Origin of the sequence: Ramlibacter sp., from assembly GCF_035627355.1 — a bacterium.
In the GTDB taxonomy this organism is placed as follows: domain Bacteria; phylum Pseudomonadota; class Gammaproteobacteria; order Burkholderiales; family Burkholderiaceae_C; genus Ramlibacter.
The window spans coordinates 1-54940 of record NZ_DASPLW010000004.1 but is presented as its reverse complement, the minus strand read 5'-3'; the positions used below and the strand labels follow the sequence as shown (position 1 = coordinate 54940).

55 protein-coding genes, 1 other RNA gene and 2 riboswitches (1 of these 58 cut by a window edge) are annotated in these 54940 nt (G+C 70.1%); of the genes, 32 read left to right on the top strand and 24 right to left on the bottom strand.

From position 1 onward, the window contains the following. Nucleotides 1-734: the 5' portion of a DNA gyrase subunit A gene (gene gyrA / locus VEC03_RS01150; RefSeq protein ID WP_324912291.1), read on the bottom strand. The gene continues 1903 nt to the left of window position 1, outside the view; the window shows 734 of its 2637 coding nt (coding positions 1-734); it begins with the start codon at nucleotides 732-734; its stop codon lies beyond the left edge, outside the window. A gap of 233 nt (nucleotides 735-967) precedes the next feature. On the opposite strand from gyrA, the gene ompA reads away from it, so the two are divergent. The 5 genes from ompA to VEC03_RS01125 all read left to right on the top strand — a co-directional run bounded on the left by ompA (nucleotide 968) and on the right by VEC03_RS01125 (nucleotide 4655). Further along, the gene (gene ompA, locus VEC03_RS01145) at nucleotides 968-1648 is read left to right on the top strand and encodes an outer membrane protein OmpA (RefSeq protein WP_324912290.1); all 681 of its coding nucleotides are present in this window, start codon (nucleotides 968-970) and stop codon (nucleotides 1646-1648) included. Nucleotides 1649-1726: 78 nt separating this feature from the next. Next, a complete protein-coding gene (gene ubiG, locus VEC03_RS01140; RefSeq protein ID WP_324912289.1) occupies nucleotides 1727-2443 on the top strand; it encodes a bifunctional 2-polyprenyl-6-hydroxyphenol methylase/3-demethylubiquinol 3-O-methyltransferase UbiG in 717 nt (238 codons plus the stop codon). Beyond that, entirely contained in the window at nucleotides 2436-3119 is a 684-nt protein-coding gene (locus VEC03_RS01135; RefSeq protein WP_324912288.1) for an HAD-IA family hydrolase, read from the top strand. Before ubiG ends, VEC03_RS01135 begins: the two co-directional genes overlap by 8 nt. Nucleotides 3120-3132: 13 nt before the next feature. Then, nucleotides 3133-3505: a transfer-messenger RNA gene (gene ssrA, locus VEC03_RS01130) on the top strand. Nucleotides 3506-3647: 142 nt separating this feature from the next. Then, nucleotides 3648-4655, top strand: coding sequence for an NUDIX hydrolase (locus tag VEC03_RS01125; protein ID WP_324912287.1), 1008 nt, complete (start codon nucleotides 3648-3650; stop codon nucleotides 4653-4655). Between the two features lie 112 nt (nucleotides 4656-4767). On the opposite strand, the gene VEC03_RS01120 is transcribed toward VEC03_RS01125, so the two are convergent. Together VEC03_RS01120 and VEC03_RS01115 are read right to left on the bottom strand one after the other, a co-directional pair. Further along, nucleotides 4768-5082, bottom strand: a complete 315-nt coding sequence (locus tag VEC03_RS01120; protein ID WP_324912286.1) for a hypothetical protein — start codon at nucleotides 5080-5082, stop codon at nucleotides 4768-4770. Between the two features lie 128 nt (nucleotides 5083-5210). After that, nucleotides 5211-6116 (bottom strand): LysR family transcriptional regulator, encoded by a 906-nt coding sequence (locus tag VEC03_RS01115; protein WP_324912285.1) that lies wholly within the window; start codon nucleotides 6114-6116, stop codon nucleotides 5211-5213. 138 nt (nucleotides 6117-6254) lie between these two features. On the opposite strand from VEC03_RS01115, the gene VEC03_RS01110 reads away from it, so the two are divergent. The 5 genes from VEC03_RS01110 to VEC03_RS01090 are packed head-to-tail and all read left to right on the top strand — an operon-like array spanning nucleotide 6255 to nucleotide 11316. Then, on the top strand, nucleotides 6255-7193 hold the full coding sequence (locus tag VEC03_RS01110; RefSeq protein ID WP_324912284.1) for a hydroxymethylglutaryl-CoA lyase: 939 nt from the start codon (nucleotides 6255-6257) through the stop codon (nucleotides 7191-7193). Continuing rightward, the gene (locus VEC03_RS01105) at nucleotides 7190-8395 is read left to right on the top strand and encodes a CaiB/BaiF CoA-transferase family protein (RefSeq protein WP_324912283.1); all 1206 of its coding nucleotides are present in this window, start codon (nucleotides 7190-7192) and stop codon (nucleotides 8393-8395) included. The genes VEC03_RS01110 and VEC03_RS01105 overlap by 4 nt, the downstream gene beginning before the upstream one ends. Before the next feature lie 35 nt (nucleotides 8396-8430). Further along, on the top strand, nucleotides 8431-9435 hold the full coding sequence (gene dctP, locus VEC03_RS01100) for a TRAP transporter substrate-binding protein DctP (protein ID WP_324912282.1): 1005 nt from the start codon (nucleotides 8431-8433) through the stop codon (nucleotides 9433-9435). Nucleotides 9436-9463: 28 nt separating this feature from the next. Beyond that, on the top strand, nucleotides 9464-10036 hold the full coding sequence (locus VEC03_RS01095) for a TRAP transporter small permease (RefSeq protein WP_324912281.1): 573 nt from the start codon (nucleotides 9464-9466) through the stop codon (nucleotides 10034-10036). Beyond that, the gene (locus VEC03_RS01090) at nucleotides 10033-11316 is read left to right on the top strand and encodes a TRAP transporter large permease (RefSeq protein ID WP_324912280.1); all 1284 of its coding nucleotides are present in this window, start codon (nucleotides 10033-10035) and stop codon (nucleotides 11314-11316) included. Before VEC03_RS01095 ends, VEC03_RS01090 begins: the two co-directional genes overlap by 4 nt. 16 nt (nucleotides 11317-11332) lie before the next feature. Here the strand turns inward: VEC03_RS01090 and VEC03_RS01085 are convergent, their stop codons facing one another. Then, on the bottom strand, nucleotides 11333-11698 hold the full coding sequence (locus VEC03_RS01085) for a hypothetical protein (protein WP_324912279.1): 366 nt from the start codon (nucleotides 11696-11698) through the stop codon (nucleotides 11333-11335). Between the two features lie 98 nt (nucleotides 11699-11796). Here VEC03_RS01085 and VEC03_RS01080 point away from each other — a divergent pair, with 98 nt between their 5' ends. Next, on the top strand, nucleotides 11797-12522 hold the full coding sequence (locus VEC03_RS01080) for a 16S rRNA pseudouridine(516) synthase (protein ID WP_324912278.1): 726 nt from the start codon (nucleotides 11797-11799) through the stop codon (nucleotides 12520-12522). Between the two features lie 15 nt (nucleotides 12523-12537). Here VEC03_RS01080 and VEC03_RS01075 read toward each other — a convergent pair whose 3' ends face one another. After that, entirely contained in the window at nucleotides 12538-13305 is a 768-nt protein-coding gene (locus VEC03_RS01075; RefSeq protein ID WP_324912277.1) for an alpha/beta hydrolase, read from the bottom strand. Nucleotides 13306-13388: 83 nt separating this feature from the next. Between VEC03_RS01075 and VEC03_RS01070 the strand changes: the two genes are divergently transcribed. From VEC03_RS01070 to serA, 12 genes are all read left to right on the top strand, one after another. Then, nucleotides 13389-14195, top strand: coding sequence for a competence/damage-inducible protein A (locus tag VEC03_RS01070; protein WP_324912276.1), 807 nt, complete (start codon nucleotides 13389-13391; stop codon nucleotides 14193-14195). A 204-nt stretch (nucleotides 14196-14399) separates the two neighbouring features. Next, nucleotides 14400-15818, top strand: coding sequence for a type I glutamate--ammonia ligase (gene glnA, locus VEC03_RS01065; RefSeq protein ID WP_324912275.1), 1419 nt, complete (start codon nucleotides 14400-14402; stop codon nucleotides 15816-15818). A 181-nt stretch (nucleotides 15819-15999) separates the two neighbouring features. Continuing rightward, nucleotides 16000-16518 (top strand): hypothetical protein, encoded by a 519-nt coding sequence (locus VEC03_RS01060; RefSeq protein WP_324912274.1) that lies wholly within the window; start codon nucleotides 16000-16002, stop codon nucleotides 16516-16518. A gap of 4 nt (nucleotides 16519-16522) precedes the next feature. Continuing rightward, nucleotides 16523-17611, top strand: a complete 1089-nt coding sequence (glnL, locus tag VEC03_RS01055; RefSeq protein WP_324912273.1) for a nitrogen regulation protein NR(II) — start codon at nucleotides 16523-16525, stop codon at nucleotides 17609-17611. A 26-nt stretch (nucleotides 17612-17637) separates the two neighbouring features. Further along, on the top strand, nucleotides 17638-19128 hold the full coding sequence (gene ntrC / locus VEC03_RS01050; RefSeq protein WP_324912272.1) for a nitrogen regulation protein NR(I): 1491 nt from the start codon (nucleotides 17638-17640) through the stop codon (nucleotides 19126-19128). A gap of 130 nt (nucleotides 19129-19258) precedes the next feature. Next, a complete protein-coding gene (sufB, locus tag VEC03_RS01045; RefSeq protein ID WP_324912271.1) occupies nucleotides 19259-20719 on the top strand; it encodes a Fe-S cluster assembly protein SufB in 1461 nt (486 codons plus the stop codon). Between the two features lie 35 nt (nucleotides 20720-20754). Further along, the gene (gene sufC / locus VEC03_RS01040; RefSeq protein ID WP_324912270.1) at nucleotides 20755-21525 is read left to right on the top strand and encodes a Fe-S cluster assembly ATPase SufC; all 771 of its coding nucleotides are present in this window, start codon (nucleotides 20755-20757) and stop codon (nucleotides 21523-21525) included. A gap of 2 nt (nucleotides 21526-21527) precedes the next feature. After that, nucleotides 21528-22727, top strand: a complete 1200-nt coding sequence (locus VEC03_RS01035) for a SufD family Fe-S cluster assembly protein (RefSeq protein ID WP_324912269.1) — start codon at nucleotides 21528-21530, stop codon at nucleotides 22725-22727. Further along, on the top strand, nucleotides 22720-23961 hold the full coding sequence (locus tag VEC03_RS01030; protein ID WP_324912268.1) for a SufS family cysteine desulfurase: 1242 nt from the start codon (nucleotides 22720-22722) through the stop codon (nucleotides 23959-23961). Before VEC03_RS01035 ends, VEC03_RS01030 begins: the two co-directional genes overlap by 8 nt. Before the next feature lie 139 nt (nucleotides 23962-24100). Next, nucleotides 24101-24568, top strand: coding sequence for a Fe-S cluster assembly sulfur transfer protein SufU (gene sufU / locus VEC03_RS01025; protein ID WP_324912267.1), 468 nt, complete (start codon nucleotides 24101-24103; stop codon nucleotides 24566-24568). Beyond that, the gene (gene sufT / locus VEC03_RS01020; RefSeq protein WP_324912266.1) at nucleotides 24565-25110 is read left to right on the top strand and encodes a putative Fe-S cluster assembly protein SufT; all 546 of its coding nucleotides are present in this window, start codon (nucleotides 24565-24567) and stop codon (nucleotides 25108-25110) included. The genes sufU and sufT overlap by 4 nt, the downstream gene beginning before the upstream one ends. Nucleotides 25111-25147: 37 nt before the next feature. Continuing rightward, the gene (gene serA, locus VEC03_RS01015; protein ID WP_324912265.1) at nucleotides 25148-26365 is read left to right on the top strand and encodes a phosphoglycerate dehydrogenase; all 1218 of its coding nucleotides are present in this window, start codon (nucleotides 25148-25150) and stop codon (nucleotides 26363-26365) included. A gap of 34 nt (nucleotides 26366-26399) precedes the next feature. Here serA and VEC03_RS01010 read toward each other — a convergent pair whose 3' ends face one another. Beyond that, on the bottom strand, nucleotides 26400-27554 hold the full coding sequence (locus tag VEC03_RS01010; RefSeq protein ID WP_324912264.1) for a cytochrome P450: 1155 nt from the start codon (nucleotides 27552-27554) through the stop codon (nucleotides 26400-26402). A gap of 4 nt (nucleotides 27555-27558) precedes the next feature. After that, nucleotides 27559-28767 carry an NnrS family protein gene (locus VEC03_RS01005; RefSeq protein WP_324912263.1) on the bottom strand — a complete coding sequence of 403 codons (1209 nt, stop codon included), beginning with the start codon at nucleotides 28765-28767 and terminating at the stop codon, nucleotides 27559-27561. Nucleotides 28768-28923: 156 nt separating this feature from the next. On the opposite strand from VEC03_RS01005, the gene VEC03_RS01000 reads away from it, so the two are divergent. The 3 genes from VEC03_RS01000 (at nucleotide 28924) to VEC03_RS00990 (ending at nucleotide 30453) form a co-directional block, all read left to right on the top strand. Then, nucleotides 28924-29460 carry an Rrf2 family transcriptional regulator gene (locus tag VEC03_RS01000; RefSeq protein WP_324912262.1) on the top strand — a complete coding sequence of 179 codons (537 nt, stop codon included), beginning with the start codon at nucleotides 28924-28926 and terminating at the stop codon, nucleotides 29458-29460. 109 nt (nucleotides 29461-29569) lie between these two features. After that, the gene (locus VEC03_RS00995) at nucleotides 29570-29827 is read left to right on the top strand and encodes a DUF2249 domain-containing protein (protein WP_324912261.1); all 258 of its coding nucleotides are present in this window, start codon (nucleotides 29570-29572) and stop codon (nucleotides 29825-29827) included. 2 nt (nucleotides 29828-29829) lie between these two features. Then, nucleotides 29830-30453: an FmdE family protein gene (locus tag VEC03_RS00990; RefSeq protein WP_324912260.1), complete on the top strand. Its 624-nt coding sequence runs from the start codon at nucleotides 29830-29832 to the stop codon at nucleotides 30451-30453. 57 nt (nucleotides 30454-30510) lie between these two features. Here VEC03_RS00990 and xth read toward each other — a convergent pair whose 3' ends face one another. From xth to VEC03_RS00960, 6 genes are read right to left on the bottom strand one after another with little or no spacing between them, the layout of a single operon-like run. Further along, nucleotides 30511-31287: an exodeoxyribonuclease III gene (gene xth / locus VEC03_RS00985; protein WP_324912259.1), complete on the bottom strand. Its 777-nt coding sequence runs from the start codon at nucleotides 31285-31287 to the stop codon at nucleotides 30511-30513. 42 nt (nucleotides 31288-31329) lie between these two features. Next, a complete protein-coding gene (locus tag VEC03_RS00980) occupies nucleotides 31330-32901 on the bottom strand; it encodes a phospholipase D family protein (protein WP_414708440.1) in 1572 nt (523 codons plus the stop codon). Continuing rightward, on the bottom strand, nucleotides 32876-33373 hold the full coding sequence (locus VEC03_RS00975; RefSeq protein WP_324912257.1) for a dihydrofolate reductase: 498 nt from the start codon (nucleotides 33371-33373) through the stop codon (nucleotides 32876-32878). Before VEC03_RS00975 ends, VEC03_RS00980 begins: the two co-directional genes overlap by 26 nt. Further along, complete coding sequence (locus VEC03_RS00970; RefSeq protein ID WP_324912256.1) at nucleotides 33370-34182, bottom strand: thymidylate synthase; 813 nt, start codon at nucleotides 34180-34182, stop codon at nucleotides 33370-33372. The genes VEC03_RS00975 and VEC03_RS00970 overlap by 4 nt, the downstream gene beginning before the upstream one ends. 7 nt (nucleotides 34183-34189) lie before the next feature. After that, nucleotides 34190-35602, bottom strand: a complete 1413-nt coding sequence (locus VEC03_RS00965) for an FAD-binding oxidoreductase (protein WP_324912255.1) — start codon at nucleotides 35600-35602, stop codon at nucleotides 34190-34192. Beyond that, nucleotides 35599-35985 carry a DUF2069 domain-containing protein gene (locus VEC03_RS00960; RefSeq protein ID WP_324912296.1) on the bottom strand — a complete coding sequence of 129 codons (387 nt, stop codon included), beginning with the start codon at nucleotides 35983-35985 and terminating at the stop codon, nucleotides 35599-35601. The genes VEC03_RS00965 and VEC03_RS00960 overlap by 4 nt, the downstream gene beginning before the upstream one ends. Before the next feature lie 32 nt (nucleotides 35986-36017). Between VEC03_RS00960 and VEC03_RS00955 the strand changes: the two genes are divergently transcribed. Then, nucleotides 36018-37220 (top strand): YihY family inner membrane protein, encoded by a 1203-nt coding sequence (locus VEC03_RS00955; protein ID WP_324912254.1) that lies wholly within the window; start codon nucleotides 36018-36020, stop codon nucleotides 37218-37220. A gap of 81 nt (nucleotides 37221-37301) precedes the next feature. Here VEC03_RS00955 and VEC03_RS00950 read toward each other — a convergent pair whose 3' ends face one another. The 4 genes from VEC03_RS00950 to VEC03_RS00935 are packed head-to-tail and all read right to left on the bottom strand — an operon-like array spanning nucleotide 37302 to nucleotide 41056. Next, on the bottom strand, nucleotides 37302-37622 hold the full coding sequence (locus tag VEC03_RS00950; RefSeq protein ID WP_324912253.1) for an Mpo1-like protein: 321 nt from the start codon (nucleotides 37620-37622) through the stop codon (nucleotides 37302-37304). 32 nt (nucleotides 37623-37654) lie between these two features. Beyond that, a complete protein-coding gene (locus tag VEC03_RS00945) occupies nucleotides 37655-38935 on the bottom strand; it encodes a cytochrome P450 (RefSeq protein ID WP_324912252.1) in 1281 nt (426 codons plus the stop codon). Between the two features lie 13 nt (nucleotides 38936-38948). Further along, on the bottom strand, nucleotides 38949-39755 hold the full coding sequence (locus tag VEC03_RS00940) for an alpha/beta hydrolase (RefSeq protein WP_324912251.1): 807 nt from the start codon (nucleotides 39753-39755) through the stop codon (nucleotides 38949-38951). 2 nt (nucleotides 39756-39757) lie between these two features. After that, the gene (locus tag VEC03_RS00935; protein ID WP_324912250.1) at nucleotides 39758-41056 is read right to left on the bottom strand and encodes an O-acetylhomoserine aminocarboxypropyltransferase; all 1299 of its coding nucleotides are present in this window, start codon (nucleotides 41054-41056) and stop codon (nucleotides 39758-39760) included. 96 nt (nucleotides 41057-41152) lie between these two features. On the opposite strand from VEC03_RS00935, the gene VEC03_RS00930 reads away from it, so the two are divergent. The 5 genes from VEC03_RS00930 (at nucleotide 41153) to VEC03_RS00910 (ending at nucleotide 46725) form a co-directional block, all read left to right on the top strand. After that, nucleotides 41153-41617, top strand: a complete 465-nt coding sequence (locus VEC03_RS00930; protein WP_324912249.1) for a CBS domain-containing protein — start codon at nucleotides 41153-41155, stop codon at nucleotides 41615-41617. Between the two features lie 27 nt (nucleotides 41618-41644). Beyond that, nucleotides 41645-42742 (top strand): chorismate synthase, encoded by a 1098-nt coding sequence (aroC, locus tag VEC03_RS00925; protein ID WP_324912248.1) that lies wholly within the window; start codon nucleotides 41645-41647, stop codon nucleotides 42740-42742. A gap of 296 nt (nucleotides 42743-43038) precedes the next feature. After that, on the top strand, nucleotides 43039-45108 hold the full coding sequence (locus VEC03_RS00920; RefSeq protein WP_324912247.1) for a hybrid sensor histidine kinase/response regulator: 2070 nt from the start codon (nucleotides 43039-43041) through the stop codon (nucleotides 45106-45108). A 54-nt stretch (nucleotides 45109-45162) separates the two neighbouring features. Beyond that, entirely contained in the window at nucleotides 45163-45621 is a 459-nt protein-coding gene (locus VEC03_RS00915) for a TerB family tellurite resistance protein (protein WP_324912246.1), read from the top strand. 90 nt (nucleotides 45622-45711) lie between these two features. Beyond that, on the top strand, nucleotides 45712-46725 hold the full coding sequence (locus VEC03_RS00910) for an SDR family oxidoreductase (RefSeq protein WP_324912245.1): 1014 nt from the start codon (nucleotides 45712-45714) through the stop codon (nucleotides 46723-46725). Nucleotides 46726-46741: 16 nt separating this feature from the next. On the opposite strand, the gene VEC03_RS00905 is transcribed toward VEC03_RS00910, so the two are convergent. The 7 genes from VEC03_RS00905 to VEC03_RS00875 all read right to left on the bottom strand — a co-directional run. Then, the gene (locus VEC03_RS00905) at nucleotides 46742-47170 is read right to left on the bottom strand and encodes a response regulator (protein ID WP_324912244.1); all 429 of its coding nucleotides are present in this window, start codon (nucleotides 47168-47170) and stop codon (nucleotides 46742-46744) included. A 117-nt stretch (nucleotides 47171-47287) separates the two neighbouring features. Then, on the bottom strand, nucleotides 47288-50185 hold the full coding sequence (gene gcvP / locus VEC03_RS00900) for an aminomethyl-transferring glycine dehydrogenase (RefSeq protein ID WP_324912243.1): 2898 nt from the start codon (nucleotides 50183-50185) through the stop codon (nucleotides 47288-47290). Nucleotides 50186-50324: 139 nt separating this feature from the next. Beyond that, nucleotides 50325-50696: a glycine cleavage system protein GcvH gene (gcvH, locus tag VEC03_RS00895; RefSeq protein ID WP_324912242.1), complete on the bottom strand. Its 372-nt coding sequence runs from the start codon at nucleotides 50694-50696 to the stop codon at nucleotides 50325-50327. Nucleotides 50697-50732: 36 nt separating this feature from the next. Beyond that, nucleotides 50733-51866 carry a glycine cleavage system aminomethyltransferase GcvT gene (gene gcvT, locus VEC03_RS00890; protein WP_324912241.1) on the bottom strand — a complete coding sequence of 378 codons (1134 nt, stop codon included), beginning with the start codon at nucleotides 51864-51866 and terminating at the stop codon, nucleotides 50733-50735. A 51-nt stretch (nucleotides 51867-51917) separates the two neighbouring features. After that, nucleotides 51918-52024, bottom strand: a riboswitch (glycine riboswitch). Between the two features lie 11 nt (nucleotides 52025-52035). Beyond that, a riboswitch (glycine riboswitch) is annotated at nucleotides 52036-52126 on the bottom strand. Between the two features lie 32 nt (nucleotides 52127-52158). Further along, nucleotides 52159-53436 (bottom strand): TRAP transporter large permease, encoded by a 1278-nt coding sequence (locus VEC03_RS00885; RefSeq protein ID WP_324912240.1) that lies wholly within the window; start codon nucleotides 53434-53436, stop codon nucleotides 52159-52161. Further along, nucleotides 53433-53927: a TRAP transporter small permease gene (locus tag VEC03_RS00880; protein ID WP_324912239.1), complete on the bottom strand. Its 495-nt coding sequence runs from the start codon at nucleotides 53925-53927 to the stop codon at nucleotides 53433-53435. Before VEC03_RS00880 ends, VEC03_RS00885 begins: the two co-directional genes overlap by 4 nt. A gap of 116 nt (nucleotides 53928-54043) precedes the next feature. Beyond that, a partial coding sequence (locus VEC03_RS00875) for a TRAP transporter substrate-binding protein (RefSeq protein ID WP_324912238.1) occupies nucleotides 54044-54940 on the bottom strand: 897 nt, incomplete at its 5' end.

Genomic DNA, 54940 nt, shown 5'->3' with positions numbered 1-54940 from the left:
TTGGCCCGCATCACGACCTTGCCGCGGCCGGTGCGGTAGCCCTCCTTGACGCCGTTGATGCCGTAGATGATCCCGGCGGTGGGGAAGTCGGGCGCGGGCACGATCTCCATCAGCTCGTCGATGGACGCCTCAGGGTTCTTCAGCAGGTGCAGGCAGGCGTCGACCACCTCGTTGAGGTTGTGCGGCGGGATGTTGGTGGCCATGCCCACCGCGATCCCGCCCGAGCCGTTGACCAGCAGGTTGGGCAGTCGGCTGGGAAGAACCAGTGGTTCCTTCTCGCTGCCGTCGTAGTTGGGACCGAAATCGACCGTCTCCTTGTCGATGTCGGCCAGCATCTCGTGCGCGATCTTGGCCAGCCGGATCTCGGTGTAGCGCATGGCGGCGGCGTTGTCGCCGTCGACCGATCCGAAGTTGCCCTGCCCGTCCACCAGCATGTGGCGCATGGAGAAGTCCTGCGCCAGCCGCACGATGGTGTCGTAGACCGACTGGTCGCCGTGCGGGTGGTACTTGCCGATCACGTCGCCGACGATGCGCGCCGACTTCTTGTACGGGCGGTTCCAGTCGTTGTTCAGCTCGTGCATCGCGTACAGAACACGCCGATGCACCGGTTTCAATCCGTCACGCGCATCCGGCAGCGCCCGCCCCACGATTACGCTCATGGCGTAGTCGAGGTAGCTCCGCCGCATCTCCTCCTCGAGGCTGACGGGCAGGGTTTCTTTCGCGAATTGGGTCATGCGGGAGGGGTGGGCGAGGCGCTGAAACAGGCCATTTTACGCGGCGGGAAGGCCTGTCGCGCACCCGCAACACAGGGCCGGCAATTGCGGTTTTGTCCTACGGGACGCCCCAATGGCGCCGATTGAACGTGTAAGGACGTGTGGCACAATCGACCGGACGTTTTCGGTGAATGGTCACCTGAATCGTAGTTTTCTCGCCGCCCGGCTGCGGCTTTTTCCCCAAGAGGAGAACCATGAAGAAACTGAACCAAGTCGCGCTGATGTTTGCCGCCGCTGCGCTGGCCACCGCCGCGGGGGCGCAGACTCGCGTGACCGCTGCCAATGGGGGCCCTCAGGTTGACAACTGGGCGAACGGCACCGGTGAGCTGGTCTGGAAGAACGGCACCAACGAACTGTGCTGGCGCGATGCGAGCTGGACCCCCGCCACCGCCGTGAAGGGTTGCGACGGCGCCCTGGTTCCGCCGCCGCCCCCGCCGCCGCCCGCTCCGGCCGCGCAACCGGCTCCCCCGCCGCCTCCGGCCGCCCGTCCCGCGCCCGCACCGCAGCCGCCGGCCGCCACCAAGGTGACCTACGCCGCCGACACCTTCTTCGACTTCGACAAGGCCGTGCTGAAGCCGGAAGGCCGCGCCAAGCTCGACGACCTGGTCAGCAAGGTCAAGGACATCAACCTGGAAGTGGTGATCGCCGTCGGCCACACCGACTCGATCGGCGCCAACGCCTACAACCAGCGTCTGTCGGTGCGCCGCGCCGAAGCCGTGAAGGCCTACCTGGTCTCCAAGGGCATCGAGAAGAACCGCGTGTACACCGAAGGCAAGGGCGAAGCCCAGCCGGTGGCCGACAACCGCACCCGCGAAGGCCGCGCCAAGAACCGCCGCGTGGAAATCGAGGTGGTGGGTACCCGCTCCAACCGGTAAGCCTCCGGCGAACTGGAACAAAGGCCCGGCTAGCCGGGCCTTTTCCTTTTGGCCCGCATTCGCGGGCAAGATCCGGCCATGACCACGAGCAGCAGCAGCCTGAACGCCGACCCGGCCGAACTGGCCAAGTTCTCCGAACTGGCCCACCGCTGGTGGGACACCGAGAGCGAATTCCGCCCCCTGCACCAGATCAACCCGCTGCGGCTGGGCTGGATCGAATCCTGCGTGCCGCTCGCCGGCAAGCGGGTGCTGGACGTGGGCTGCGGCGGCGGCATCCTGGCCGACGCCATGGCGCGGCGCGGCGCCCAGGTGCTGGGCATCGACTTGTCCACCAAGGCGCTGCGGGTCGCGCAGCTGCACGCGCTGGAAGCGGGCACGCCGGACGTCCAGTACCGGGAAGTGAGCGTCGAGGCGCTTGCCCTGGAGCAGCCCGAATCCTTCGATGCGATCACCTGCATGGAGATGCTGGAGCACGTGCCCGACCCGGGCTCCGTGGTGCGCGCCTGCGCCGACCTGGTCAAGCCCGGTGGCTGGGTCTTCTTCTCCACCCTGAACCGCAATCCCAAGGCCTTCCTGCTGGCGATCGTCGGTGCGGAGTACGTCCTGAACCTGCTGCCGCGCGGCACCCACGAATACCTCAAGTTCATCCGCCCGAGCGAGCTGGCGTCCTTCTGCCGCCCGGCCGGGCTGGAGTGGGTGAACACCCGCGGGCTGGGCTACAACCCGCTGCTGCGCCGCTACCACCTGAGCAGCGACACCTCGGTCAACTACCTCGTGGCCACGCGACGTGGCTAGCCGGTTCGAAGGCATCCGGGCCGTGCTGTTCGACCTGGACGGCACGCTGATCGACAGCGCCCCGGACCTCGGTGGTGCCGCCGACCACATGCGCACCGCGCGCGGCCTGCCGTCGCTGCCACTGGAACGCTACCGCCCCATGGCCGGTGCCGGTGCGCGCGGCATGCTGGGCGTCGCCTTCGGCATCACGCCCGAACATGCCGACTTCCCGGCGCTGCGCGAGGAGTTCTTCCGCGCCTACGAGCAGCGCATGACGGCGAATACCACGATCTTCGAGGGCGTGTCCCGGCTGGTGGCGGAAATCGTCGGCCGGGGCCTGGCCTGGGGCGTGGTCACCAACAAGTCCATGCGCTTCACGGGGCCTCTCACGCAGGCCATGCCCCTGTTCGCCAGTGCCGGCGCCATCGTCGGCGGCGACAGCACGCCCTTTTCCAAGCCGCATCCCGAGCCCCTGCTGGAGGCGGCCCGGCGGCTGGCCTTGCCGCCGTCCGCATGCGTCTACGTGGGCGACGACGAGCGTGACATGACTGCCGGCCGTGCCGCCGGCATGCCGACCGTGGCGGCCACCTACGGCTACCTCGGCGGTACGGCCGACGTGGACCGCTGGAACCCGGATGCGCGGATTTCTTCGCCGCTGGAACTGCTCCCGCTCTTGAAGTCGGGCGACCCGTCCTAAAATACGAGGTCCTGGGGCTGCACCGGTTTCGACGTGGGTTCGGACACGCAGCAGGGCATGTCGAGGTTCAGTCACCTCGTTAATCCGCTGAAACAAAGTAACTGCAAACGACGAACGTTTCGCACTCGCCGCTTAAACACCGGTGAGCCTCACAACAGTTGGCCTATGGGCTGGGCAAGGGGCGCAAGCTCCCGGCTGTGAGGGAATCCACATGGGCTGGTCCCGATCCGGGTGCCTTGGACCGGGACGAGAAAATAGGGCACTGGCGGCCGGCATAGCGTGCGTCTGCGCGATGACGGTGGCGAGATCCAAACCAGAACGCTAAACATGTAGAACTGCCCGGAGAAGGCTTGCGGACGCGGGTTCAATTCCCGCCAGCTCCACCATTCACCCACGAGGCCGCCACGCGCGGCCTCGCTCTTTTCAGCAGCTTCCCGCCCGGTACCTCCTTCACGCTCGACGCGCGTGCGGCCCCGGATTAGCGGCCGGTGTACGCTTAGTTCATGTACGTGTATCCATGGGATCGAGATGCCGCCTGCGACCCCCCGTGATGCCGCCACCGTCGTGGTGGTGCGCGAAGCCGCCTGCGCCGGGCTCGAGGTGCTGCTGCTGCAGCGCGCCGAGCGCGGCGACCACAACAGCGGTGCCTGGGTGTTCCCGGGTGGCCTGGTCGATCCCGGCGACCGCGCCGATCCGGCGCTGGCCTTCCAGCGGGCCGCCGTGCGCGAATGCTTCGAGGAGTGCGGCATCCTGCTGGCGCGAGACGGCGGCGGGTCCTGGCCGTCGCTGGACGCCGGGGTCCGCGCAGAGCTGGCGGCCCTGCGCCCGCGCGTGGCGAGCGGGGAGCTCGGCTTCGAGGCCGTGTGCCAGCGCTTCGGCCTGCAGCCCTCGTACGGCGCGCTTCACTTCATCGCCCACTGGCTCACGCCCATGGGCCGCGCCAAGCGCTTCGACACGCGGTTCTTCCTCGCGCTGGTGCCACCCGGCCAGGAAGCGCTGCATGACGCCCGCGAGACGCTGGGCCACGTGTGGATCGCGCCGGCCGAGGCGCTGTCGCCCCGCAACTCGCGTCGCCTGATGACGCCGACCCGGGCCACGCTCGAGCAACTGCTGCCCTTCGATTCGGCACAGGCGCTGCAGGACTGGGCGGCGCAGCTCCGAACGGTCGAGCGCATCCTCCCACGGCTGGGCGTGGATGCTGGCGGCGTGCGGCCCGTGCAGCCGCACGAACCTGCCTATGAGGAGATCGGCAAGCTGGACCCGGATGGCCGCGCCGACGTGTGGTGCGAACTGCGGCCCGGCATGGAAGTGCGGCTCGGTCACCATGTCACGCGCGTGATGGGCGAGGACGGAGCCAACCGCTACTTCGTCGATGGCTCCGAGGTCGATCCGTCCCGCCCGACGGTGATCGCGGAGGACCGCATTGCCATCGCGCCGGACCCCGACGCGCTGCCGCCGGCACTGCGCGGCGCGGCCGACTGGATCGCACCACCGCGCGGGTTCCTGCGGCGGCTCGGGTCCACCAGCGCCGGATAGCAATTCGAGAAATCCAGGTTGCGCTGCCATTGAGGCCGCGAAGGTCCATGCAGGCGCAGTGTCCAGGTTTGGACAAACCTCGCGAGCCGCCCTGGCCTGACCCGCGCGTCGCTCACGTGCCCGACGGCGTCCCCGCCACCCAGCGCAGTCCCTTGCCACGGCTGAAGTAGTAGTCCCCTTGCGGGCTGATGACCACGGCGCGCAGCGCCGCCGGATCGGAGAAGTAGCGCCAGCCGTGGCTGCGTTCGTCCGGGCCGGAGGGATTGGGCACCACCCGCATGCCCGACCGGGCGCCGTCACCGGATCGGGTGTCGGCCGCGCGCTGGCGGTCCTGGTCTTTCGCGGCATCGTCATCGCCGGCCAGGGCCGGGCTGCCGGCAAAGGCGGCGAGCAGGCCGATGGAAGCGAGCAGGGCGGTGGTTGGCATGGTGGACTCCTTGGATGGGGATGCAGTCACGGTGCAACTGTGCACGCAGTTTGCGCAGGCGGTACTGAATCGGCGATGAAGGGTGCGTTCAGCGGCTGTTCACGGGCCACCGGGCGGTCGGCGGTGGATCACCGGCTGGCGGCCTGGGCCGCCAGGTGCTCCACCAGCAGCTGCGCCGCCGGCGTGAGCTGCCGGGCATCGCGGTAGAACAGCGCGAAGCGGCGCTGCGCCCAGGCATCGGTGAGCGGGATCACGCGCAGGCCGTAGCTCGTGGCATAGGGTTCGGCGGCCTCCAGCGGCATGACGCTGATCGCCAGGCGCGCGCGCACCACCCGCATCGCGGCATCGAAATTCGACACGATCACGCGGAAGTTCAGGCGCCGCCCCTGCTCGGCGGCAGCGCGCATCAGCATCACCTCGACGGCGCTGTTCACGGGCAGGCCCACGTGCTCCCAGTCCAGGGACTCGGCGAAGGCCACCGCCGGGCGGGCCGCCAGCGGATGCTGTTCGTGCACCACGATCGCCAGGTGGTCCTGGCGGTAGGGACGCGACTGCAGGCCCCGCACGGTGACCGCGTCCCAGCAGATGCCGACCGAGGCCAGCCCGTCGCGGATGCCCCGGACCACCTCGGTGCTGACCCGCTCCTCGATGTCCACCCGGATGCCGGCATGGGCCGGATGCTGCAGGAAGGCCGCGACGTCGTCCGCGAGCGACTCGGCCATCACCGAGGCGCTCGCCAGCACCCGCACCTGCCCGCGCACGCCGCCGGCGAAGGCGGCCATGTCGCGCTCGATGCGCTGCGCGCCCAGCAGCATGCCGCGCGCGTGCTCCAGCAGGGCCTCGCCGGCGCCGGTGGGCACGATGCCCTGGCGTCGCCGCACCAGCAGCGGCGTGCCGAGTTGCGCCTCCAGCGCCGTCAGGCGCTTGCTCACCGCGCTGCCTACCATGTGGGCCTGGTCCGCCGCCCGCGCGATGCTGCCGGTTTCGCAGACGGCCACGAACAGCCGCAAGGTGGTGAAGTCGAGATCGCGCATCGGTGAAAGCCCGCAGATTTCGTTCCGGTTGGGAACGCCAAGGGTGCCCAAATACCGCCTACAGGTGTATTCGGGAAACCTACACTGCGTTTCAAGCCGCGCTGCCCTGCACGGCATGGTGTTGTCCGGAGTGCGCCCTTGAACATCCCTTCGACCCCCGTCGTCATCCGCGAAGTCGGCCTGCGCGACGGCCTGCAGAGCATCGCCCGGGTCCTGCCGACCGAACACAAGCTCGAATGGGTGCGCGCGGCCTACGACGCGGGCCAGCGCGAAATCGAGGTCGGCTCCTTCGTGCCGGCGCGGCTGCTGCCGCAGCTGGCCGACACCGCCGAACTGGTGGCTTTCGCCAAGACCCTGCCGGGCCTGGTCACCTCGGTGCTGGTGCCCAACCTCAAGGGCGCCGAACGTGCCCTCGAAACCGGCGCCGACCTGATGCTGCTGCCGCTGTCGGCCAGCCATGCCCACAGCCTGGCGAACCTGCGCAAGACCCCCGACGAAGCGGTGGCCGACATCGGCCGGATCCGCGCCGCCCGCGATGCCGCCGGCTCGCGTTGCCGGATCGAGGTGGGCATCAGCACCGCCTTCGGCTGCACCATCCAGGGCCGGGTCGAGCCGGCCGAGGTGCTGCGGCTGCTGCAGGCGGCGCTGGATGCCGGGGCCGACCGTGTCGGGCTGGCCGATACCGTGGGCTATGCCGATCCGCGCATGGTCGGCGAGCTGTTCGAGGCCGGCTTCAAGGTGGCCGGCGATCGCCTGGCCTGCGGCCACTTCCACGACACGCGCGGGCTGGGCATCGCCAACGTGATGGCGGCGCTGCAGGCCGGCATCACCCGCTTCGACGCCTGCCTGGCCGGCATCGGCGGCTGCCCGCATGCGCCGGGCGCCAGCGGCAACGTGAGCACCGAGGACCTGGCCTACCTGTTCGCCAGCATGGGGCTGCCGACCGGGCTCGACATCCCGCGCCTGCTGGCGCTTCGCGCGCGCGTTGCACAGTGGCTGGAAGGCGAAACCCTGCACGGCACGCTGTGGCGGGCCGGGCTGCCCAGGACGATGCAGCCGGCGGAGGCCCAGGCATGAGCGAAGCCAGGCCACAGCCGCCGCAACCGCTGGCCGGACTGCGGGTCGTCGAGTTCACCCACATGGTCATGGGCCCCACCTGCGGCATGGTGCTGGCCGACCTGGGGGCCGAGGTGATCAAGGTCGAGCCGATCGACGGCGACCGCACGCGCCGGCTGCTGGGTGCGGGCGCCGGCTTCTTCCCCATGTTCAACCGCAACAAGAAGAGCATCGCGATCGACCTGCACAAGCCCGAGGGTGCCGAGGTGGCGCGCAAGCTCGCGGCCAGCGCCGATGTGGTGGCGGAGAACTTCAAGCCCGGCACCATGGCCAAGTACGGCCTGGACTACGCCGCGCTCTCGCAGGTGAACCCACGGGTGATCTACGTGGCGCACAAGGGCTTCCTGCCCGGTCCTTACGAGCACCGCACGGCGCTCGACGAGGTGGTGCAGATGATGGGCGGGCTGGCCTACATGACCGGCCGCCCCGGCGACCCGCTGCGCGCCGGCACGAGCGTCAACGACATCATGGGCGGCCTGTTCGGCGCCATCGGCGCGATGGGCGCACTGATCCAGCGCGGCATCACCGGCCGCGGCATGGAGGTGCAGAGCGCGCTGTACGAGAACAACGTGTTCCTGGTCGGCCAGCACATGCTGCAGTACGCGCTGACCGGCAAACCGGCGGCGCCGCTGCCGGCGCGCGACAACCCCTGGGCGGTGTACGACGTGTTCACCGTCAAGGACGGCGAACAGATCTTCCTGGCGGCGGTGAGCGATGCGCAGTGGACGCAGTTCTGCCGCATCCTGGGGCTGGAGGACCTGGCCGCCGACCCGGCGCTCGCGACCAACAACGACCGCGTGCGGGCCCGGCCCAAGCTGCTTCCGCTGCTGCGCGAGCGGCTGGCGCATCGCAGCGCGGCCGAGCTGGCGACGCTGATGGAGCAGGCCGGCCTGCCGTTCGCGCCGATCCGCCGGCCCGAGGACCTGTTCGACGACGAGCACCTGCTGGCCACCGGCGGCCTCGCGGACGTGCGCCTGCCCGACGGGCCGCGTGCCGGCGAGGCGGTGAAGACCACGCTGATCCCGATCACGCTGGACGGCACGCGCCTGGGCGTGCGGCTCGATCCGCCGCGTGCCGGCCAGAATACCGACGAGTTGCTGGAGGGGCTGGGCTACGGCGCTTCCGACATCCAGGCCCTGCACGCCGCAAGAGCGGTGGCCTGAAACCTTTCCCGACCATCCCAAGAAGGAGACATGCGATGAACCGAATCCACATCCCCGCCCGCCGCAGCCTGCTCGCGGCCGCGCTGGCCGCCGGCCTGGGCGCCCCGGCCTTCGCTGCCGACTTCACCATGCGCATCAGCCACCAGTTCCCGCCGACCCACCACACGGCGCTGAACCTGGCCCAGTTCGAGAAGGACGTGGAGGCCGCCACCAACGGCCGGGTCGACGTGCAGATCTTCGGCGCGGCGCAACTGTTCAAGCCGAACCAGAACCACCCGGCGGTGGCCAGCGGGAAGGTCGAGGCGGCGGCGATCCTGAACTTCCAGTGGGGCGGCACCATCCCCGAGATGAGCGTGACCATCATCCCGTACCTGATGACGTCGGTCGCCAAGCAGAAGGCCTTCATGGGCTCGGACGCGGCCAAGCTGCTGGACGCCAAGATGGCGGAGCGCGGGGTGAAGAACATCGCCTGGATCGTCGACACCAACGACGGCATCTTCACCTCGGCCAAGAAGCCGCTGGTGGCGCCGGCCGACTTCCAGGGCCTGAAGATCCGCGGCCTGAACAAGCTGTTCGACGCCGGCCTGTCGGCCATGGGCGCGCAGCCCTCGGCCATGCCCGGCTCCGAGGTGTACCAGGCGCTGCAGACCGGCGTGCTGGATGCCGGCTTCACCGGCGTGAAGGCGGCCAACAGCCGCAAGTTCTACGAGGTGCAAAAGTACGGCGTCGCCTCCAACATCATCCTGGCCTTCGACAACCTGGTGGTGAACCCGAAGTGGTGGGACGGCCTGCCGGCCGACGTGCGCGGCGAGATCCAGAAGGCCGCCGACAAGGCGGTGCAGCGCTCCATCCGGCAGGAGGACGGCGTGCCGCCGGAGGACGTGAAGGTGCTCAACGAGAAGGGCATGGAGGCCATCGCGCTGACCAAGGCACAGGAGAAGGCGATGGCCGACGCCATGCAGCCGGCGGTCAAGAAGGCCTTCCTGGCCGAGACCGGCGCCGACGGCGAGAAGCTGCTGCAGCTGGTCGACAAGCTCTGAAGCGGCGGGCCGCATGCACGATTCGGTGATGAGCAGTCCGCGCGCGGCGCGCGCGGAGAGCCCGGCCCTGCGCATCCTCAGCCAGGCGGTGGCGTTCCTGTCGGCCGGCGCCATGGCGCTGTCGGCGGCGGGCACGCTGCTGTCGCTGGCCCTGATCGGCTGGGCGGTGGTGATGCGCTACTTCTTCAACGCCGCGCCGGTGTGGGTGGATGAAGTGGTCGGCTTCCTGCTGGTGGGGATCGTGCTGCTTGCCGCCGCCCAGACCTTCCGCCGTGGCGAGCACATCGGCGTCGACATCCTGGTGGAGCAGTTGCCGCCCACGGGCCGGCGCTGGGCGCTGGCCTGGGCGGCCTTCGTCTCGGGCGTGGTGGCGGTGGTGCTGATCGTCAACGGCTGGCAGACCGCCGAGCTGGCCCGCACCCTGGGCCTGGTGACCGAGGGCCACCTGGAGTGGCCGACCTGGTGGCTGATGCTGTTGATGCCGGTGGGCGGCGCGCTGCTGCTGCTGGCGGCGGTGGAGGCGGCGTGGCGCGCCTGCACCGGCCAGGTGCTGAGCTTCAAGTCGCCGCACGCGCAGGACCTGCCCAAGGACACCCCATGACCATCGCCCTGCTGTTCGCAGGACTGCTCCTGCTGCTGTTCACCGGCCTGCCGATCTTCGCCGGCCTGGCCGTCTTCGGCGGCGGGTTGCTGCTGGCGACCCAGGGCGAACTGGGCTCCGTGACCGAGGTCATGTTCGGCGAGATGAACCGCTACCTGCTGGTGGCGATCCCGCTGTTCGCCTTCATGGCCTACGTCATGATCCGCAGCCGCATCGTGGACGACCTGTACCAGACGGCGTACACGCTCACGCGCCACCTGCCGGGCGGCCTGGGCATCGCCACCATCCTGGCCTGCACCATCTTCGCCGCCATCTCGGGCTCCAGCGTCGCCACGGCGCTGACCATCGGCGCGGTCGCCATCCCGCAGATGATCCGCTTCGGCTACGACCCGCGCGCCGCCTACGGGTTGGTCGCCGCGGGCGGCACGCTGGGCATCCTGATCCCGCCTTCGGGACCCATGATCCTGTACGGCGTGACCACCGACACCTCCATCGGCGGCCTGTTCATGGCCGGCCTCGTCCCCGGCCTGGTGATGGCGGGCGTCTTCATCGCCTGGAGCATGGTGACCACGGCGCTCAAGCACCGCCACATCGAGCGCGAGCCGCGCGCCAGCTTTCGCGAGGCGATGGCCTCCATCCGCAAGTCGGCCTGGGCGCTGTCGCTGCCGGTGTTCGTGCTGGGCGGCATGTATGCCGGCATCTTCACGGCCACCGAGGCCGCCGCCGCCGGCGCCTGGCTGGCCCTGTTCGTCGGGGTGGTGATCTACCGCACCCTGGGGCTGCGGGACATCTGGGACGCGGCGATCGACGCCAGCCGGATCTCGGCCATGCTGTTCATGATCCTGGCGGGCGCCTCGGTGTTCGGGCACGTGCTGACCAAGCTGCGCATCCCGCAGCAGATCGTGGAAGCGGTGACCGCGGCCGACATCGGCGTGACCGGCTTCCTGGTCGTGATGATGGGGCTGATCTTCGTGCTGGGCATGTTCCTGGAATCGATCGCGATCATCCTGATCACCACGCCGGTGATCCTGCCGGTGATGCACCACCTGGGCATCAACCCGATCTGGTACGGGGTGCTGCTGGTGATCAACCTGGAACTGGCGCAGATCACGCCGCCGGTCGGCATGAACCTGTTCACCATCAAGGCGATCACGCAGGCACCCATGGGCGCCATCGTGCGCGGCTCGGCGCCCTACGTGCTGCTGATGATCGTGGTGCTGGCGATGGTCATGCTGTGGCCGCAGATCGCGCTGTGGTTGCCGGGCACCATGAAGGGTTGACCGGCCCCGCGGCCGGCTAGAGCTTCCAGGCGACCACGGCCAGCACGGTGAAGCCGGCCACCGCGATGGCGGCGTGCACCAGCATCAGCCAGACGGGCAGTGCGCGCTGGCGCCAGTGAAAGGCCAGGTTCAGCACCAGGCCGCCGCCGGCCGCCAGCAGCAGCAGGACGGTGCCGGCCCAGGCGGCCTGCGGCAGGCTGGCGGCGAAGCCCACGACCAGCAGCAGGGCCAGCCCGGAGGCGGCGAACACGCCGTGCATCATGGCGAGCAGCGGCGGCGGGTGCGGACGGCCGGCGAAGCGGGTGCCCGCCATCGCGAGGCCGCCGAGGGCCGCGATCGCCAGCAGGACGACGGCGGTGCGCACCAGGACATGGACATCCATGAGACTCCTCCTCCAGTGGACGACAGGGCCACTGGCGGGTTGGACGCGCGGCGTTACGAAAAGTGACAGATGGGGTGTCCGGGCATACTGCCCGCCCCATGGAGTTGCAGCAGATCCTTTTCAGCCAGGGCTTCGGGACCCGGCGCGTGTGCGCGGGACTGGTGCAGCAGGGATTGGTCAGCGTGGCCGGGCAACCGTGCACGGACCCGGGCGCCGAATTCGAGCCTGATGGCCTGCACTTCACCGTCCAGGGACAGGCCTGGACCTGGCACGAGAAGGCCTACGTGCTGCTGCACAAGCCGGTCGGCTACGAGTGCTCGCAGCGCCCCTCGGCCTGGCCCAGCGTGTACACCCTGCTGCCGGCGCCGCTGCGCCAGCGGCCGCAGCGACAGGGCACGCCGGGCGTGCAGGCGATCGGTCGACTGGACCAGGACACCACCGGGCTGCTGCTGCTGAGCGACGATGGTGCCTTCATCCACCGCATGAGCTCGCCCAAGCGGCACGTGCCCAAGGTCTACGAGGTCACCGCCCGGCACCCCATCGATGACGCCCTGTTGCAGCGGCTGCTCGATGGGGTGGTGCTGGACGACGACCCGCGGCCGGTTCGTGCCGCCGCCTGCGAGCGCCTGTGCAGCCACCGGCTCGCCCTGACGCTGACCGAGGGCAAGTACCACCAGGTCAAGCGCATGGTGGCCGCGGCCGGCAACCGGGTGGAGCAGCTGCACCGCTCTCGCATCGGCGGCCTCGAACTGCCGGCCGACCTGGCGCCCGGGCAGTGGAAGTGGCTGGAGGCAGGGGACCTGGCGCGGCTGCAGGGCGGCTGAAAGCCGCGGCCCGGCTCAGTCGCGGCCGGCCAGGAATTCGACGATCCGGCGCGTGACCGCTTCCGGCTGGTCGCGGTGCGGCGAGTGGCCGCAGTCCGGCAGCACGGCCATCTCGAACGGCCCGCGGGTGGGGGCGATCTCCTCGATCTGGCGCAGCGTGCCGTAGGCGTCGTCCACGCCCTGGATCGCCAGCACCGGCACCTCGATGCCCCGGCAGTCCTCGCGGATGTCGAAATCGCGGAAGCGTGGGTCCAGCCAGGCATCGTTCCATTGCCAGAACGCCACGTCGACGTCGGCGTGGAAGCGGGCCAGCCGCTCGCGCAGGCCCTGGCGCTCATAGGCCTCGCGGGCCTGGGCGATCGACTGCACGGAGATGTCCTCCACGATCACGTGCGGGGCCATCACCACGCAAGCCGATTGCGGATGGCGACTGGCGTGCAGCAGGGCGATGCTGCCGCCATCGGAGTGGCCCAGCAGCACGGGGGCCTGCAGGTCCAGCGCCTGCAGCAGGGCGGGCAGCACCTCGAAGGCTTCCCGGTGCATGTAGTCCGGCTCCAGCCGGCCGGCGCCGCGCACGTCGGGGATCGGGTCCGACTGCCCATAGCCTCGGCGCGAATACACGATGCCGGCGCGGCCGGTGGCCGCGCACAAGCGGGCCGGCCAGTCGCGCCACATGGCCACCGATCCCAGTCCTTCGTGCAGGAACACGATGGGTTGCCGCCCGCCGGGGCCGGCGATGCGCAGGACTTCCAGCCCCACGCCATTGACTTCGATGCGATCCATCGCGGCGATGTTACGGGAGCACGCGATCCGCACGCGGGTGCCGGCGAAGGCGAGGGCGGCGGCCTGCCGCTAGCATTGCGCCCATGAGCGACATCCCCGAGTTCGGCCTGGTCATCGTCGGCGACGAGATCCTCTCGGGCAAGCGGGCCGACAAGCACCTGCCCAAGGTCATCGAACTGCTGGGGGCGCGCGGCCTGCAGCTGGCCTGGGCCGACTACGTGGGCGATGCGCCCGCGCGCATCACCGCCACGCTGCGCCGCGCCTTCGACTCCGGCGCCGTGGTGTTCTCCTGCGGCGGCATAGGCGCCACGCCGGACGACCACACGCGCCAGTGCGCCGCGGCGGCCCTGGGCGTCCCGCTGCACCTGCACCCGGAGGCCGAGGTCCTGATCCGCCAGCGCATGCAGGACGTCGCGCGCGAACAGGGCGTGCCCTATGACCCGGACCGGCCGGACAACGTGCACCGGCTGAACATGGGCGTGTTCCCGCAGGGCGCCCGCATCATCCCGAACCCGTACAACCGGATCCCGGGCTTCAGCGTGGGCCAGGTGCACTTCCTGCCGGGCTTCCCGGTGATGGCGTGGCCCATGATCGAGTGGGTGCTGGACCGGCAGTACGCACACCTGTTCCGGCAGGGCGCCTGGCTGGAGCGCTCGGTGATCGTCTTCGGCGCCATGGAGGCCGCCTTGACGCCGCTGATGGAGCAGCTGGAGCGCGACCATCCGGCGATCCGGGTGTTCAGCCTGCCCAGCGTGGACCACCCGGAGTACGGGCGCCACATCGACCTGGGGGTCAAGGGCGAGCCGGCGGCGGTGGCCGCCGCCTACGCCCAGCTGCTGGACGGCCTGAAGGCCCTGGACGCCCGCCTGGGCCCCGAATTGGTGCGTTAGCATCCGCGCACCAGGACGGCGCAGCCTGAATGCACCGATACGGTGCACAACTCATCCTTCGCTGGGCCAGGAGTCGAGGCCAAGGCCGGGCGCCGGGCGGGTGGACGCCCCGCAAGCGTGCCGGCGCCACGCACCAGCTTTGGCACAGAACCTGCATTCCCTGCCCCGTCCATTCGCAACGAACCATCCAACCGGAGAAACCAGATGGCAGCCAAGAACGTCGCCGACGTCATGAAGATGGTGAAGGAGAACGAGGTCAAGTTCGTCGACTTCCGCTTCACCGACACCCGCGGCAAGGAGCAGCACGTCACCGTGCCCGTGTCCCATTTCGACGAAGACAAGTTCAGCTCGGGCCATGCCTTCGACGGCTCCTCGGTGGCCGGCTGGAAGGGCATCGAGGCCTCCGACATGCTGCTGATGCCTGACCCCGAGACCGCCAACATCGACCCCTTCTTCGAAGAGACCACGTTGATCCTGTCGTGCGACGTGCTGGAGCCCGGCGACGGCAAGGCCTACGACCGCGACCCGCGCTCCATCGCCAAGCGCGCCGAGGCCTACCTGAAGGCCAGCGGCCTGGGCGACACGGCCTTCTTCGGCCCGGAGCCCGAGTTCTTCATCTTCGACGACGTGCGCTGGAACGCGGGCCCGAGCGGCTGCTTCGTCGAGATCGACGAGTACGAGGCGCCCTGGAACACCGGCAAGAAGATCGAGGGCGGCAACAAGGGCCACCGGCCGACCACCAAGGGGGGCTACTTCCCGGTGCCGCCGATCGACAGCACCCAGGACATGCGCGCCGAGATGTCGCTGATCCTCGAGCAGATGGGCATCCCGGTCGAGGTGTTCCACCACGAGGTGGCCGGCGCCGGCCAGAACGAGATCGGCACCAAGTTCAACACCCTGGTGCGCCGCGCCGACTGGAGCCAGCTGCAGAAGTACGTGATCCAGAACGTCGCCAACGCCTACGGCAAGACCGCGACCTTCATGCCCAAGCCCATCGTGGGGGACAACGGCTCCGGCATGCACGTGCACCAGTCGGTGTGGAAGGAGGGCAAGAACCTGTTCGCCGGCGACGGCTACGCGGGCCTGTCGGACTTCGCCCTGTACTACATCGGCGGCATCATCAAGCACGCCCGCGCGCTGAACGCCCTCACCAACCCCGGCACCAACAGCTACAAGCGCCTGGTGCCCGGCTTCGAGGCACCCGTCAAGCTGGCCTACAGCTCGCGCAACCGCTCGGCGTCCATCCGCATCCCCTACGTGGCCAACCCCAAGGGCCGCCGGATCGAGTGCCGCTTCCCGGATCCGCTGATGAACCCCTACCTGGGCTTCGCGGCCATGCTGATGGCGGGCCTGGACGGGGTGGAGAACAAGATCCACCCGGGCGAGGCCGCCACCAAGGACCTGTACCACCTGCCGCCGGAAGAGGACGCGAAGATCCCGACCGTCTGCCACAGCCTGGACCAGGCCCTGGACTACCTGGACAACGACCGTGCCTTCCTGACCAAGGGCGGGGTGTTCAGCGACACCATGATCGATGCCTACATCGAGCTGAAGATGGGCGAGGTGCAGCGCTTCCGCATGACCACCCACCCGATCGAGTTCGACATGTACTACAGCCTGTAAGGCCGCATCGCTCCGGCGCAAGCCGGGCCGGGGGGTGTCGTCCCCCCGTCGCTCCAAAGCGCCGCCGATGCGGTGCTTTGTGCTTTTTGCCTTGCAAATCATGAGCTTGCCTTGCAATCCTCATCGGTTGCGCCATACTGGCAGGCCGTCCTGGGCCCAGCCCGCCCGTGGAGCCTTCCCGATGAAGTCCGCCCTCACTGTCTCGCTTGCCGTCCTGCTCGCCGCCTCCGCGGCGCAGGCGCAGGGCACGCGCATCTACCGCTGCGGCAACACCTACACCAACGACGCCGCCCAGGCCCAGGCCCAGGGCTGCAAGCTGGTCGAGGGCGGCAACGTGACGGTGGTGGAGGGCACCAAGGTCAATTCGCAGGCCACCGTGCGGGTGGCCTCGGTGCCGACCGCGCCGGCGGCGGCCCAGCCCGGCCAGAAGGTGGACTCGGCCGAGCAGAAGGCGCGCGACGCCGACGCCCGCCGCATCCTGGAAGCCGAGCTGAAGAAGGCCGAGGCCCGCAAGGCCGAGCTGGCCAGGGAATGGAACAACGGCGAGCCCGAGAAGATGGGCCCGGAGCACCGCAACCACCAGAAATACCTGGACCGCGTGGCCGAGCTGAAGGCCTCCATCGCCCGCAACGAGAGCGACATCGGCGGCCTGCAGCGCGAGCTCTCCCGGCTGGGCGGCTCGACCACCGCGTCCAAATGACGCCTTGACGGCGACCCGCTCCCCCAAGCCGTCCGCCTCGCGCCAGGCCCGCTTCCAGGCCTTCGACCTGCTCGCCACCTTGGTGGCCGTCGTCGGCGCCGACGGCACCGTGCTGTTCGCCAACGCCGCGCTGGAGGACGCGCGCGGCCTGTCGCGCCGCAGCCTGCAAGGCTCGGCCTTCCCCGACTCCTTCACCGAGCCGCAGCTGCTGCGCACCGCGTTGGCGGGCGCCGGCAGCAACGAGTTCGCCACCCTGCGCTACGAGGCCGGCCTGCTGCGGCAGGGCGCCGACCCGCTGCCGGTGCACGTGGTGGTGGCGCAGACCGACCGCAAGGGCGAGGTGGTGGTGGAGCTGCTGCCGCTGGAGCAGCAGGCCCGCCAGGAGCGCGAACAGCGGCTGCTGGACCAGTCGCAGGCCAACAAGGAGCTGGTGCGCAACCTCGCCCACGAGATCCGCAACCCGCTGGGCGGCATCCGCGGCGCGGCCCAGTTGCTGGAGATGGAGGTCCAGGGCAAGGACCTGAAGGAATACACCCGCGTCATCGTGCACGAGGCCGACCGGCTGCAGGCGCTGGTCGACCGGCTGCTGGACCCGCACCGGCGCGCCCACGTGGTCGGCGACGTCAACATCCACGAGGTCTGCGAGCGGGTGCGCTCGCTGGTGCTGGCCGAATTCCCGCGCGGCCTGTCCGTGGTGCGCGACTACGACGCCTCGCTGCCGGAATTCCGCGGCGACCGCGAGCAGCTGATCCAGGCCGTGCTGAACATCGCGCACAACGCCTGCCAGGCGCTGGCCGAGCGCATCGCGGCCGGCGACGCGCAGATCGTGCTGCGCACCCGGGTGGCCCGCCAGGTCACTTTCGGCCGCCAGCGCTACCGGCTGGCACTGGAATTGCATGTGATCGACAACGGGCCGGGCGTGCCCCCGTCGCTCGAGGACCGCATCTTCTACCCGCTGGTGTCGGGGCGGGAGGGCGGCTCGGGACTGGGGCTGACGCTGGCGCAGACGATCGTGCAGCAGCACCATGGCCTGATCGAATGCGACAGCGTCCCGGGCAGGACCGATTTCAAGATCCTGATCCCGTTGCCCTGAACCGCCGCCGGAGCCACCGCGAACACATGAAGCCGATCTGGATCGTTGACGATGACCCCTCCATCCGCTTCGTGCTGGAGAAGGCGCTGCTGCGCGAGGAACTGCCCACGCGCAGCTTCACCCATGCCGGCGAGGTGCTGCAGGCGCTGGAGGGCGCGGGCGAGGCGGGCCCGCAGATCCTGATCAGCGACATCCGCATGCCGGGCGGCAGCGGCCTGGAGCTGCTGGCCAAGGTCAAGGAGAAGCGGCCCGGGCTGCCGGTGATCGTGATGACCGCGTTCTCCGACCTGGACAGCGCGGTCGCGGCCTTCCAGGGCGGGGCCTTCGAATACCTGCCCAAGCCCTTCGACGTGCCGCATGCGGTGGAGCTGATCCGGCGCGCGGTGCAGGAGAGCCAGCGCGAGCAGGTCGCCGAGGAGCGCATGCAGCAGGCCCCCGAGATGCTCGGGCAGGCGCCGGCGATGCAGGACGTGTTCCGGGCCATCGGCCGGCTGTCGCAGAGCAACGTGACGGTGCTGGTGACCGGCGAGTCCGGCTCCGGCAAGGAACTGGTGGCGCGGGCGCTGCACCGGCACTCGCCGCGTGCCGACGGCCCGTTCGTCGCGATCAACACCGCCGCCATCCCCAAGGACCTGCTGGAGAGCGAGCTGTTCGGCCACGAGCGCGGCGCCTTCACCGGCGCGCAGGCGCTGCGGCGCGGGCGCTTCGAACAGGCCGAAGGCGGCACGCTGTTCCTCGACGAGATCGGCGACATGCCCTTCGACCTGCAGACGCGGCTGCTGCGCGTGCTGTCGGACGGGCACTTCTACCGGGTCGGCGGGCACAGCCCGGTCAAGGCCAACGTCCGCGTGATCGCCGCCACCCACCAGGATTTGGAGCAGCGGGTGCGGGACGGCGCCTTCCGCGAGGACCTGTTCCACCGCCTGAACGTCATCCGGCTGCGGCTGCCGGCGCTGCGCGAGCGGCGCGAGGACATCCCGATGCTGGCGCGGCACTTCCTGCAGCAGTCGGCGCAGCAGCTCGGGGTGGAACCCAAGCGCTTCTCCGACGCGGCGCTGGCGCGGCTGTCGGCGTTCGCCTTTCCCGGCAACGTGCGGCAGATGGAGAACATCTGCCACTGGCTCACGGTGATGGCACCGGCCCAGCTCATCGAGGCCAAGGACCTGCCGCCCGAGGTCATTGGCGCCACCGGAGAGGTCGCGTTGCCGGACTCGCCTCAGGCTCAGCAGGCCGGTGAAACGGCGGGCCTGGCACAGCCATTCGCGCCCGCGGCCGCAGACACCGGCGGGCCCTCATTGCAACCCTGGGAAGGGTCGCTGGAGGCGGAAGCGCGCGAGTTGCTGGCCGCGGGACACGCGGACGTGTGGGACCGGCTGACGCGGCGCTTCGAGTCGCGGCTGATCCTCACCGCCCTAGCGTTCACGCGCGGCCGCCGCATCGAGGCGGCCCAGAAGCTGGGCATAGGCCGCAACACCATCACCCGCAAGATCCAGGAACTCGGCCTGGACGACAATTGAGCCTCGCTCCGGCCCGCTTCCGCTCGCGGTAGCCGTTCCGGGTGCGGACCGGGGGTGAGGGTCGTCATCTCCCCATCCGCGGTAGGGCCGCCGACCGCGGCGGAAATAAGATGCACCGATAATGCATGTTATGGATACGACCCCCGCAGAGCAACCCGACGCCCTGGCGCAGGCGCTGGCGCAGCCGTACCGGCATGGCTTCGTCACCGAGATCGAATCCGACTCGTTGCCGCCCGGCCTGGACGAGGACGTCATTCGCGAGATCTCGCGCCGCAAGCGCGAGCCCGAGTTCCTCTTGAAGTGGCGGCTGGCGGCCTTCGAGCGCTGGCGTGCCATGGAGGTGCCCGACTGGGCCTACCTGCGCATCGAGCCGATCGACTTCCAGGCCCTGTCCTACTACTCGGCGCCCAAATCGCTGAAGGACGGGCCCAAGAGCCTGGATGAAGTCGACCCCAAGCTGCTGGAGACCTACGAGAAGCTGAACGTGCCGCTGCACGAGCGCGCCCGCCTGGCCGGCGTGGCGGTGGACGCGGTGTTCGACAGCGTGTCGGTGGGCACGACCTTCCGCGAAAAGCTGGCCGAGGCCGGCGTGATCTTCTGCTCGTTCTCGCACGCGGTGGAGAACCACCCGGAACTGGTGGAGCGCTACCTGGGCACCGTGGTGCCGCAGGGCGACAACTTCTACGCGGCGCTCAATTCGGCCGTGTTCTCCGACGGCTCGTTCGTCTACGTGCCCGCCGGCGTGCGCTGCCCGATGGAGCTGTCGTCCTACTTCCGCATCAACGCCCGCAACACCGGGCAGTTCGAGCGCACGCTGATCATCGCCGAGGCCGGCAGCGAGGTGAGCTACCTGGAAGGCTGCACGGCACCGCAGCGCGACGAGAACCAGCTGCACGCGGCGGTGGTGGAACTGATCGCGCACGACGATGCCCGCATCAAGTACTCGACGGTGCAGAACTGGTACCCCGGCGACGAGCGCGGCGTGGGCGGCATCTACAACTTCGTGACCAAGCGCGCGCTGGCCGCCGGCAAGCGCTCGCGCGTGTCCTGGACGCAGGTCGAGACCGGCTCGGCCATCACCTGGAAGTACCCCAGCGTGGTGCTGCGCGGCGAGGGCTCCAGCGGCGAGTTCCACTCGATCGCGGTGTCCAACCACTTCCAGCAGGCCGACACCGGCACCAAGATGATCCACCTGGGGCCCAACACCACCAGCCGGATCGTCTCCAAGGGCATCAGCGCCGGCCACGCGCACAACAGCTACCGCGGCCTGGTGCGCATGGGGCCCACCGCCGCCGGCGCGCGCAACCACACGCAATGCGATTCGCTGCTGATCGGCTCGCACTGCGGCGCCCACACCTTCCCCTACGTGGAGTCGGCGCGCAGCGACGCCGTGGTCGAGCACGAAGCCACCACCACCCGTATCTCCGAGGAGCGCCTGTTCTATTGCCAGCAGCGCGGCCTGGACGCGCAGGAAGCCACGGCGCTGATCGTCGGCGGCTTCTGCCAGTCGGTGCTGGAGGAACTGCCGATGGAATTCGCGCTGGAAGCGCGCTCGCTGCTGGCCGTCTCGCTCGAAGGCGCGGTCGGCTGACGGATCGAACACAGAACTTGCAGGAAGCCACATCCATGAACACATCCCAACCCGTGCTGCAGGTCGAGGAACTGCGCGTCGCGATCGGTGAACGCGAGGTGCTGCGCGGCACGTCGCTGGCGATCCAGCCCGGCTCGGTGGCGGTCCTGATGGGCGCCAACGGCAGCGGCAAGAGCACGCTGGGCCTGGCGCTGGCCGGCCACCCGCGCTACCAGGTCCAGGGCGGCAGCGCGCGCTTCGCCGGCGCCGACCTGCTGGCCATGAACGTCGAGGAGCGTGCCCGCGCCGGGCTGTTCCTGTCGTTCCAGGCGCCGCCCGACATCCCCGGCGTGAAGAACAACCTGTTCATCCGCACGGCGCTGAATGCGGTGCGCGAATCGCGCGGCGAGGCGCCGCTGGACGCCTTCGACTTCCTGGGCCAGGCGCGCAGCTCGGCCAAGCGGGTCGGCCTGCCCGACGCCATGCTGGGCCGTCCGGTGAACGACGGCTTCTCCGGAGGCGAGCGCAAGCGCAACGAGCTGCTGCAACTGGCGCTGCTCAAGCCCAGGCTGGCCATCCTGGACGAGATCGACTCGGGCATGGACGTTGACGGCGTGCGCGCTGTGGTCGAGCTGATCGCTTCGCTGCGCCAGCAGGGCACGGCCTTCCTGATCGTCTCGCACTACCTGCAGATGATCGAATCGCTGGAGCCCGACGCGGTGCTGCGGCTGGCCGACGGCCGCATCGCGCAGAGCGGCGGGCTGGACCTGGCGCGCGAGATCGCGCGCACCGGCTACGCGAGCCAGCCGGCCGCGGTGGAGGCCTGAGCATGGCAGCGGGCGCTCCCACCGACGCGCTGGCCGCGCGCAAGCACCTCGAGGTGCACGGCTGGATCCCGAAGAAGGCCGAGGCCTTCCGCCACCTGCCGCCGCCGCCCGCCGCGGCGTGGCTGGGCGAGGGTGCGCCCGTGGCGGCGTCGCCCGAGGACGGCTGGTCGCTGCAGTCGCTGCCCGGCTCCACGGACGGCGCGGTGGAAGTGCGCTGGTTCGACGCCGCCGATGCCGCCCAGCGGGCCGAGCTGTTCGCCTCGCTGCCGGCCCCGGCCGACGATGAAGCGGCGCCCTTCGCGTGGGCGCACCGGGCGCTGGTGCGCACCGGCCTGCGGCTGCGCGTGTCCGCCGGCGAGAGCTTCCTGCGGCTGGACCGCACGCCGGTCGCCGGCGTGGAAGCGCCGCTGCTGCTGGTCGAGCTGGCGCCGGGCGCCTCCTGCGTGCTGCTCGAAGCGCATGCCGCGTCCACCGTCGGCCCTCAGGTGCAGAACCTGCAGGTGCACGTGCAACTGGCGCGCGGCGCCCGGCTGCAGCACCTGCGCCACGTGCCGGCGGGCGGCACCGACCGCATCGCCCACCACCTGCATGCGCGGCTGGACGAGGACGCGCAGTACGCCCAGGCCTTGCTGGCCACCGGCAGCGACTACCACCTGCAGCGCAACGTGGTGGTGCTGCAGGGCGCACGCGCCGCAGCCCGCATCGACGGCGTGCTGCTGGCCGCGGGCAACACGCTGGAGCAGCAGATCCTGTCGCGCCACAACGCGACCCACACGCGCAGCGGCGCCGAAGTGCTGGCGCTGGCCAGCGGGGGCGCGCGCGTGATCGGCAACGCACTGACCCACATGGCGCCGGGCTGCGACGAGGCCGAGGCCCGGCAGAAGCTGGCCGGCATCCCGATCGCGGGGAATCCGCGCATCGTGCTGCGCCCGCACCTGGAGATCCACCACGACCAGGTCCAGGCCTCGCACGGCGCGACCTGGGGTGCGCTGCCCGAGGAGGCCCTGTTCTTTGCCCGCCAGCGCGGCCTGGACGAGGCCGCCGCCAAGGCGCTGATCCTCGAAGGACTGGCGCGCGCGGCACTGGCACGCGGCGTCGACGACGATGCACTGCCCGAGGCGCTGCGCCTCGATGCCGCCTTGACGGACGCCGTGGCGCGCCACCTGGCGACCGCGCAAGCGAAGGAGAAAGCCCATGGGTGACAGGTTGCTGGAAGGCGCTCACGCGGGGCAGTTCCCCGGCCTGGCTCAGAGCGTCCACGGTGCGCCGCTGGCCTACCTGGACAACGCCGCGACGACCCACATGCCGCAGGCGGTGCTCGACGCGATGCAGGCCTACGAGACCGCCAACCGCGCCAACATCCACCGCGGCGTGCACACGCTCAGCCAGCGCTCGACCGAGGCCTTCGACCGCGCGCGCGACACGCTCAAGCGCTTCGTCGGCGCCGGCGACGCGCACGAGCTGGTGTTCACCTCCGGCACCACCGAGGCGCTGAACCTGGTGGCGCACGGCCTGTCCGACTCGGGCATAGGCCCCGCCGTGCTGCAGCCGGGCGACGAGATCGTCACCACGGCGCTGGAACACCACGCCAACCTGGTGCCCTGGCAGGCCGCGGCCCGCCGCAGCGGCGCGAAGCTGCACGTGCTGCGCCCGGACTCGCAAGGGCAGCTGCACGTCGACGACCTGGCGCGCCTGCTGGGGCCGCGCACCCGCGTCTTCGCCGTCACTGCCTGCGCCAACGCCACCGGCGAGCGGCCGCCTTTCGAGACGCTGCTGTCGCTGGCCGCCGAGGCCGGCGCGCTCACCGTGCTGGACGCTGCCCAGGCGGTGTCGCACGAGGTGCCGGCGCTGAGCCAGCTCGAGTGCGACTTCATGGCCTTCTCCGGCCACAAGATGTACGGCCCCATGGGCACGGGCGCGCTGGTCGGCCGGCGCGCGGCGCTCGAACGGCTGGCCCCGCTGCGGCTGGGCGGCGACATGGTCGAGTGGGTGAACGAACAGGACGCCACCTTTGCCGAGTTGCCGGCGCGGCTGGAAGGCGGCACGCCCAACGTGGGCGGTGCGGTCGGCATGGCGGCAGCGGCCGACTGGATCGATTCGATCGGGCGCGAGGCCATCGACTCGCACGTGCGCGCGCTGCGGGCCCATGCGGTGTCGCTGCTGTCGGCGCTGAAGGGCCTCCGGGTGCTGTCGCCCGGGGCCGACCACTCGGCCATCGTGTCCTTCGTGGCCGAGGACGCGCACCCGCACGACCTGGGCACGCTGCTGGACCGGCGCGGCATCGCCGTGCGCACCGGCCACCACTGCGCCCAGCCGCTGCTGGAGTGCCTGGGCATAGGCCCGACCACCCGCGCTTCCTTCGCCATCTACAACACGCACGAGGAAGTCGAGCGCCTGGCCGACGCCGTCGCCCATGCGCTGGAGGTACTGAGATGAACCACCCCGAAGCGCCTTCGGCGCTCCCCCTCGAGGGGCGCCACCAGCGGCCCGGCAGAGCCGGATCCGCGGTGGCACTGGTCCAGGCCATGCGTATTCATGTGCCCCGGCCAGTGAAAGGCGGGCTGGAGCAATTGAGATGAACGATCCTGTGGACGACCTGTACCAGGACCTGGTGCTGGAGCACAAGCGGGCGCCGCGCCACTTCGGCAAGCTGCCGCATCCCACGCACGAGGCGCGCGGTCGCAACCCGACCTGCGGCGACGACATCCAGGTGCAGCTGCAGCTGGAGGGCGAGGCGCTGAAGGACATCCGCTTCACCGGCCAGGGCTGCGCGATCTGCATCGCCTCGACCTCGATGATGACCGAGGCGCTGCACGGCCGCGACAAGCAGGTGGCGCAGGACCTGCAGCGGCGCTTCCGCGCCGTGCTGACCGGCGAGGCCGAACCGGAGGAAGCCGAGCTCGGCAAGCTGGTCAGCCTGGCCGGCGTGCGCGCCTATCCCAGCCGCATCAAGTGCGCGCTGCTGGGCTGGCATGCGCTGATGCATGCGCTGCAGCAGCCCGCCGGCGATACCGTGGCCACACTGGAGGAACCCGCGCCATGAGAGCACCGCGCGAAACCGTGATCTTCCGCCGGCCGGTGATGGTGGAACTGGTCCCCTACGGCAGCCAGATCGAACTGGATCCGGGGATGATGGGCCAGATCACCCAGTCGCTGGGCGGCAACTTCACCCTGGTCGTCGACGGCCAGATGGTGCGCCTGAAGGGCAGCGACGCCGACGCGATCGGCAAGGAGCCGCCTTCCGCGCAGCAGGACGCCGACGACGGCGACGAGACCGACCTGGAAGAGCGGGTCTGGAACACGCTGCGCACCTGCTACGACCCCGAGATCCCGGTCGACATCGTGGAACTGGGCCTGGTCTATGCGTGCGTGCTCACGCCCATGGACGACGGCCGCACCCACGTCGGCATCCAGATGACCCTGACGGCGCCCGGCTGCGGCATGGGCGAGGCGATCGCCAACGAGGTGGCCGACAAGGTGCTGGCGCTCAAGGGCGTGGGCGAGGTGAACGTCGACATGGTGTTCGACCCGCCCTGGGACCGCTCCCGCATGTCCGAGGCCGCCCAACTCGCGCTCGGCGTGTGAGCGCGCGCAACCCTTTCCAACTCCTGATCCCGATTCGATGACCCTGAACATCCTGCTGCTCGAAGACGTCCATGCCAGTGCCAACCCGGTGCTGGAAGTGCTGCCGGAGGTGCAGATCCGCCGACTGAAGCACGCGCCCGATGCGGCGGAACTCAGGGAGCTGCTGTCCGATGTCCACCTGCTCGGGCTGCGCTCGCGCACCCCGCTCGATGCCAAGGCGCTGGAAGCGGCGCCGCAGCTGCGCGCCGTCGGCGCCTACTGCACCGGCACCAACAACATCGACCTGAAGACGGCGGCCGAGCGCGGCGTGGCCGTGTTCAACGGCCCGTTCTCCAACACCCGCTCGGTGGCCGAGCTGGTGATCGGCCATGCCATCCACCTGCTGCGCCGCATCCCCGAGCGCCAGGCGGCCGCGCGCCGCGGCCAGTGGCTCAAGGACGCCAAGCGGTCCAACGAGATCCGCGGCAAGACGCTGGGCATCGTGGGCTACGGCAAGATCGGTACCCAGACCGGCCTGCTGGCCGAGGCCATCGGCATGCGCGTCATCTTCCACGACGTCGAGGCCAAGCTGCCGCTGGGCAATGCCAAGCCGGCGCCCAGCCTCAAGGCCCTGCTGGAGGAGGCCGACGTGGTCACGCTGCACGTGCCGCAGACGCCGCAGACCAAGCACCTGATCGATGCGCAGCGGCTGGCGCAAATGAAGGAAGACGCGGTGCTGATCAACTTGGCGCGCGGCCAGGCAGTGGACATCGCTGCGCTGCACGACGCCTTGTCCAAGGGACCACTGCGCGGCGCCGCGATCGACGTCTTCCCGGTGGAGCCGGCCTCGTCCGCGCACACCTTCGAGTCGCCGCTGCGTGAACTGGACAACGTGATCCTCACCCCGCACGTGGGCGGCTCCACGGTGGAAGCCCAGCGCAACCTGGGCGTCGAGGTGTCGGAGAAGCTGCGCGACTACCTGATGCTGGGCGCGGTGCGCGGCAGCGTCAACCTGCCCGAGCTGGGCGCCGGCCCGGTGCGCGGCGCGGCGCGCCTGGTGCACCTGCACCGCGACCAGCCGGGCGTGATGTCGCAGCTCAATGGCGTGCTGGCCGGCGCCGGCCTGAACGTCACGCAGCTGCACCTGGAAACCGATCGCGGCTTGGGCGTCGCGGTGGTCGACCTGAGCCAGGAGCCGGACAGCGGCACCCTGGGCGCGGTCCGCCAGATCAGCGCCACGCTGGCCAGCTTCATCGCGTTCTCTCGGGGGGCCTGAGCTCCTTGTCGACCCCGCGCCGCGGGGACGACGCTCAGCGCTCGACCGCCAGCGGCAGCTGCGAATAGCCGCTGCCGGGGTAGTGCGCATTCACGGGCTGGCGGCCGGCCACCGGCGCCAGCCAGCGCGTGCCGGCCAGCAGTTCCTCCATCACCACCCGCAGCTGCAGGCGCGACAGTTCCGCGCCCGGGCACACGTGCACCCCGGCGCCGTACAGCAGGTTGAGCGAGGGATCGCGATCCAGCCGGCATTCGTCCGGATCGCCGAACACCGTGTCGTCGCGGTTGGCCGAGGCCCACATCAGGGTCAGCCGCTCGCCGGGTGCGAAATCGCGGCCGGCCACGCACGCGGGCTGGCGCACGATGCGCCGGTTGGCGATCAGCGGCGGGTGGATGCGCAGGATCTCGTCGATGGCTGCCCGCAGCAGCTGCGGCTCGTCGCGCAGTTGCCGTTGCAGCGGCGCGTGCTGGGCCAGGTAGTACGGCAGGATGCCCAGGCAGGACGCCAGGGTGGCCAGCTCGCCCACGGTCCAGTTGCGCAGGATGCTGACGATCTCCTCGTCGGTGATCGGCCGGCCGGCTATGGTCTCGCGCATCAGGCGGCCCGTCAAATCATCGCGCGGCTCGCCGTCGCCGCGGCGCAGGTCCAGTTGCCTGCGGATGTGGCCGTCGAACTCGAACGCCACCGCCACCAAGGCGCTGCGATCGCCGGCCAGCGTGGCGGCCTGGCTGCGCCGCATCCAGTCGCGCAGCGGCTGGTGCAGCTCCTCGCCCCATTCCATGTACGCGCACAGCAGTCGAACCGCAGTTTCGTGGGCGAAGCCGTCCATCCACTCCAGCTCGCCGGCGGGCAGCGCCTGCACCTGTTCGCGGGCAATGGCGCGTGCCCGCGGTTCGAACGCGGCAAGCCGCTCCGGCAGGAAGTAGGCCTCGACCAGCGCCCGCCACGGCGTGTGCTCGGGCGGGTCCATGCCGTTGGGGATGGAGACGTGGGCCGACACCGCGTTGCCGAAGTGGTCGGGGTCGTGCAGGACCTGCATCACGTCGGCATGGCGGAACAGCGACCACTGCAGGTAGTCGCTGTGTGCCACCGGACACCGCTGCCGCATGCGGTCGTAGGCGGCGAGCTGGTCGTCCTGCACGGCGGGATCGCGCGGATCCCAGTGGTCCGCCCGGTCGGGTGCGCGCATGGCTTCAGCCGTCCTTGCCGTCGATCCGGGTGCTCGCCAGCCAGGGCGTGTAGATCCACAGGTAGACCAGGAAGGCGGCGCCCCAGGCCACCGAGGCGGCGCTCACCGCCACGGTGTAGGCGCTGGGCACGGCGACGGGCAGCAGCACTCGCAGCACGGCAGCACCCATCACCAGGACATAGGCCAGCGCCTCGGCCCGGCCCACCTGCAGCGGGCGGCCGGTGTGGCCGCGCGCCGTGCGGGTGATCATGCCGATGATCAGACCGCCGACCAGGCCGACCGCCAGGGCATGCAGGCCCAGCGAGGCCGCGACCCAGCCGAACTGCGCCAGTGCCAGCAGCGCCAGGCCCAGCGGCAGCCAGGCGTACGAGAGGTGCAGGATCCACAGGATGGGGCGCTTGAGCGTCACGCCCGGCGCCCAGTACGACTGGCGCAAGGCCTGCAGCACGGCGGCAACGGCACAGGCAGCGCCCGTGATCGCGTTCGGCGGCGCGAACGCCCACAACGCCAGGGCCAGCGCCGTTGCGCCGAAGGCGGCCCATCCCAGCCGCGGTGTCGGCGTGACCTTCAGGCCGGGCGTCGCGTTGGCCGTGAACGAGGGCACCACCCGGCCGGCCATCACGTGGATGATCAGCACGATCAGGCCGAGCGCCGCATGCAGCGGGGCCAGCGGCGAAATCCCGACCAGGCCCAGCGCGCCGAGGTGGAAGCACAGGTTCGCCAGCGCCAGCAGCACCAGGATGCCGGCCAGCGGCAGGTTGCGCTTGTTCCCGGCCTTGAGCAGCACGCGGCCGAAGATGATGGCGACCGCGGGCAGCAGCGCGACGTCGAGGGCCGCATAGACGGGGTAGGGCGCGGCAAACGCGGCCAGGCGCGCGGCCAGCCACAGGAGGGCGAGCGCGCCGAGTCCTGCGCCGCGGACCGTGTCCAGCCCGGTCCAGGCCCGTCCGGCGGTCAGCAGAAAGCCCACGATGACGCCAATGGCAAAGCCGAACAGCATCTCGTGCGCATGCCACAGCATGGGCGCGATCGCCATGGTCAGCTGCACGTGGCCGAGCCACAGGCCCACCCACAGCGGCACGCCGATCGCGGCCAGTGCCGCGGCGCCGATGTAGAAGGGGCGGAATCCCAGCCGCAGCAGTGGCAGCCCGGACGGGGCGGGTCCCTGGCGGGGTGGCTGGGCGGGCGAGATGGCGATCGGGGGCTGTTTCACGGTGCAGTCCGCCGGGATTTGCTTGCCCGGCCAAAAAGATGCAGAATAGGTGAATCTTAAGACGCAGCGGGCCGCGAAGCAAGGGCGACGTGCTGCGATGTGCGAGGGGATTGCGAAGCCGCAGTTCCTCGCGCCCCTGAGTAGAGAAGCCTCTTCGTGCGCCTGGCCGAATACACCGACTACACGCTTCGCGTGCTGATGTACTGCGCGTCCAACCCTGGGCGGCTGGTGACCATCGCCGAGATGGCCGAGCGGCATGGCGTGTCGCGCAACAACCTGATGAAGATCGTCAGCGACCTGAGCCGCCAGGGCCTGCTGGCGACCACGCGCGGGCGCGGCGGCGGCGTGCAGCTGATGCTGGAACCGCACGAGATCCGCATCGGCGACGTGGTGCGCGCCGCGGAGACGGACTTCCGCCTGGTCGAGTGCTTCGACGAAGCCACCAACACCTGCGCGATCTCGCCCACCTGCCGCATGAAGCGCCTGCTCGATGGCGCGCTCGCGGCCTACTTCCGCGAGCTCGATGGCGCGACCCTGGCCGACCTGGTGCTGCCCCCCGTCGCCGCCGGCCAGGCCGGCGCCGGCGTGGTGATCCACGTCCGCGCGACGGCACCGGCAGTGCCCGCGGCCGCGAAGAAGCGGGCGCCGGCACGCACGACGAAAGCCGTGCCCGCGCGCCGCGCGCGCGCCTGAATTCCCCAACCGATTCGCGCGAAGCCCGCGACGCTTCCGCGGGATTGCACTCGCCGCAAGCGACTCGCCCACATAATAGATGCACCATCAATGCATCTTTGAGGACACCATGTCGCAACCCCACCAGCACCTCTCGCCCGACGCCCTGTATCCCTTCGATGCGCGCGGCGTCGCCAAGCGCTTCCGCCACGCCGCCATCTTCGGTGCGCTGGACGCGCTGCAGCCCGGCGAGACCATGCGGTTCTGCAACGACCACGACCCGCTGCCGCTGCTGGCGCAACTGCAGGCGCGCTACGGCGACCGCGTCGCGATCGAGTACCGGCGGCGCGAACCGGGCGAGATCGTGATCGACTTCATGGTGCAGTGAGCATGGCCATGGCCCCCGCTGTGGAGGGCTTCCCGGCCTTCTTCGACCAGGCCCCGGTCATCCGGGTGCGCGACCCGCTCGCGCAGTTCCTGGGTGCCGCGAACGGCGGCGTGCTGCAGTACCGCTACGCCGACGCGGTTCGGCTGGCCGGGCATTCCTGTCCGACGGTCGCCTCCGCCTTCCTCATGACCCGTGCGGCCCTGCGGGCCCTGTACGGCGACGCGCTGCCCGAGCGGGGCGGCGTGCGGGTGGAATTGCGCGAGCCGGCCACCGAAGGCGTCACCGGGGTGATCGCCAACGTGGTGTCGCTGGTCACCGGCAGCACCGTGGACACCGGCTTCAAGGGCCTGGGCGGGCAGTTCGACCGCCGCCGGCTGCTGGCCTACGAGGCGCCGATCGAATCGACGCTGCGCTTCACGCGGGTGGAGGACGGCAGCGCCGTGTCGACGTCGTCGCGAGCGGAACTCGTCCCCGGCGACCCGCGCATGCGCGAGCTGATGGCCCTGTGCGTGATGGGCCGCGCCAGCGAGGAGCAGCAGCGCGAGTTCGGATCGCTCTGGCAGGACCGCGTACGCCGGCTGCTGCTGGAGCATGCGGACGACCCGGACGTGATCCTGGTGCACTGACCGCGGCGCAGCCGCGCTCGCGTGGATGCCCGCCTTCGCGCGGGCACGACGGTCGCTTCAGATCTCCACCGTCACCGGCGCGTGGTCGCTGGGCTGCTTCCACTTGCGCGGGACGCGGTCGATGCCGCAGCCCTTCACGTGCGCGCGCAGCGGCTCGCTCACCAGGATGTGGTCGATGCGCAGGCCGCGGTTCTTCTGGTAGCCCAGCATGCGGTAGTCCCACCAGCTGAAGCTCTTCTCGGGCTGCTCGAACAGGCGGAAGCTGTCGCACAGCCCCAGCCCGAGCAACCGCTGGAAGTGCTCGCGCTCCTCGCGCGTGTGGTGGATGGTGTCGCGCAGGCCGTCCGGGTCCCAGCTGTCGCGGTCCTCCGGCGCGATGTTGAAGTCGCCCAGCAGCACCAGCCGCGGGTGTTGCCTCAGCTCCTCGCACACATAGGCATTCAGCCCGCCCAGCCAGCTCATCTTGTAGGCGAACTTCTCGCTGCCGGGCGCCTGCCCGTTGACGAAGTAGCCGTTGATCACGCGCAGGTCGCCCTGCGGCGCCTCCACCGTCGCGGCGATCACGCGCGAGTGCTCGTCCTCGAAGCCGGCGATGTTCTTCGCGATGTCGCGCAGCGGCGTGCGCGAGAGGATGGCCACGCCGTTGTACGTCTTCTGCCCGAACACCGCGCAGTGCGGATAGCCGGCCTCGCGGATCGCCTCCAGCGGGAACTTGTCGTCGGTGAGCTTGAGCTCCTGCAGGCACAGCACGTCCACCGGGTTGGCGGCCACCCAGTCCAGCACGTGCTGCAGGCGGGCGGTGAGCGAATTGACGTTCCAGGTGGTGATCTTCATGCGGCGGCTCGGTGCGCGAAACGGCTGGATTCTAGGCAGTGGCTACAGCAGCCACTCGATCGGCAACCAGGACAGCGCCCGCACCATCCACCGCAGGGCCACGCTGGTGCCGGGCTCCTGGTCGTGCACACGCTCGCCGTCGCTGCGGTGCTCGAGCCAGCGAAGCGAGCCATCGGCGGCGGCCCGCACCTGGTACGCGCGCTGCGGCAGTCCGGCTTGCAGCGATCGCTCCATTGCGAGCGCCATGTCCGGGCTCTCGATCAGGAAACCCATCTCGGTGTTCAGGCGCGCCGATCGCGGGTCGAAGTTGAAGGAGCCGACGAAGATCCACCGGCCATCGACCGAGAACGTCTTGGCATGCAGGCTCGAGACGGAGCTGCCCGCCAGCGGAGACTGGGCCTGCACCGGCGGCGGCGATGCCGACCGCTCGAGCTCGAACAATTGCACGCCGCCTTCCAGCAGGGCGGGGCGGCGGCGGGCATAGCCGGCGTGCACGACCGGAACGTCGGTGGCGGCCAGGCCGTTGGTCAGCACCCGGACCTGCACGCCGCGCTGCGCCAGGCCGGTGAGGAAGGCCGTGCCGCGCTCGGCCGGCACGAAGTACGCCGAAACGAGGTTCACCTGCTCGCGTGCCTGTTCGATCACGGGGGCGATTTGCGGCCACAGGAGGTCCTTGCGCTCGGCCCGGCCCAGCGCCTTGGCGGGGTCGTCGCTGGCCATGCGCACCGGCACCCACTGCAGCGGCAGGCGGCGTGCCAGCAGGTCCCGCACGAAACCCGATGCCGAGACGGCAGCCACGTAGTCGCGGCCCAGCGGCTGTTGGCGGCTGGCGGCTGCTCGCGCGGCGAGGGCATGCAGCGCATCCGGGCCCGCGGCAGGCAACAGGTCCTCGGCCGCATACGCCGAGGCGCTGTCCCAGTAGCGATCGAAATCGCGACCGACTTCGCGGGCCACCGGCCCGACCGCCATCACGTCGAGGTCGAAGTAGAGCAGGTCGCCGTGCGCGTCGAAGTACGCATCCCCGATGTTGCGGCCGCCGATCACGGTCGCCTGCCGGTCGGCGGTGAACGACTTGTTGTGCATGCGGCGGTTGAGCCGGGCGAATTCGGTCAGGTAACCCAGCCAGCGCCAGTCGCGCGTGGCGAACGGGTTGAACAGCCGCACCTCGATGCGCGGGTGGGCGGCCAGCGCCGCCAGCACGGGATCGAGGCCGACGGTGTTGTTGTCGTCCAGCAGCAGCCGCACCTGCACGCCGCGGTCGGCAGCCTGCCGCAACGCGTCCAGCAACAGCGTGCCGGAGAGGTCGGCCTGCCAGATGTAGTACTGCACGTCGAGCGTGCGCTCGGCCGCACCGGCCAGCAGGATCCGGGCGGCGAAGGCATCGTGGCCGCTGGCCAGCGCCAGCACGCCCGAGCGACCCGGGTGCGCCGCGGCAAGGGGCCCGATGCTGCGGGCCAGTGACGTCGAGCCGGTGTCCGGCGCCGGAAGCGCCGTCGGGCGCCCGGGTGGCTGTGGCAAGGGCTTGCAGCCCGCCAGCAGGATGGCCAACGCCAGCAAGGATCCGCAATGGCGGACCCGGCGCTTCGTCCTACTCGGACGCCACCCCGCGTCCATACGTCACGAACGCGAAGCGCAGGCCGCTGGCCGACACGTGCTCGGCCCGCTCCAGCTCGATCCAGTCGTCCGGCAGCGCGGGCGCGTGCACGTCGCCCTCGAAATCGGCGTCGATCTCGGTCACTTCCGCCACCTGCGCCAATGGCAGGGCCTCGCGAAGGATCTCGGCGCCCCCGATCACCCAGGCGTGCACGGCCGGAGCGCACAGGGCCAGGGCCTCGGCCAGCGAGCCCGCGCGCAGTGCGCCGGCCGCCGCCCAATCCGGCTGGCGGGTGACGACGACGTTGGTGCGCCCGGGCAAGGGCCGGAAGCGCTCGGGCAGCGAGTCCCAGGTCCTGCGGCCCATGATCACGGGCGAGCCCAGGGTGACCTTGCGGAAGTGCGCCAGGTCCTCCGGCAGGTGCCAGGGCAGCACGCCGTCCTTGCCGATGACGCCGTTGCGGGCGCGGGCGTAGACCAGCCCCAGCTTCATACCGCCACCGGCGCCTTGATCGGCCCGTGGCACTGGTAGTCCAGCACCTCGAAGTCCTCGTACGCGTACTCGAAGATCGACGGCGGCCGGCGACGGATGTTCAGCACCGGGTAGGGGTAGGGCTGGCGTGACAGCTGCAGCTCCACCTGCTCGTGGTGGTTGCTGTAGATGTGGCAGTCGCCGCCGGTCCAGATGAAGTCGCCCACGCCCAGGTCGCACTGCTGCGCCATCATGTGCGTCAGCAGCGCGTAGCTTGCGATGTTGAAGGGCACGCCCAGGAAGATGTCGGCGCTGCGCTGGTACAGCTGGCAGGACAGCTTGCCGTCCGCCACGTAGAACTGGAAGAAGGCGTGGCAGGGGGCCAGCGCCATCTTCGGCAGGTCGGCCACGTTCCAGGCGCTGACGATGATGCGCCGGGAATCCGGATGGGTCCGGATCGTCCTGACCGCCTCGGCGATCTGGTCGACCTGCCCGCCGTCCGGCGTGGGCCAGCTGCGCCACTGCACGCCGTAGACCGGACCGAGGTCGCCGTCCTCGCGCGCCCATTCGTCCCAGATCGTCACCCCGCGCTCGCGCAGCTTGTTGTTGTCGCTGGAGCCTTCCAGGAACCACAGCAGCTCGTGGATGATGGATTTCAGGTGCACCTTCTTGGTGGTGACCAGCGGGAAGCCCTCGTTCAGGTCGAAGCGCATCTGGTAGCCGAACACGCTGCGCGTGCCAGTACCGGTGCGATCGGTCTTGGGCGTGCCATGCGCGTACACATGGCGCATGAAGTCTTCGTACTGGGAGCGGACGGGTCGCGACGTCATGCGGAAATTATCGGTGCAGCACCCGGCCGGGGTTGAAGACGCCCTTCGGGTCCAGCGCCTGCTTGATCGCCCGCATCATCGACAGCGCGACCGGCGACTTGTAGTCGGGCAGCGTCCCGGCCTTGAGGGCGCCCACGCCATGCTCGGCCGAGATCGAACCGCCGAAGCGCCGCACCTGGCTGTAGACCAGGTCGTTGACGCGATCTTCCTGCTCGCGCAGGAAGGCCGGGCCATCGGCACCCTCGGGCGCCTGCACGTTGTAGTGCAGGTTGCCGTCGCCCAGGTGGCCGAAGTTCACCAGCCGCACGCCGGCGATCTCGCGCACCAGCAGCGCGTCGGTTTCCTCGCAGAAGGCCGGGATGCGCGAGATCGGCACCGAGATGTCGTGCTTGATGTTCAGCCCCTCCTGGGCCTGCGCCATCGAGATGCTCTCGCGCACGTGCCACAGCTGCGCCGCCTGCGCCAGGTTCTCGGCCACCACGGCGTCCGTGACCAGGCCCTGCTCCAGCGCCGCTTCCAGCAGGCCCTCGAACTGCGCGCGCGCATGCGCTTCCGATTCGTGGTCGGCGTTCTCCAGCAGCACGCCCCAGGGGCTCTCGTCGGCGAAGGGCACGCGCTGCTGCGGGAAGTGCTTGCTCACCAGCGACAGCGCGAAGCGGCCCATGACCTCGAAACCGGTCAGCCCCGGCCCGAGCCGCCCGTGGGCCAGTTCGAGCAGCCGCACGGCGTGCTCCATCGACGGCACCGCGGCCCAGGCGGTCAGGCTGGCCGCCGGGCGGGGGAAGAGCTTGAGGGTCGCGGCCGTGATCACGCCCAGCGTGCCCTCGCTGCCGATGAACAGCTGCCGCAGGTCGTAGCCGGTGTTGTCCTTGCGCAGGCCGGAGAGCCCGTCCCAGACCTCCCCCTGCGCCGTCACCACCTCCAGCCCCAGGCACAGCTCGCGCGTGTTGCCGTAGCGCAGGACCTGGGTGCCGCCGGCATTGGTGGACAGGTTGCCGCCGATGGTGCAGCTGCCTTCGGCGGCCAGGCTGAGGGGGAACAGCAGGCCGGCCTGCTCGGCGGCCTCCTGCACCGATTGCAGGATGCAGCCGGCTTCCACCGTCAGTGTCAGGTTGTCGCGGTCCAGGCCGCGCACGGCGTTCAGGCGCTGCAGGCTCAGGACGATTTCGGTACCGCTGTCGTCGGGCACGCCGCCGCACACCAGGCCGGTGTTGCCGCCCTGCGGCACGATGGAGGTGCCCGCTTCGGCGCAGGCCTTCACCACCGCGGCGACTTCGGCGGTGCTGCCCGGGCGCACCACGGCCAGCGCCTTGCCGCGCACGCGCTTGCGCCAGTCCTCTTCCCAGGCACCCAGGTCGCCGTCGGTCAGTACGTGGGGCGCGCCGACGGTGGCGCGCAGCTTGTCGATCAGAGGGTTCACGTCGGTTTCCTCTTGCGCGGTCCCAGCCGCAGGCGCACGTGCAGCGCGCAGGCGGTGAACAGGGCCAGGCACAGGATGATTTGCAGGATGGGCAGCCAGGCCGGCGCGACCGGGTCGTTCCAGGCCCGCATCACGCCTTCGGCGAAATACAGCCAGACCAGCAGGCTGACCCAGCGGTAGGTGTACATGCGGTGGCGCAGGAAGCCGGCGAGCGGGAACAGCAGCGGGACGACCTTGAGCGCCCACAGCGAGCCGCCCGGGCGCAGCGGCGCCAGCCACAGTTCCCAGGCCAGCCCGAGGGCGACCAGCGCCAGCAGGCTGCCGACGGCCAGCGCCCGGATGATCCGCAGCGAGACGGGCGCCGCGGTCGCGGAGGAAGGCATCGTGTCCATGGCCGATGGCATCATAGCGGCCGATGAAAGTGGCCCCGCTGCTCGCCGAGCTCTCGCACTTTCCCTGGCTGTCGACGGCGCGCACGCTGGGCGAACGGTTCCGGGAGGACCGGCTGGGCGTCAGCGCCAGCAGCCTGACCTTCACCACGATGATCGCGCTGGTGCCGCTGGTCACCGTGACGCTGGCGGTGTTCACCGCCTTCCCCATGTTCAACAAGCTGCAGGGCACGGTGCAGCAGTGGCTGGTGCAAAGCCTGGTGCCCGACGCCATCGCGCGGCAGGTGCTGGGCTACCTGACCCAGTTCGCCGGCAAGGCGAGCCGGCTCGGCGCCGCGGGCCTGGCCGTGCTGTTCGCCTCCGCCATCGCGCTGGTCCTGACCATGGACCGCACCCTCAACGGCATCTGGCGCGTCAAGCGCCCCCGTCCTCTGGCGCAGCGGGTGCTGATCTACTGGGCGGTGATGACGCTGGGACCGCTGCTGCTGGGCGCCAGCCTGAGCGCCACGTCCTATGCGGTGTACGTCTCGCGTGGGCTGGTGCGCGGCACGCCGGGCGGGCTGCAGTTCCTGCTGGACCTGCTGGAGTTCGTGCTGCTGGCCGGCGGGCTGGCGGCCCTGTACCGCTTCGTGCCCAACACGCCGGTGCGCATCGCCCACGCGGTGGCTGGTGGCGTATTCGCCGCGCTGGGCATCGAGATCGCCAAGCGGCTGCTGGCCTGGTACCTGGGCCTGGTGCCCAGCTATTCGGCGGTCTACGGCGCGTTCGCCACGCTGCCCATCCTGCTGATCTGGATCTACGTCGCCTGGCTGGTGGTGCTGCTCGGTGCCGTGGTGGCCGCCTACCTGCCGGCCCTGCTGGGCGCCACGCAGCGCGTCACGGGCGGGCCGGGCTGGCCGTTCCAGCTCGCGCTGGAAGTGCTGCAGCACCTCCACGCCGCCCGCGCCACGGCCCGCCGCGGCATGGACATCGACGAACTGGTCGCGGCGCTGCGCGTCGGTCCGCTGCAGCTGGAGCCGGTGCTGGAGACGCTGGTGCAGCTCGACTGGATCGGCCGCCTGAACGAGGTGGACGACGACGTGGGCACCCGCTACGTGCTGCTGGCCGACGTGCAGTCGACGGCGCTGGAGCCGCTGGTGCGGCACCTGCTGCTGCCGCACACCGACACCACGAAGGCCGTGTGGGAGCAGGGCGGGATCTCGCGGCTGTACCTGAAGGACGTGGTCTGACTTCCCAGTCATTCCCGCGAAGGCGGGAATCCAGTGCGTCGGCTTTTCTACTGGATCCCCGCTCCGCGGGACGACCACTCACTAGAAGGGAATGCGCCCCATCCAGATGTCCCGGTACATCGCGTAGTCGCCCATGAAGCTCCACACCGGGTACTTGAACGTCGCCGGCCGGTTCTTCTCGAAGAAGAAGTGGCCGATCCACGCGAACGCGTAGCCGGCCACCAGTCCTGCGAGCAGGTACCAGAAGCTCAGCGTCACCACGGCGGCGATCAGCAGCGCGGTGCCTATGCTGGTGCCCACGAAGTGCAGGCGGCGGCAGGTGCGGTTGGCGTGCTCGCCCAGGTAGAACGGGTAGAACTCGGCGAAGCTGCGAAAGCCCGATTGCGCGGTCGTGTCGGCCATGCTGGTCTCCTGTCGTTCCGGACGAACGCAGTTTAGGCCAGCGTGAAGGGTGCGTGCAGGAAGCCGCGGAAGCGCGCCCGGCCGCCGCGCATGGGTGGCGCCGTGAGCCGGTACTCCGGAAAGCGCGCCAGGAAGCGCCCGATGGCGACCCGGCCCTCCAGCCGGGCCAGGCTCAGGCCGGCGCACTGGTGGATGCCGAAGCCGAAAGCCAGGTGGCGGTTGTTCTCGCGGGTGAGGTCCAGCTCGTCCGGGCGCTCGAACACGGCCGGGTCGCGGTTGGCCGCGCCTATGCACAGGGTCACCAGGGCGCCTTCGGGCAGGGCCACCCCGCCCACCTCGCAGGCGCGCAGCGCGCGCCGGTTGCCGAGCTGGTTGGACGACTCGAAGCGCAGGAACTCGTCGACGGCCAGCGACATCGCCGGCTCCAGCGCCGCCCAGTCGGGCCGGGTGCCGATGGTGCGCAGCAGCAGCGCCTTCTGCTGCGGCCACTCCTGCAGCGCCACCAGCGCATTGCCGATCAGGTTGGTGGTGGTCTCGTGGCCGGCGTTGAGGATGAAGATGCAGTTCTGCAGCAGCTCGTGCTCGCCCAGCTGCTCCCCGTCCTCGCCCTGGATCAGGCGAGTCAGGACGTCGTGCTCGGGGTCGCCGGGGTGCCGGCGGCGATCCGCCACCAGCCCCTTCAGGTAGTTCAGCATCTCGACCACGCTGCGGTTGCCGGCGGCCTCCTGCGCGGGTGTGAGGCGGGGCTCCAGCGCGCCCAGGATGGCCAGCGACCACTCGCGCAGGGGACCGCGCTCGGCGTGCGGCACCCCCAGCAGGTTGCCGATGATCTCGACCGGGATCGCGGCCGCGAAGTCCTCGACCAGGTCGCCGCCGCCCTGGGCCTCGATGCGGTCCAGCAGCCGGTCCACCAGCTCGACCAGCCCCGGCTCCATGCCGGCGATGGCGCGCCGGGTGAGGGCGCCCATGATCAGCTTGCGCACCCGGGTGTGCAGCGGCGGGTCGTTGAACACCAGGCTGGTCGTGTGGTGCGCCAGCAGCGGCGAGCCCTCGCCGTACTTGGGCGTGAACTCCACCTTCTTGTCCGAGCTGAAGGTGTGGGCGTCGCGGTAGACCGCCACCAGGTCGGCGTAGCGCGTGAGGAACCACGAGCCGTCCGGCATGTGCCGCACGGGCTCGCGCTCGCGCAGCGCCGCATAGACCGGGAAGGGGTTGGCGTAGAAGTCCGGCGGCAGCTCGCGCAGGTCGAAGCTGTCGGCGATGGCCTGCGCGCGCTCGGCGCTCATGGGCGGGGTGATGGCGTCGGCGTTCATGGCGCTCCCGGGCTCAGGGCTTCAGGAAGGACTTGAGTGCCGCCAGCACCTCGTCGGGAGCCTCGGACATCATGTCGTGTCCGCCGTTCACCAGCACGGTGCGGCCGTCCCTGGCCTTGGCCTGCAGCGACTGCGCCGCGCGTGGCGGCGTCATCGCATCGTGGCGCCCGAGCACGAACAGCACCGGGCACTGCAGCTTCTCCATCGCGGCCTCGCCGCCCTGGTAGCCGTCGCAGGCGCTGAAGCCGCGGTGGAACACGTTCACGTCCGGATTGCTGGCCAGCACGCGCCGCATCAGGGCGCGGGCCCCGCCGTACACCCAGGTGCCGGCGCCCAGCGACGAGGGCGGCGGCGCCAGCATCGAATGCGAGAACACGTTGACCATGTGGATCGCCTTCTCCGGCGCATTCAGCGAGGTGTCGAGCAGGGCCGGCGACACCTTCATCGGGAACGCGGTGCCGACCATGGCGATGCGGTCTATGCGCTCCGGCGCCTGGGCGGCCGCTTCCAGCGCGATCAGCGAGCCGAAGCTGTGGCCCACCAGCGTCGCCCGCTGCACGCCGGCCGCATCGAGCAGATCGAGGATGAAGCGGGCGCCGTCCTCCACGGACGTCGGCGGTTCGCCGCCGCTGCGGCAGTGGCCGGGCAGGTCCAGCGCCAGCACGTTCCAGCCGTGGTGCGCGAAATAGCGCGACTGCAGGATCCAGACGCTGTGGTCGTTCAGCACGCCGTGGATGAAGACGACGGTCGGCTGGGCCGCATCGAAGGGCTTGCCGCCGGTGTAGCACCAGGCCTTGTGGCCGCGGACGTTCAGATCCATGGTCAAGCTGCCTTTTCCGCGGCCTTCAGGGCGCGCTTGAGGTCGTCGATGAGGTCGTCCGGATCCTCCAGGCCGATGGACAGCCGGATCGTCCCCTGCCCGATGCCGGCGCCGGCCAGGGCTTCGTCGGTCATGCGGAAGTGGGTGGTGCTGGCCGGGTGGATCACCAGCGAGCGGCAGTCGCCCACGTTGGCCAGGTGGCTGAACACCTTCAGCGCCTCGATGAAGGTGCGGCCCTGGGCCCGGTTGCCGCGCAGGTCGAAGCTGAACACCGAGCCGGCGCCCTTGGGCAACAGCTTCTGCGCCAGAGCATGGCTGGGGTGCGATTCCAGCATCGGGTGGCCCACGCTCTGCACGAAGGGGTGCGAGGCCAGGAACTGCACCACCTTCTCGGTGTTGCGCATGTGGCGCTCCATGCGCAGGGGCAGGGTCTCGATGCCCTGCAGGATCAGCCAGGCGGTGTGCGGGCTCATGCAGGCGCCGAAGTCGCGCAGGCCCTCGCGTCGGGCGCGCAGCAGGAAGGCGCCCACCGTGGATTCCTCGCTGAACACCATGCCGTGGAAGCCGTCGTAGGGCCGCGTGAGCACGTCGAACTTGCCCGACCGGTCCCAGTCGAAGCTGCCGCCGTCGACCACGATGCCGCCGATCACGGTGCCGTGCCCGGACAGGAACTTGGTGGCCGAGTGGTAGACCAGGTCGGCGCCCAGTTCCAGCGGCTTCTGCAGGTAGGGCGTGGTGAAGGTGGAATCGACCAGCAGCGGCAGGCCGGCCTCGTGCGCGATGGCCGACACCGTCGGGATGTCCAGCACGTCGAGACCCGGGTTGCCCACGGTCTCGCCGAACAGCAGCCGGGTGTTGGGCCGGATGGCGGCACGCCAGCCGTCGATGTCGCCCGGCTTGACGAAGGTCGTCTCGATGCCGAAGCGCGGCAGCGTGTAGTGCAGCAGGTTCTGGGTGCCGCCGTACACGGCCGTGCTGGCCACGATGTGCGAGCCCGAGCCCATCAGCGTGGCGATGGACAGGTGCAGGGCCGCCTGCCCGCTGGCCGTGGCGATGGCGCCGATGCCGCCGTCCAGCGCCGACACCCGTTGCTCCAGCACCGCATTGGTCGGGTTGCTGATGCGGGTATAGACGTAGCCGGCCCGCTCGAGGTTGAACAGCGAGACCGCGTGGTCGCTCGATTCGAAGACGAACGAGGTGGTCAGGTGGATGGGTACGGCGCGCGCGCCGGTGGCCGGATCGGGCGCCGCTCCCGCGTGCAGCGCGAGGGTGTCGAAGCCGGGGTCGGAATGGCCGGGCATGGGTCTCCTGCAGGTGCCTGCTGTCGTTGTGTACGGCCGGAATTGTGGGCTATATTCATCTGCACCCGCCCGTGTGCGCGGCTCGAGGAGAAAGCCATGAAGGTCAGCGACATCCTGCGCGTCAAGGGCAATACGCTCTACACCGTCAACCCCGACGAGCCGCTCGCCACGGCCATCGCGGTGATGGCCGACAAGGACATCGGCTCGCTGGTGGTGATCGAGCACGGCGACCTGGTGGGCATGCTCACCTTCCGCGAAGTGATCCAGTGCATCGTGAAGAACGGCGGCGTGGTGGGCGAGCGCCTGGTGCGCAGCGCCATGGACGATGCCCCGCTCACCTGCACCGCCGAGACCGAGCTGGACGAAGTGCGCCGCATGATGCTGGACCGGCACGCGCGCTACATGCCCGTGATGGACCGCCGCATGCTGATGGGCGTGATCAGCTTCTACGACGTCGCCAAGGCGGTGGTGGACAGCCAGAACTTCGAGAACCGCATGCTCAAGGCCTACATCCGCGACTGGCCCAGCGGCGAGGACTCGCAACCCACCGCCCAGCTCTGACGCGGGCCTCTGGAATAATCGCCGCCCATGAGCGGCAACACCTTCGGCACCCTGTTCGCGGTCACCAACTTCGGTGAATCGCACGGGCCGGCTATCGGGTGCGTGATCGACGGCTGCCCGCCGGGGATGGAACTGTCGGAGGCCGACCTCCAGCCCGACCTGGATCGCCGCCGCCCCGGCACCAGCCGCCACGTCACCCAGCGCCAGGAAGCCGACCGGGTCGAGATCCTCTCGGGCGTCTACGAAGGCAGGACCACCGGCACCCCGATCGCCCTGCTGATCCGCAACACCGACCAGCGCAGCAAGGACTACAGCGAGGTCGCCCAGGCCTTCCGCCCCGGCCACGCCGACTACACCTACCTGCAGAAGTACGGCCTGCGCGACCCGCGCGGCGGCGGCCGCTCCTCGGCCCGGATGACGGCCCCCATGGTGGCCGCCGGCGCGGTCGCCAAGAAGTGGCTGGCCCAGCGGCACGGCATGGTGTTCCGCGGCTGCATGCAGCAGCTGGGCGAGCTCGAGGTCGGCTTCGAGTCCTGGGACCACGTGCCGAACAACCCCTTCTTCGCGCCTGTCGCCGACGTCTCGCACCTGGAGGCCTACATGGACAGCCTGCGCAAGGCGGGCGACTCCTGCGGCGCGCGCATCCGCGTGACGGCCGGCAACGTGCCCGCGGGGTTGGGCGAGCCGCTGTACGACAAGCTCGATGCCGACATCGCCTGGGCGATGATGGGCATCAATGCGGTCAAGGGCGTGGAGATCGGCGCCGGCTTCGCCAGCGTCAGCCAGCGCGGCACCACCCACGGCGACTCGCTCACGCCGCAAGGCTTCGCGTCCAACCACGCGGGCGGCGTGCTGGGCGGCATCAGTACCGGGCAGGACCTGGAGGTGTCGATCGCGATCAAGCCCACCAGCTCCATCATCAGCCCGCGCGAGACCATCGACGTGCGCGGGCAGCCGACGCAGGTGGTGACCAAGGGCCGGCACGACCCCTGCGTGGGCATCCGCGCCACCCCGATCGCCGAAGCCATGCTGGCGCTGGTGGTGATGGACCACGTCCTGCGCCACCGGGCCCAGAACGCCGACGTGCAGCCGCCGCTGCCGCCCATCGCAGCCTCCTTCCTCTGATTCGTCGGGCTCGGCTGCCCGACCCGCTGCTGCCGCGCTTCGCATCCGGGCGGATGCAATTGTTACGGCTGCGCAACCCGTTGGGCTGCTCCTGTAAGGCTAGCACCTGCCCCAGGCCAGACAAAGCGTTGGCGGCCCCTGCGAGCCGGCATTCGGGCCGGTACGGCCATGCAGGGCCATGCGCCATCTGACTGGGCATTGCGCATACGCTTCAAGAACTAGTGCATATCGATATGCCCAGTTCCGAGCCGCCGCCCCACCAGCCACCCCAGGCCGACGCCCCGAAACCCGCCGATGTGGGAAAACTTCCCACGCGGCAGGACGTGGCCCAGCTGGCGGCCACGCTGGCGGAGAGCGAGGAGCGGCTGCGGCTGGCGGTCGAGGCCGGCGGCATGGGCGTCTGGCAGATCGACCTGCAGACCAACCGCTCGACCTGGTGGCCGGGCATGGAACGGCTGCACGGCCTGCCGCCCGGCTCGCCGCCGCTGCACGGCGAGGCCTACATCGAAGCCATCGACCCGCGCGACCGCGACGCCGTGCGTGCGGCGATCCGCGAAGCCATCGTCAAGACCGGCTGGCACCGGATCGAGTACCGGGTGCACTGGCCCGACGGACGGGTGCGCTGGATCGAGGCGCGCGGCCGCGTTCGCCGCAGCGAGGCGGGCAAGGCGCTGTCCCTGTCCGGCGTGTGCGTGGACGTCACCCGCCGCAAGCACATCGAACACGACCTGAAGTTCCTGGCCGAGGCCAGCGCCGAACTGGCCAGCGTCAACGACTACCCCGGCACGCTGGACCGCATCGCGCGGCTGGCCGTGCCGCGGTTCGCAGACTGGTGCGCGGTGGACATCCAGCAGCCGGACGGCTCGCTGCGGCGCGTGGCCACGGCGCACGTGGAGCCGGGCAAGGAGCGCCTGCTGCGCGAGATGCACGAGCGCTACCCGCCCGACCCGCTGTCGCCCGTGGGCACCTGGCACGTGCTGCGCACCGGGCGCGGCGACCTGGTGCCGGAGATCAGCGACGAGATGGTGTCCGCCGGGGCGGCCGACGAGCACCTGCGCGAGATGCTGCGCCAGTTGGGCATCCGGTCGTACATCGGGGCGCCGCTCAACACGCGGGGGCGGACGCTGGGCGTGCTGACCTTCATCACCAGCCGCTCGGGCCGGCGCTACGGACCGGAGGACCTGGCGCTGGCCGAGGACCTGGCGCGCCGTGCCGCGGTGGCCATCGACAACGCCCAGTTGCTGGCGGCCATGCGCGAGTCCGACCGCGCCAAGGACGTCTTCCTGGCCACGCTCGCCCACGAACTGCGCAACCCGCTGGCGCCGATCTGGAACGGGCTGTCGCTGATCAAGCGCGCCAGCGGGGACGCGCATCGCATCGAGCAGGTCAGCGGCATCATCGAGCGCCAGGTGGGCCAGCTCTCGCGCCTGGTCGATGACCTGCTGGACGTCTCGCGCATCACGACCGGCAAGATCGAGCTGAAGAAGGAGCCGACCAACCTGGTGCACGTGATCAATGCGGCGGTGGAGGTCAGCCGGCCGCACATCGAGGCGGCGCACCACAAGCTGTCGATCACCTTCCCCGACGCGCCCACCGACCTGGTGGCCGACGCCGCGCGCCTGACCCAGGTGTTCTCCAACCTGCTGAACAACGCGGCCAAGTACACCCGGCGCGGCGGGCGCATCAGCGTGGCGGTGGAGGCCCTGCCGCAGGACCTGGTGGTCCGGGTGCGCGACAACGGCATCGGGATCGCGCCCGAGATGCTGCGCAAGGTGTTCGGCCTGTTCACCCAGGCGACCCGCCCCGACGAGCGCCACCACGGCGGCCTGGGCATCGGCCTGTCGCTGGTCGAGGGGCTGGTGCGGCTGCACGGCGGCCAGGTCGAGGCGCACAGCGCCGGCGCCGACCAGGGCAGCGAGTTCGTGGTGGTGCTGCCGCGCCAGCGGCGCGCACCCGCTGCCGGGCCGCAGGCCGGCGGTGGCAAGCCGGAGGTGGTAGCGGCCCAGCCGCCCGCGCGCCGCATGCTGGTGGTCGACGACAACGAGGACGCAGCCAGCACGGTGGCCGAACTGCTGAAGATGGCGGGCAACGAGGTGGTGGTCGCCCACGACGGCGAGGGCGCCGTGGCCTGCACCGCCGAATTCCGGCCCGACGTCGTGCTGCTGGACATCGGCCTGCCCGACATCAGCGGCTACGAGGTGGCGCGGCGCATCCGCAAGCTGGAAGGCGTGCGCCAGCCCATGCTGGTGGCCCTGACCGGCTGGGGCCAGCCGCAGGACAAGGAGGCGGCGGCGCAGGCCGGCTTCGACCAGCACTGGACCAAGCCGGTGGACCCTTTGCGCTTGCAGGAACTTTCGGCCCGCTGAGCCCTCGTTCCTTGGGCGTGGGACACTCGTCCCTGTCTCCTTGCTGCGCCCGCCATGTTCAAGACCTTCCGCGACCTGCTCACTTCGCTCACCGCTGCGCCGTCCGACGCCGCGCCGGATCCGAAGGCGCTGGAGCTGGCCTGCGCCGTGCTGCTGGTGGAGGTCATGCGGGCCGATCCGCAGACCGCGTCCGGCGAGCGCGAGGCCGTGCTGAGGGCCCTGCGCCAGCGCTTCCCGCTGGGCGACGAGGCGCTGCACGACCTAGTGGCCATGGCCGAGGAGGCCTCGCGCACGGCGGGCAGCTTCCACCAGTTCACCGCGGAACTCAATGCGCAGCTGCCGCAGCCCGAGAAGATCCAGATCGTCGAGACCCTGTGGCAGGTCGCCTATGCCGACGGCCACCTGGACGCGCACGAGAACCACGTGATCTCGCGCATCGCCGGCCTGCTGCACGTGACCCACGGCGAGTACATCGCGGCCAAGCTGCACGCCAAGCAGGCGGCCGGACTGTAGGCCCGCTCCGACGCCGGGGCGCCGCGCCGTTCTACGCGGCCCGGCAGCCCGCTTGGCCATAGTGGGACGACCAAGCCAAGGAGTCCCACGATGGAGAGAAAGCCCAGCGCGCGCAGTGGCGCCGACGCCACCGCCGAGAAGCAGCGCGACATCCAGCGCGAACAGGATCGCAAGGACGAGGCCAAGGCCCGCGCCAAGGAGGCCGGCCAAGGGCCGCAGCCGCAGAAGGACAAGGCGGTCCAGACCGGCCGCACGCAGCCTCAGGACCTGCCGGCCCAGCACCTGGAGAAGCCCGGCATCGAGGCCGACATGGAACTCAGGCCGCGCTTCATGGCGCCCGACTACCGGGGCAGCGGCAAGCTCGAGGGCATGGCCGCGCTGGTCACCGGCGGCGATTCGGGCATAGGCCGCGCAGTCGCCGTGCTGTATGCCCGCGAGGGCGCCGACGTCGCCATCGTCTACCTGGAGGCGCAGCAGGACGCCGAGGAGACCCGGCGTTGCGTCGAGAAGGAGGGCCGGCGCTGCCTGCTGGTCCGCGGCGACGTAAAGGACTCGAAGTTCTGCCGCGAGGCGGTGGAAAAGACCGTCGCCGAATTCGGCCGGCTGGACATCCTGGTGAACAACGCGGCCTTCCAGGAGCATGCGAACTCGCTGGCGGACATCACCGACGAGCGGCTGGAAGAAACCATGAAGACCAACATCTTCGGCTACTTCTACATGGCGCGTGCCGCGCTGCCGCACCTGAAGCAAGGGGCGTCCATCATCAACACCGGCTCGGTGGTGGGCCTGCGCGGCAGCGGGCAGTTGCTGGACTACTCGGCGACCAAGGGCGCGATCCACGCCTTCACCATGTCGCTGGCTTCCAGCCTGCTCGACAAGGGCATCCGGGTGAACGCGGTCGCGCCGGGGCCGGTGTGGACGCCGCTGAACCCGGCCGACCAGACCGCCGAGAACGTGGGCCAGTTCGGCAAGGCCACGGACTTCAAGCGGCCGGCGCAGCCGGAGGAACTGTCGCCCGCCTACGTGTTCCTGGCCGCGCCCTCGTGCGCGAGCTACATCACGGGCATCGTGCTGCCGGTGACGGGCAGCGTGGGCGGCACCTAGCGCGGGGCAGCGAGGGTCATCCCTCGTTCACCAGCACCCAGAACTCGTAGACCTGCCGCATCCGGCGGCACAGTTCGTCGTAGTTGCTCGCCTTGCCGATGTAGCTGTTGGCGCCGGCGGCGTAGCAGGCCGCGATGTCGGTCTTCTCGATCGACGAGGAGTGCATCACCACCGGCAGGCGCGCGGTGCGCGGATCGGTGCGGATGGCGCGCAGCACCTGCAGCCCCGACAGGGGGAGCAGCTTCATGTCCAGGATGACGAGCCGGGGCAGGCGCCGGCTGGCACGGCCGGCGTAGCGGCCCTGGGCGAACAGGAAGTCCAGCGCCTCCTGGCTGTCGGCCAGCGCCAGCACCTCGCCGGCCTCGCAGCACTCCGAGAGCGCGAGCTCGGTCAGTTCGAGGTGGTCGGTGTTGTCGTCCACGACCAGGACGGCGGGTTCCTTCATGTCGGGCCGAGCCTTGATTGCCTCCGGCGATGGCCGGACTCCCCCTGTCACCCCGCTGCAGGAGCGGGGTCCCGGATTATGGGCGATCGGGGCGAGCGGGTTCCGGGCCGCCGCCGTTCACTCGTAGGCCGACAGGGGTACGCAGGCGCAGAACAGGTTGCGGTCGCCGTACACGTTGTCCACGCGGCCGACCGGCGGCCAGTACTTGGCATGGCGCCGTTCGTCCAGCACCGCGGCCCCGGTCTCGCGCGGGTAAGCGTGCGTCCACTCGCCCCGCAGCAGCGCGCCCGCCGTGTGCGGTGCGTGCTTGAGCGGGTTGTCGTCCTGCGGCCATTCGCCGCGCTCGACGCGCCGGATCTCCTCGCGGATGGCGACCATGGCGGCGATGAAGCGGTCCAGTTCGTCCAGCGTCTCGCTCTCGGTCGGCTCCACCATCAGCGTGCCGGCCACGGGGAAGGACAGCGTGGGTGCATGGAAGCCGTAGTCGATCAGGCGCTTGGCCACGTCCTCGGCGGTCACCCCGCTGGTTTCCTTCAACGGACGCAGGTCCAGGATGCACTCGTGCGCCACGTGGCCGTTGGGGCTGGCGTACAGCGTGGGGTAGTGGTCTTTCAGCCGGGCGCTGATGTAGTTGGCCGACAGGATGGCGACCTCGGTGGCCTGGCGCAGGCCCTCGGCGCCCATCATGCGGCAGTACATCCAGCTGATCGGCAGCACCGCCGCGTTGCCCAGCGGCGCTGCGGAGACCGCGCCGACACCGTGCGACTTGATGCCGGCCGTCTCGTGGCCGGGCAGGAAGGGCACCAGGTCCTCGACCACGCAAACCGGGCCCACGCCCGGCCCGCCGCCGCCGTGCGGGATGCAGAAGGTCTTGTGCAGGTTCAGGTGGCTGACGTCGCCGCCGAACTCGCCCGGCGCCGCCACGCCCACCAGTGCGTTCATGTTGGCACCGTCCACGTACACCCGGCCGCCGTGCGCGTGGACCAGCTCGCACAGTTCCTTGACCGGCTGCTCGAACACGCCGTGCGTGCTGGGGTAGGTGATCATGATGCAGGCCAGGTTGGCGCTGTGCTGCTCGCACTTGGCCTTCAGGTCCTCCATGTCCACGTTGCCGTTGGCGTCGCAGCCGGTCACCACCACCTGCAGGCCGGCCATCTGCGCGCTGGCCGGGTTGGTGCCGTGGGCGGAGGAGGGGATCAGGCAGACCTTGCGGTGCCCCTGGCCGCGGCTCTCGTGCCACGCCCTGATCGCCAGCAGGCCGGCGTACTCGCCCTGGGAACCGGCGTTGGGCTGCAGGCTGATGCCGGCATAGCCGGTGGCCTGGCAGAGCCAGGCGCGCAGCTGCTCGTCGAGCATGGCGTAGCCCTGCAGCTGGTCGCGCGGGGCGAACGGGTGCACGTGCGCGAACTCCGGCCAGGTGATGGGGATCATCTCGCTGGTGGCATTCAGCTTCATGGTGCAGCTGCCCAGCGGGATCATGCTGCGGTCCAGCGCCAGGTCCTTGTCGGACAGGGCGCGGATGTAGCGCAGCATGCCGGTCTCGCTGTGGTGCGTGTTGAACACCGGGTGCGTGAGGAAGTCGCTGGTGCGGCGCAGCGACGGCGGGACCAGCGGCTCGATGCCGTTCTCGAAGTCGGCAATCCTCGGCAGGTCCTGGCCGGGGTGCGCGAAGATCCGCCACAGCAGCTCGATTTCGGTCCGCGTGGTCGTCTCGTCCAGCGAGATGCAGATGTACTCGTCCCAGGCCACGCGCAGGTTGGCGCCCATGGACACGGCCCGCGCCGCGATGTCCTTCGTGGCCTCGCCGGTCTTGTACGACAGGGTGTCGAAGGCGGTGCCTCCGTGCCGCTGCGCCTGGGAGTAGCCCAGGCGCTCCAGGCCCTTGGCGAGGATGGCGGTGTAGCTGGCGACCCGCTGCGCGATCCGGCGCAGGCCCTGCGGTCCGTGGTAGACCGCGTACATGCTGGCGATCACCGCCGGCAGCACCTGCGCGGTGCAGATGTTGGAGGTGGCCTTCTCGCGCCGGATGTGCTGCTCGCGCGTCTGCAGCGCCAGGCGGTAGGCCGGGTTGCCGTGGCTGTCGATGCTGACGCCGACCAGCCGGCCGGGCAGGGACCGCTTGTACTCGTCGCGGCAGGCCATGAAGGCCGCGTGCGGGCCGCCCGCGCCCATGGGCATGCCGAACCGCTGGGTGCTGCCCACCACGATGTCCGCGCCCCATTCGCCCGGGGGCACCAGCAGGGCCAGCGCCAGCAGGTCGGCGGCGACGATGGCGGCGGCCTGCTTGTCGTGGATGCGCTGCACGTCGGGAGCCCAGTCGTGCAACCAGCCGCTGCTGGCCGGGTACTGGATCAGGGCGGCGAAGAACTCGCCGGACAGGGCCTTGTCCCATTCCTCGGCGGAATTGGCGACCACGATCTCGAAGCCCATTGGCTGGGCGCGCGTGCGGATCACCTCGATGGTCTGCGGGTGGCAGTCGCCGGCGATCACGAACGTGCTGGATTTCGACTTGACGCTGCGCCGGGCCAGCGTCATGGCCTCGGCGGCCGCGGTGGCCTCGTCCAGCATGGAGGCGTTGGCGATCGGCATCGCCGTCAGGTCGCACACCATGGTCTGGAAGTTCACCAGCGCTTCCATCCGGCCCTGCGAGATCTCCGCCTGGTAGGGCGTGTAGGCGGTGTACCAGGCCGGGTTCTCCAGCACGTTGCGCAGGATGACGGCAGGGGTCAGGGTGCCGTAGTAGCCCTGGCCGATGAAGCTCTTGAACACCTTGTTCTTCGAGGCCATGGCGCGCAGTTCCGCCAGCGCCTGCGCCTCGGTCGCCGGCGGCGGCAGGTTCATGGCGGAGCGGCGGGCGATCGAGCGCGGCACGATGCCCTCGACCAGCGCGCGGCGCGAGGCCTCGCCGATGACCGACAGCATGTGCCGCTCGTCGGCTTCGCCGATGCCGATGTGGCGCGGGATGAATTCGGCCGGGTTCTCGAGCTCGGCGAGGGGGCGGGCGGAGGACGTCATGGGAAGGCTCTCGTGGTCTGGATTCGTCACCCCCGCGCACGCGGGGATCCGGTCGGCCGCGCGCAGCGCGGCTTGCAGGCCCTGGATCCCGGGCGACCGGCCCCCGCGGAGGCGGGGGCGGGAATGACGGTGGTGGTGGTCAGGCGCTCTTCGTGAAGGCCTCGTACGCCGCCGCGTCCATCAGCCCGTCGAGCTCGGACTTGTCGGCCAGCCGGACCTTGAAGAACCAGCCCTGGCCGAGCGGGTCGGTGTTGGCCAGGGCCGGGTCGGCGCGCAGCGCCTCGTTCACCTCGGTCACTTCGCCGGCGATCGGCATGTAGACGTCGGCCGCGGCCTTGACCGACTCCACCACGCCGGCCGCATCGCCCTTGGCGTAGCGCTTGCCGACCTCCGGCAGGTCCACGAACACCACGTCGCCCAGCGCGTCCTGCGCGTGCGCGGTGATGCCCACCGTCGCGACGTCGCCGTCGAGCTTGATCCATTCATGTTCCTGCGTGTACTTCACGGTCATGGCGCTTCTCCTTCGGGGTGGAATCGGTTTGTCGTCCTAGCCGCGGTGGTAGCGGTGCGGCACGAAAGGCATGGGGCTCACGTCCATGGGCACCGGCTTGCCGCGCACGATGGCGTTCAGGCGCGTGCCCATCGCCGCCTGCGCCGGCGCCACGTAGGCCATGCCGATCGGCTTGTCGAAGCTGGGGGCCAGCAGCCCGCTGGTGACTTCGCCCACCTTGCGGCCCTCGGCATCCTGCAGCTCGGTGTGCTCGCGCACCGGCACCCGCTCGGCCGCGACCAGGCCGATGCGCTTGCGCTCGACCGGCACGGTGCCGTCGAGTTGCCCCAGCACGCGTTCGGCGCCGGGGAAGCCGCCGGCTCGCTCGCCGCCGCGGCGGCGCACCTTCTGGATCGCCCAGTTCAGGCCGGCCTCGACCGGGGTGGTGGTCGCGTCGATGTCGTTGCCGTGCAGGCACAGGCCGGCTTCCAGCCGCAGCGAGTTGCGGGCTCCCAGGCCGATCGGCTTGACCTCGGGCTGGGCGAGCAGGGCGCGCGCGAAGGCCTCGGTCGCGGGGCCGGGGACCGAGATCTCGAAGCCGTCCTCGCCGGTGTAGCCGCTGCGGGTGACGAACAGGTCGTTGCCCTGCCAGGCGAAGCGCTCGCCGGTCATGAACACCAGCTTCTCCACGCCGGGCAGCAGGCGCGCCAGCACATCGACCGCCTTCGGGCCCTGCAGTGCGAGCAGGCCGCGCCCGGGCATGGGCACCACCCCGCAGCGCGCACCGATGCGCTGCTGCAGGTGGGCGATGTCCGCATCCTTGCAGGCGCCATTGACGACGACGAACAGGTCGTCGCCGCGGTTGGCGAACATGAGGTCGTCGAGGATGGTTCCCTCGTCGCTGAGCAGCAGGCCGTAGCGCTGCCTGCCCGGCGCCAGGCCGATCACGTCCACCGGCATCACGGACTCGAAGGCCGCGGCGGCGCCGGTGCCCTCCAGTCGCAGCTGCCCCATGTGCGACACGTCGAACAGGCCGGCGGCCTGGCGCGTGTGCAGGTGTTCGGCCATCAGGCCAGTGGGGTACTGCACCGGCATCGAATAGCCGGCGAACGGCACCATGCGCGCACCCAGTTCCAGGTGCAGCGCGTGCAGCGGGGTGGTGCGAAGCTCTTGCGGGGCGGTGGCGGACAAGCGGCTCTCCGGTCAAGGATGGGGCATCAAAACCATGGTATCGGCCATGGCCGCGCCCCTGCTGTCCGCTTTACCTGAGAGATTCACCCCTTACACGGGGTTTGCTCCTTCGGTGGACGCCAACCCATCGGGCGGCGCCTCTCTCCAGCAAGGCAACGCCCCGCGAACGGGGCGACCGCCAGTCCCTTTTGCCTGAGCGTTCGGCTATGCGCCTGCGCCTTCGGCGGCCCCACGCGGGGGCTCTCTCCTGACGATGGCGGGATTGTATGTGAGGCCGGCGTGCCGGCCGGCCTCATCGTGCGTACACCAGGTCGCGCAGCGTGAGCGACAGCGCGGGGAAGTAGGTGACGATCATCAGGCAGCCCAGCACCACCAGCACGAAGGGCAGCAGGTGCGGGACGATCCGGTCCAGCGAGACGCGCGCCACCGTGCAGGCCGCGAACAGGTTGACTCCGAACGGCGGCGTGATCATGCCCAGCGCCAGGTTCACCACCATGATCAGCCCGAAGTGCACCGGGTCGATGCCGAAGTGCTGCGCCACCGGCGCCAGGATGGGCGCCAGCACGATGATGGCGGCGCTGGTCTCGATGAACATGCCGATGACGAAGAGCGCCGCGTTCACCCCGAGCAGGAACATCGCCGGGCTCTGGAGCACCTGCTCCAGCCAGTGCCCGATGGCCTCCGGCACGCCGGCGCGCGTGATCAGGAAGGCGAACAGGCCGGCATTGGCGATGATGAACATGATCACCGCCGAGGAGATCACCGAGCGGCGCAGCACGGCGAACAGGTCGCGAACACCGATCTCGCGGTAGATCAGGATGCCCACCACGAGCGCGTAGAACACCGCCACGGCGGACGCCTCGGTCGGCGTGAAGATGCCCCCGTAGATGCCGCCCAGGATGATCACGGGCATCAGCAGCGCCCAGCCGGCCTGCCAGGTCGCGCGCCCGAGCGGCAGGCGGCCGTCGCCGTCGCTCTTGCCCAGGCCCTTCCACTTGCACCACAGCCAGACGAACAGCATCAGCGCGCCGCCGATCAGGATGCCCGGGCCGAAGCCGGCGATGAACAGTTCGCCGATGGAGATCTCGGCGCTGACGCCGTACAGGATCATCGGGATCGAAGGCGGGATCACCACGCCCAGTTCGGCGCTGGTGGCCTGCAGCGCGGCGGCCCAGGTGGTCGGGTAGCCGTGCTTGATCAGCGCCGGGATCAGGATCGCGCCGATGGCGAAGGTGGTGGCCACCGAGGAGCCCGACACCGCCGCGAAGATCATGCAGGTCAGCACGCAGGTCATGGGCAGGCCGCCCTGGACGCCGCCCACCAGGCTCTTGGCGAATTCCACCAGCCGGCGCGAGATGCCGCCGGCTTCCATCAGGTTGCCGGCCAGGATGAAGAAGGGGATGGCCGCGAGCGGAAACTTGTTGATCGCGTTGAACATCTCCTTGACGGAGATGAGCATGTGGGCGTTCACCACCTGGATGCCCAGGATGGCCGCCAGCCCGATCGAGACGGCCACCGAGACGCTGAGCGCGAAGCACAGCACCATGGTGGCGATCATCACGCTGGTCATTGCGCCGTCTCCAGTTCGTTGCGCTGCGGATCGAGCAGGTTGCCCACGATCCCCAGCATGGAGAAGATGGCGCCGACCGGCAGCGCCAGGTAGCCCCAGAACATCGAGATCGACTCCAGGCCGGCCATGGTCTGCACCTGGCCGCGCACGGCATAGTCCCAGCCCCACCAGAAGATGATGGCGATCAGCAGCAGCGAGGCGGCGGCCACCGCCCAGTCGAGGAAGCGGCGCATCTTCGGCGGGCTCCAGCGATAGAGCACGTCCACGCTGATCATCGCCCCCTGGCGGAAGGCCAGCGGGATGCCCAGGAACACCATCCAGATCAGTGACAGCCGGATCAGGATCTCGCTCCACTCGGCCGGCTGCTCCAGTACGAAGCGGGTGACGATCTGGAACATGCCCAGCGAGCTGGCCACCACCAGCATGGCGCAGGCACCCGCCATGGCCAGCTCGCTGGTGAAGCGCTCGAGGCGCAGGAAGGTTTCTTTCACGGGGCTCGTGTCCTTGTCGCGAAAAGGCCCGCGGGAGCGGGCCTTGCTAGTCCGTCATCCCCGCGTTCGCGGGGATGACCTGCCATGCACGCCCGCGCAGCGGGCGTGCGCGCAGGTCACTTGAAGTTCCGGATCTTGTCGAGGTTGGCCTTGCCGAACTGCTTCTCGAACTCGGCGCTCACCGGGGCCAGCGCCGCGACGAACTTGGACTTGTCCAGGTTGTCGATCACGGTCATGCCCTTGGCGCGCAGGTCGGCCACGCCCTTGGCGTCGTCCTCGTCCACGCGCGCGCGGTTGGCCTTGGTGCCTTCCTTGGCGGCCTCGATGAAGGCCTGCTTGTCGGCTGCCGAGAGCTTGTCGAACACGGCCTTGTTCATCACGAAGATGGCCGGCGAATAGACGTGCCCGGTCAGCGACAGGTGCTTCTGCACCTGGTCGAACTTGGCCGAGATGATCACCGACAGCGGGTTCTCCTGGCCGTCCACCGTGCCCTGCTGCAGGGCGGTGAACACCTCGGGGAAGGCCATGGGCGTGGTGATGATGCCGAACGCCTTGTAGGCGGTGATGTGCACCGGGTTCTCCATGGTGCGCATCTTCAGGCCCTTGAGGTCCTCGGGCGCCTTCACGTCGCGCTTGCTGTTGGTCATGTGGCGGAAGCCGTTCTCCGCCCAGGCCAGCGCCTTGAAGCCCTTGCTGTCGAACTTGCCCAGCAGCTCCTGGCCGATCGGGCCGTCCAGCACCGCGCGGGCATGGGCCTTGTCGCGGAACAGGAAGGGCACGTCCAGGATCTTGGTCTCGGGCACGAAGTTGGGCACCGGGCCGGTGGAGGTGAAGGTCAGCTCCTGGGTGCCCAGCTGCACGGCCTCGATGGACTCGCGCTCGCCGCCCAGGGCGCCGGAGAAGAAGTTCTGGATCTTGTACTTGCCGCCGGTGCGCTTCTCGACCTCGCGGGCGAACACGTCGATGGCGACGCCCTGGTGGGAGTTCTGCGCGACCGAGATGCTGTTGCGCAT

What these genes read in the sequence shown, in the direction of transcription:
- ompA (WP_324912290.1), top strand. Translation starts at nt 968, where the DNA reads ATGAAGAAACTGAACCAAGTCGCGCTGATGTTTGCCGCCGCTGCGCTG.
- ubiG (WP_324912289.1), top strand. Translation starts at nt 1,727, where the DNA reads ATGACCACGAGCAGCAGCAGCCTGAACGCCGACCCGGCCGAACTGGCC.
- VEC03_RS01125 (WP_324912287.1), top strand. Translation starts at nt 3,648, where the DNA reads ATGCCGCCTGCGACCCCCCGTGATGCCGCCACCGTCGTGGTGGTGCGC.
- VEC03_RS01120 (WP_324912286.1), bottom strand. Translation starts at nt 5,082, where the DNA reads ATGCCAACCACCGCCCTGCTCGCTTCCATCGGCCTGCTCGCCGCCTTT.
- VEC03_RS01115 (WP_324912285.1), bottom strand. Translation starts at nt 6,116, where the DNA reads ATGCGCGATCTCGACTTCACCACCTTGCGGCTGTTCGTGGCCGTCTGC.
- VEC03_RS01105 (WP_324912283.1), top strand. Translation starts at nt 7,190, where the DNA reads ATGAGCGAAGCCAGGCCACAGCCGCCGCAACCGCTGGCCGGACTGCGG.
- dctP (WP_324912282.1), top strand. Translation starts at nt 8,431, where the DNA reads ATGAACCGAATCCACATCCCCGCCCGCCGCAGCCTGCTCGCGGCCGCG.
- VEC03_RS01095 (WP_324912281.1), top strand. Translation starts at nt 9,464, where the DNA reads ATGAGCAGTCCGCGCGCGGCGCGCGCGGAGAGCCCGGCCCTGCGCATC.
- VEC03_RS01090 (WP_324912280.1), top strand. Translation starts at nt 10,033, where the DNA reads ATGACCATCGCCCTGCTGTTCGCAGGACTGCTCCTGCTGCTGTTCACC.
- VEC03_RS01085 (WP_324912279.1), bottom strand. Translation starts at nt 11,698, where the DNA reads ATGGATGTCCATGTCCTGGTGCGCACCGCCGTCGTCCTGCTGGCGATC.
- VEC03_RS01080 (WP_324912278.1), top strand. Translation starts at nt 11,797, where the DNA reads ATGGAGTTGCAGCAGATCCTTTTCAGCCAGGGCTTCGGGACCCGGCGC.
- VEC03_RS01075 (WP_324912277.1), bottom strand. Translation starts at nt 13,305, where the DNA reads ATGGATCGCATCGAAGTCAATGGCGTGGGGCTGGAAGTCCTGCGCATC.
- VEC03_RS01070 (WP_324912276.1), top strand. Translation starts at nt 13,389, where the DNA reads ATGAGCGACATCCCCGAGTTCGGCCTGGTCATCGTCGGCGACGAGATC.
- glnA (WP_324912275.1), top strand. Translation starts at nt 14,400, where the DNA reads ATGGCAGCCAAGAACGTCGCCGACGTCATGAAGATGGTGAAGGAGAAC.
- VEC03_RS01060 (WP_324912274.1), top strand. Translation starts at nt 16,000, where the DNA reads ATGAAGTCCGCCCTCACTGTCTCGCTTGCCGTCCTGCTCGCCGCCTCC.
- ntrC (WP_324912272.1), top strand. Translation starts at nt 17,638, where the DNA reads ATGAAGCCGATCTGGATCGTTGACGATGACCCCTCCATCCGCTTCGTG.
- sufB (WP_324912271.1), top strand. Translation starts at nt 19,259, where the DNA reads ATGGATACGACCCCCGCAGAGCAACCCGACGCCCTGGCGCAGGCGCTG.
- sufC (WP_324912270.1), top strand. Translation starts at nt 20,755, where the DNA reads ATGAACACATCCCAACCCGTGCTGCAGGTCGAGGAACTGCGCGTCGCG.
- VEC03_RS01035 (WP_324912269.1), top strand. Translation starts at nt 21,528, where the DNA reads ATGGCAGCGGGCGCTCCCACCGACGCGCTGGCCGCGCGCAAGCACCTC.
- VEC03_RS01030 (WP_324912268.1), top strand. Translation starts at nt 22,720, where the DNA reads ATGGGTGACAGGTTGCTGGAAGGCGCTCACGCGGGGCAGTTCCCCGGC.
- sufU (WP_324912267.1), top strand. Translation starts at nt 24,101, where the DNA reads ATGAACGATCCTGTGGACGACCTGTACCAGGACCTGGTGCTGGAGCAC.
- sufT (WP_324912266.1), top strand. Translation starts at nt 24,565, where the DNA reads ATGAGAGCACCGCGCGAAACCGTGATCTTCCGCCGGCCGGTGATGGTG.
- serA (WP_324912265.1), top strand. Translation starts at nt 25,148, where the DNA reads ATGACCCTGAACATCCTGCTGCTCGAAGACGTCCATGCCAGTGCCAAC.
- VEC03_RS01010 (WP_324912264.1), bottom strand. Translation starts at nt 27,554, where the DNA reads ATGCGCGCACCCGACCGGGCGGACCACTGGGATCCGCGCGATCCCGCC.
- VEC03_RS00995 (WP_324912261.1), top strand. Translation starts at nt 29,570, where the DNA reads ATGTCGCAACCCCACCAGCACCTCTCGCCCGACGCCCTGTATCCCTTC.
- VEC03_RS00990 (WP_324912260.1), top strand. Translation starts at nt 29,830, where the DNA reads ATGGCCATGGCCCCCGCTGTGGAGGGCTTCCCGGCCTTCTTCGACCAG.
- xth (WP_324912259.1), bottom strand. Translation starts at nt 31,287, where the DNA reads ATGAAGATCACCACCTGGAACGTCAATTCGCTCACCGCCCGCCTGCAG.
- VEC03_RS00980 (WP_414708440.1), bottom strand. Translation starts at nt 32,901, where the DNA reads ATGGACGCGGGGTGGCGTCCGAGTAGGACGAAGCGCCGGGTCCGCCAT.
- VEC03_RS00975 (WP_324912257.1), bottom strand. Translation starts at nt 33,373, where the DNA reads ATGAAGCTGGGGCTGGTCTACGCCCGCGCCCGCAACGGCGTCATCGGC.
- VEC03_RS00970 (WP_324912256.1), bottom strand. Translation starts at nt 34,182, where the DNA reads ATGACGTCGCGACCCGTCCGCTCCCAGTACGAAGACTTCATGCGCCAT.
- VEC03_RS00960 (WP_324912296.1), bottom strand. Translation starts at nt 35,985, where the DNA reads ATGCCTTCCTCCGCGACCGCGGCGCCCGTCTCGCTGCGGATCATCCGG.
- VEC03_RS00955 (WP_324912254.1), top strand. Translation starts at nt 36,018, where the DNA reads ATGAAAGTGGCCCCGCTGCTCGCCGAGCTCTCGCACTTTCCCTGGCTG.
- VEC03_RS00950 (WP_324912253.1), bottom strand. Translation starts at nt 37,622, where the DNA reads ATGGCCGACACGACCGCGCAATCGGGCTTTCGCAGCTTCGCCGAGTTC.
- VEC03_RS00945 (WP_324912252.1), bottom strand. Translation starts at nt 38,935, where the DNA reads ATGAACGCCGACGCCATCACCCCGCCCATGAGCGCCGAGCGCGCGCAG.
- VEC03_RS00940 (WP_324912251.1), bottom strand. Translation starts at nt 39,755, where the DNA reads ATGGATCTGAACGTCCGCGGCCACAAGGCCTGGTGCTACACCGGCGGC.
- VEC03_RS00935 (WP_324912250.1), bottom strand. Translation starts at nt 41,056, where the DNA reads ATGCCCGGCCATTCCGACCCCGGCTTCGACACCCTCGCGCTGCACGCG.
- VEC03_RS00930 (WP_324912249.1), top strand. Translation starts at nt 41,153, where the DNA reads ATGAAGGTCAGCGACATCCTGCGCGTCAAGGGCAATACGCTCTACACC.
- aroC (WP_324912248.1), top strand. Translation starts at nt 41,645, where the DNA reads ATGAGCGGCAACACCTTCGGCACCCTGTTCGCGGTCACCAACTTCGGT.
- VEC03_RS00915 (WP_324912246.1), top strand. Translation starts at nt 45,163, where the DNA reads ATGTTCAAGACCTTCCGCGACCTGCTCACTTCGCTCACCGCTGCGCCG.
- VEC03_RS00910 (WP_324912245.1), top strand. Translation starts at nt 45,712, where the DNA reads ATGGAGAGAAAGCCCAGCGCGCGCAGTGGCGCCGACGCCACCGCCGAG.
- VEC03_RS00905 (WP_324912244.1), bottom strand. Translation starts at nt 47,170, where the DNA reads ATGAAGGAACCCGCCGTCCTGGTCGTGGACGACAACACCGACCACCTC.
- gcvP (WP_324912243.1), bottom strand. Translation starts at nt 50,185, where the DNA reads ATGACGTCCTCCGCCCGCCCCCTCGCCGAGCTCGAGAACCCGGCCGAA.
- gcvH (WP_324912242.1), bottom strand. Translation starts at nt 50,696, where the DNA reads ATGACCGTGAAGTACACGCAGGAACATGAATGGATCAAGCTCGACGGC.
- VEC03_RS00885 (WP_324912240.1), bottom strand. Translation starts at nt 53,436, where the DNA reads ATGACCAGCGTGATGATCGCCACCATGGTGCTGTGCTTCGCGCTCAGC.